At 55.3% G+C, this 55,513-nt stretch carries 59 protein-coding genes and 1 pseudogene (1 of these 60 cut by a window edge); 6 read left to right on the forward strand and 54 right to left on the reverse strand.

Annotated features, from left to right (window positions below; genetic code table 11):
- Positions 1–1,461: DNA integrity scanning protein DisA nucleotide-binding domain protein (locus KYK14_RS02825; protein WP_219156756.1), on the forward strand; the 1,461-nt coding region annotated here is incomplete at its 5' end.
- Between the two features lie 187 nt (positions 1,462–1,648).
- On the opposite strand, the gene KYK14_RS02830 is transcribed toward KYK14_RS02825, so the two are convergent.
- From KYK14_RS02830 to KYK14_RS02880, 11 genes are all read right to left on the reverse strand, one after another.
- Positions 1,649–2,743, reverse strand: coding sequence for a glycoside hydrolase family 43 protein (locus KYK14_RS02830; RefSeq protein ID WP_219156758.1), 1,095 nt, complete (start codon positions 2,741–2,743; stop codon positions 1,649–1,651).
- Between the two features lie 126 nt (positions 2,744–2,869).
- Entirely contained in the window at positions 2,870–3,382 is a 513-nt protein-coding gene (locus KYK14_RS02835) for a DUF4442 domain-containing protein (RefSeq protein ID WP_219156760.1), read from the reverse strand.
- Positions 3,383–3,408: 26 nt separating this feature from the next.
- Positions 3,409–3,855 carry a PPC domain-containing DNA-binding protein gene (locus KYK14_RS02840; RefSeq protein ID WP_185281310.1) on the reverse strand — a complete coding sequence of 149 codons (447 nt, stop codon included), beginning with the start codon at positions 3,853–3,855 and terminating at the stop codon, positions 3,409–3,411.
- A 163-nt stretch (positions 3,856–4,018) separates the two neighbouring features.
- Positions 4,019–6,007, reverse strand: coding sequence for a DUF3857 domain-containing protein (locus KYK14_RS02845; protein WP_219156762.1), 1,989 nt, complete (start codon positions 6,005–6,007; stop codon positions 4,019–4,021).
- A 67-nt stretch (positions 6,008–6,074) separates the two neighbouring features.
- Positions 6,075–8,030: a DUF3857 domain-containing protein gene (locus tag KYK14_RS02850; protein ID WP_219156764.1), complete on the reverse strand. Its 1,956-nt coding sequence runs from the start codon at positions 8,028–8,030 to the stop codon at positions 6,075–6,077.
- The gene (locus tag KYK14_RS02855; protein ID WP_219156766.1) at positions 8,017–11,334 is read right to left on the reverse strand and encodes a toxin-antitoxin system YwqK family antitoxin; all 3,318 of its coding nucleotides are present in this window, start codon (positions 11,332–11,334) and stop codon (positions 8,017–8,019) included. Before KYK14_RS02855 ends, KYK14_RS02850 begins: the two co-directional genes overlap by 14 nt.
- Before the next feature lie 259 nt (positions 11,335–11,593).
- Positions 11,594–12,775, reverse strand: a complete 1,182-nt coding sequence (locus KYK14_RS02860) for a hypothetical protein (RefSeq protein WP_219156768.1) — start codon at positions 12,773–12,775, stop codon at positions 11,594–11,596.
- A gap of 68 nt (positions 12,776–12,843) precedes the next feature.
- Entirely contained in the window at positions 12,844–13,596 is a 753-nt protein-coding gene (locus tag KYK14_RS02865; RefSeq protein ID WP_219156770.1) for a hypothetical protein, read from the reverse strand.
- A gap of 95 nt (positions 13,597–13,691) precedes the next feature.
- Positions 13,692–14,261, reverse strand: coding sequence for an RNA polymerase sigma factor (locus tag KYK14_RS02870; RefSeq protein WP_185281317.1), 570 nt, complete (start codon positions 14,259–14,261; stop codon positions 13,692–13,694).
- A 300-nt stretch (positions 14,262–14,561) separates the two neighbouring features.
- Positions 14,562–16,160, reverse strand: a complete 1,599-nt coding sequence (gene amaB, locus KYK14_RS02875; protein ID WP_219156772.1) for an L-piperidine-6-carboxylate dehydrogenase — start codon at positions 16,158–16,160, stop codon at positions 14,562–14,564.
- A gap of 302 nt (positions 16,161–16,462) precedes the next feature.
- Positions 16,463–17,758, reverse strand: a complete 1,296-nt coding sequence (locus tag KYK14_RS02880) for a zinc dependent phospholipase C family protein (RefSeq protein WP_219156774.1) — start codon at positions 17,756–17,758, stop codon at positions 16,463–16,465.
- 192 nt (positions 17,759–17,950) lie between these two features.
- On the opposite strand from KYK14_RS02880, the gene KYK14_RS02885 reads away from it, so the two are divergent.
- Complete coding sequence (locus KYK14_RS02885; RefSeq protein WP_185281320.1) at positions 17,951–18,355, forward strand: hypothetical protein; 405 nt, start codon at positions 17,951–17,953, stop codon at positions 18,353–18,355.
- 245 nt (positions 18,356–18,600) lie between these two features.
- On the opposite strand, the gene KYK14_RS02890 is transcribed toward KYK14_RS02885, so the two are convergent.
- The 11 genes from KYK14_RS02890 to dapF form a co-directional block, all read right to left on the reverse strand.
- Positions 18,601–20,106: a Do family serine endopeptidase gene (locus KYK14_RS02890; RefSeq protein ID WP_185281321.1), complete on the reverse strand. Its 1,506-nt coding sequence runs from the start codon at positions 20,104–20,106 to the stop codon at positions 18,601–18,603.
- Positions 20,107–20,292: 186 nt separating this feature from the next.
- Positions 20,293–20,745 (reverse strand): Hsp20/alpha crystallin family protein, encoded by a 453-nt coding sequence (locus KYK14_RS02895; RefSeq protein ID WP_208309100.1) that lies wholly within the window; start codon positions 20,743–20,745, stop codon positions 20,293–20,295.
- 228 nt (positions 20,746–20,973) lie between these two features.
- Complete coding sequence (locus KYK14_RS02900) at positions 20,974–21,795, reverse strand: hypothetical protein (protein WP_219156776.1); 822 nt, start codon at positions 21,793–21,795, stop codon at positions 20,974–20,976.
- Between the two features lie 28 nt (positions 21,796–21,823).
- Positions 21,824–23,023 carry a M20 metallopeptidase family protein gene (locus KYK14_RS02905; RefSeq protein WP_219156778.1) on the reverse strand — a complete coding sequence of 400 codons (1,200 nt, stop codon included), beginning with the start codon at positions 23,021–23,023 and terminating at the stop codon, positions 21,824–21,826.
- Between the two features lie 42 nt (positions 23,024–23,065).
- Positions 23,066–23,605, reverse strand: a complete 540-nt coding sequence (locus KYK14_RS02910) for an SPOR domain-containing protein (RefSeq protein WP_219156780.1) — start codon at positions 23,603–23,605, stop codon at positions 23,066–23,068.
- Complete coding sequence (deoC, locus tag KYK14_RS02915) at positions 23,583–24,263, reverse strand: deoxyribose-phosphate aldolase (RefSeq protein ID WP_185281326.1); 681 nt, start codon at positions 24,261–24,263, stop codon at positions 23,583–23,585. The genes KYK14_RS02910 and deoC overlap by 23 nt, the downstream gene beginning before the upstream one ends.
- Positions 24,264–24,411: 148 nt before the next feature.
- On the reverse strand, positions 24,412–27,816 hold the full coding sequence (gene secA, locus KYK14_RS02920; RefSeq protein ID WP_219156782.1) for a preprotein translocase subunit SecA: 3,405 nt from the start codon (positions 27,814–27,816) through the stop codon (positions 24,412–24,414).
- A 304-nt stretch (positions 27,817–28,120) separates the two neighbouring features.
- Positions 28,121–29,302, reverse strand: coding sequence for a UDP-galactopyranose mutase (glf, locus tag KYK14_RS02925; protein ID WP_185281328.1), 1,182 nt, complete (start codon positions 29,300–29,302; stop codon positions 28,121–28,123).
- Positions 29,303–29,356: 54 nt separating this feature from the next.
- Positions 29,357–30,616, reverse strand: a complete 1,260-nt coding sequence (locus KYK14_RS02930) for a glycosyltransferase family 1 protein (protein WP_219156784.1) — start codon at positions 30,614–30,616, stop codon at positions 29,357–29,359.
- A 138-nt stretch (positions 30,617–30,754) separates the two neighbouring features.
- The gene (locus tag KYK14_RS02935) at positions 30,755–31,318 is read right to left on the reverse strand and encodes a GNAT family N-acetyltransferase (RefSeq protein ID WP_185281330.1); all 564 of its coding nucleotides are present in this window, start codon (positions 31,316–31,318) and stop codon (positions 30,755–30,757) included.
- A 128-nt stretch (positions 31,319–31,446) separates the two neighbouring features.
- Complete coding sequence (gene dapF, locus KYK14_RS02940; RefSeq protein ID WP_219156786.1) at positions 31,447–32,256, reverse strand: diaminopimelate epimerase; 810 nt, start codon at positions 32,254–32,256, stop codon at positions 31,447–31,449.
- 50 nt (positions 32,257–32,306) lie between these two features.
- Between dapF and KYK14_RS02945 the strand changes: the two genes are divergently transcribed.
- The 3 genes from KYK14_RS02945 to KYK14_RS02955 all read left to right on the forward strand — a co-directional run bounded on the left by KYK14_RS02945 (position 32,307) and on the right by KYK14_RS02955 (position 35,370).
- On the forward strand, positions 32,307–33,188 hold the full coding sequence (locus KYK14_RS02945) for a class I SAM-dependent methyltransferase (protein WP_219156790.1): 882 nt from the start codon (positions 32,307–32,309) through the stop codon (positions 33,186–33,188).
- A 97-nt stretch (positions 33,189–33,285) separates the two neighbouring features.
- The gene (locus KYK14_RS02950) at positions 33,286–34,233 is read left to right on the forward strand and encodes a Ppx/GppA phosphatase family protein (RefSeq protein ID WP_219156792.1); all 948 of its coding nucleotides are present in this window, start codon (positions 33,286–33,288) and stop codon (positions 34,231–34,233) included.
- A gap of 75 nt (positions 34,234–34,308) precedes the next feature.
- Entirely contained in the window at positions 34,309–35,370 is a 1,062-nt protein-coding gene (locus tag KYK14_RS02955; protein ID WP_185281334.1) for an Ldh family oxidoreductase, read from the forward strand.
- A 78-nt stretch (positions 35,371–35,448) separates the two neighbouring features.
- On the opposite strand, the gene KYK14_RS02960 is transcribed toward KYK14_RS02955, so the two are convergent.
- The gene (locus KYK14_RS02960; RefSeq protein WP_208309111.1) at positions 35,449–36,288 is read right to left on the reverse strand and encodes a murein L,D-transpeptidase catalytic domain family protein; all 840 of its coding nucleotides are present in this window, start codon (positions 36,286–36,288) and stop codon (positions 35,449–35,451) included.
- Positions 36,289–36,899: 611 nt separating this feature from the next.
- On the opposite strand from KYK14_RS02960, the gene hscA reads away from it, so the two are divergent.
- Positions 36,900–38,759 carry a Fe-S protein assembly chaperone HscA gene (gene hscA, locus KYK14_RS02965; protein ID WP_219156794.1) on the forward strand — a complete coding sequence of 620 codons (1,860 nt, stop codon included), beginning with the start codon at positions 36,900–36,902 and terminating at the stop codon, positions 38,757–38,759.
- 141 nt (positions 38,760–38,900) lie between these two features.
- On the opposite strand, the gene KYK14_RS02970 is transcribed toward hscA, so the two are convergent.
- From KYK14_RS02970 to rplD, 31 genes and pseudogenes are all read right to left on the reverse strand, one after another.
- Positions 38,901–39,362, reverse strand: coding sequence for a hypothetical protein (locus KYK14_RS02970; RefSeq protein WP_219156796.1), 462 nt, complete (start codon positions 39,360–39,362; stop codon positions 38,901–38,903).
- 54 nt (positions 39,363–39,416) lie between these two features.
- Positions 39,417–39,731 carry an FtsB family cell division protein gene (locus tag KYK14_RS02975; protein WP_185281338.1) on the reverse strand — a complete coding sequence of 105 codons (315 nt, stop codon included), beginning with the start codon at positions 39,729–39,731 and terminating at the stop codon, positions 39,417–39,419.
- A gap of 162 nt (positions 39,732–39,893) precedes the next feature.
- On the reverse strand, positions 39,894–41,165 hold the full coding sequence (gene eno, locus KYK14_RS02980; RefSeq protein ID WP_185284346.1) for a phosphopyruvate hydratase: 1,272 nt from the start codon (positions 41,163–41,165) through the stop codon (positions 39,894–39,896).
- A gap of 195 nt (positions 41,166–41,360) precedes the next feature.
- Positions 41,361–41,960, reverse strand: a complete 600-nt coding sequence (gene rplQ, locus KYK14_RS02985) for a 50S ribosomal protein L17 (RefSeq protein ID WP_185281339.1) — start codon at positions 41,958–41,960, stop codon at positions 41,361–41,363.
- Between the two features lie 204 nt (positions 41,961–42,164).
- Positions 42,165–43,154, reverse strand: a complete 990-nt coding sequence (locus KYK14_RS02990; protein WP_185281340.1) for a DNA-directed RNA polymerase subunit alpha — start codon at positions 43,152–43,154, stop codon at positions 42,165–42,167.
- A gap of 151 nt (positions 43,155–43,305) precedes the next feature.
- Positions 43,306–43,911: a 30S ribosomal protein S4 gene (gene rpsD / locus KYK14_RS02995; protein WP_185281341.1), complete on the reverse strand. Its 606-nt coding sequence runs from the start codon at positions 43,909–43,911 to the stop codon at positions 43,306–43,308.
- A 140-nt stretch (positions 43,912–44,051) separates the two neighbouring features.
- Positions 44,052–44,444 (reverse strand): 30S ribosomal protein S11, encoded by a 393-nt coding sequence (rpsK, locus tag KYK14_RS03000; protein ID WP_185281342.1) that lies wholly within the window; start codon positions 44,442–44,444, stop codon positions 44,052–44,054.
- Between the two features lie 70 nt (positions 44,445–44,514).
- A complete protein-coding gene (rpsM, locus tag KYK14_RS03005; protein WP_185281343.1) occupies positions 44,515–44,892 on the reverse strand; it encodes a 30S ribosomal protein S13 in 378 nt (125 codons plus the stop codon).
- Between the two features lie 18 nt (positions 44,893–44,910).
- On the reverse strand, positions 44,911–45,027 hold the full coding sequence (gene ykgO / locus KYK14_RS03010; protein WP_034256541.1) for a type B 50S ribosomal protein L36: 117 nt from the start codon (positions 45,025–45,027) through the stop codon (positions 44,911–44,913).
- Between the two features lie 110 nt (positions 45,028–45,137).
- Positions 45,138–45,356, reverse strand: a complete 219-nt coding sequence (infA, locus tag KYK14_RS03015; RefSeq protein ID WP_185281344.1) for a translation initiation factor IF-1 — start codon at positions 45,354–45,356, stop codon at positions 45,138–45,140.
- Between the two features lie 4 nt (positions 45,357–45,360).
- Positions 45,361–46,131, reverse strand: a complete 771-nt coding sequence (gene map, locus KYK14_RS03020) for a type I methionyl aminopeptidase (RefSeq protein ID WP_219156798.1) — start codon at positions 46,129–46,131, stop codon at positions 45,361–45,363.
- Positions 46,132–46,136: 5 nt separating this feature from the next.
- Positions 46,137–47,453, reverse strand: coding sequence for a preprotein translocase subunit SecY (secY, locus tag KYK14_RS03025; RefSeq protein WP_219156799.1), 1,317 nt, complete (start codon positions 47,451–47,453; stop codon positions 46,137–46,139).
- 13 nt (positions 47,454–47,466) lie between these two features.
- A complete protein-coding gene (rplO, locus tag KYK14_RS03030) occupies positions 47,467–47,916 on the reverse strand; it encodes a 50S ribosomal protein L15 (protein WP_219156801.1) in 450 nt (149 codons plus the stop codon).
- Between the two features lie 14 nt (positions 47,917–47,930).
- Positions 47,931–48,110, reverse strand: coding sequence for a 50S ribosomal protein L30 (gene rpmD / locus KYK14_RS03035; RefSeq protein WP_185281348.1), 180 nt, complete (start codon positions 48,108–48,110; stop codon positions 47,931–47,933).
- A gap of 6 nt (positions 48,111–48,116) precedes the next feature.
- The gene (rpsE, locus tag KYK14_RS03040) at positions 48,117–48,644 is read right to left on the reverse strand and encodes a 30S ribosomal protein S5 (protein WP_185281349.1); all 528 of its coding nucleotides are present in this window, start codon (positions 48,642–48,644) and stop codon (positions 48,117–48,119) included.
- Positions 48,645–48,648: 4 nt separating this feature from the next.
- Positions 48,649–48,999, reverse strand: a complete 351-nt coding sequence (rplR, locus tag KYK14_RS03045) for a 50S ribosomal protein L18 (RefSeq protein ID WP_185281350.1) — start codon at positions 48,997–48,999, stop codon at positions 48,649–48,651.
- A gap of 9 nt (positions 49,000–49,008) precedes the next feature.
- Complete coding sequence (gene rplF / locus KYK14_RS03050) at positions 49,009–49,563, reverse strand: 50S ribosomal protein L6 (protein ID WP_185281351.1); 555 nt, start codon at positions 49,561–49,563, stop codon at positions 49,009–49,011.
- Between the two features lie 18 nt (positions 49,564–49,581).
- Positions 49,582–49,980 (reverse strand): 30S ribosomal protein S8, encoded by a 399-nt coding sequence (rpsH, locus tag KYK14_RS03055; RefSeq protein ID WP_185281352.1) that lies wholly within the window; start codon positions 49,978–49,980, stop codon positions 49,582–49,584.
- Between the two features lie 180 nt (positions 49,981–50,160).
- The gene (rpsN, locus tag KYK14_RS03060) at positions 50,161–50,430 is read right to left on the reverse strand and encodes a 30S ribosomal protein S14 (protein ID WP_187320299.1); all 270 of its coding nucleotides are present in this window, start codon (positions 50,428–50,430) and stop codon (positions 50,161–50,163) included.
- Positions 50,430–50,984, reverse strand: a complete 555-nt coding sequence (rplE, locus tag KYK14_RS03065; RefSeq protein ID WP_208309544.1) for a 50S ribosomal protein L5 — start codon at positions 50,982–50,984, stop codon at positions 50,430–50,432. The genes rpsN and rplE overlap by 1 nt, the downstream gene beginning before the upstream one ends.
- Before the next feature lie 39 nt (positions 50,985–51,023).
- Positions 51,024–51,263: pseudogene (rplX, locus tag KYK14_RS03070) on the reverse strand (50S ribosomal protein L24); the annotation flags it as partial.
- A 3-nt stretch (positions 51,264–51,266) separates the two neighbouring features.
- On the reverse strand, positions 51,267–51,635 hold the full coding sequence (gene rplN, locus KYK14_RS03075; RefSeq protein WP_185281355.1) for a 50S ribosomal protein L14: 369 nt from the start codon (positions 51,633–51,635) through the stop codon (positions 51,267–51,269).
- A 1-nt stretch (position 51,636) separates the two neighbouring features.
- The gene (rpsQ, locus tag KYK14_RS03080; protein WP_219156805.1) at positions 51,637–51,930 is read right to left on the reverse strand and encodes a 30S ribosomal protein S17; all 294 of its coding nucleotides are present in this window, start codon (positions 51,928–51,930) and stop codon (positions 51,637–51,639) included.
- Positions 51,931–51,933: 3 nt separating this feature from the next.
- Entirely contained in the window at positions 51,934–52,146 is a 213-nt protein-coding gene (gene rpmC, locus KYK14_RS03085) for a 50S ribosomal protein L29 (protein WP_185281357.1), read from the reverse strand.
- Between the two features lie 6 nt (positions 52,147–52,152).
- Positions 52,153–52,575, reverse strand: coding sequence for a 50S ribosomal protein L16 (gene rplP, locus KYK14_RS03090; protein WP_185281358.1), 423 nt, complete (start codon positions 52,573–52,575; stop codon positions 52,153–52,155).
- 39 nt (positions 52,576–52,614) lie between these two features.
- Entirely contained in the window at positions 52,615–53,460 is an 846-nt protein-coding gene (rpsC, locus tag KYK14_RS03095) for a 30S ribosomal protein S3 (protein ID WP_185281359.1), read from the reverse strand.
- Between the two features lie 5 nt (positions 53,461–53,465).
- A complete protein-coding gene (gene rplV / locus KYK14_RS03100) occupies positions 53,466–53,933 on the reverse strand; it encodes a 50S ribosomal protein L22 (RefSeq protein WP_185281360.1) in 468 nt (155 codons plus the stop codon).
- A gap of 1 nt (position 53,934) precedes the next feature.
- Entirely contained in the window at positions 53,935–54,213 is a 279-nt protein-coding gene (rpsS, locus tag KYK14_RS03105) for a 30S ribosomal protein S19 (RefSeq protein WP_185281361.1), read from the reverse strand.
- Between the two features lie 3 nt (positions 54,214–54,216).
- Entirely contained in the window at positions 54,217–55,044 is an 828-nt protein-coding gene (rplB, locus tag KYK14_RS03110; protein WP_185281362.1) for a 50S ribosomal protein L2, read from the reverse strand.
- A 30-nt stretch (positions 55,045–55,074) separates the two neighbouring features.
- On the reverse strand, positions 55,075–55,362 hold the full coding sequence (gene rplW / locus KYK14_RS03115) for a 50S ribosomal protein L23 (RefSeq protein WP_185281363.1): 288 nt from the start codon (positions 55,360–55,362) through the stop codon (positions 55,075–55,077).
- Positions 55,362–55,513, reverse strand: partial view of a 50S ribosomal protein L4 gene (gene rplD / locus KYK14_RS03120; RefSeq protein WP_219156806.1) — the final stretch only. It continues 487 nt past the right edge of the window; only the last 152 of its 639 coding nucleotides appear in the window; its start codon lies off the right edge, out of view; it ends in the stop codon at positions 55,362–55,364. Before rplD ends, rplW begins: the two co-directional genes overlap by 1 nt.

Raw genomic sequence — 55,513 nt, forward strand, 5'->3', positions numbered from 1 at the left:
CGCCAGGCTGCTCAGACAATGGCCGATGGCGTATTTGATGCTCTAGACGAAGACTTGCAGCCGCGCGTGCAACTGCTGGCCGTACCAGCCATCGACAACGCTACCGGACTGGCCTCACTATTGGGCTCCGATACCTCAGAGTACGACCCGTCTACTTTTTCCGATGTGCACACGCGCTGCCAGCACCTGCACGACCGCGGCAGCTGGATTCTGACCGAGCGTACCGAGCAAACGCCTGAGGAGCCCGTTCGGCGGCGCTACGAAGGGTATGTGCTGCGCCTCGCCGTTCAGGAAATTCTGGACGAGCATGATAAAGTCCACCTCACCCGCGCATCTTTTGCCGGATGGCCGGTACTTATCAACGACTACCATGTGGTGCCTGTGCTCCAGCTCAACCGCAAAACGGTGCGCCGCCACCCTACCCTCCGCCCCGACCGTTTCTATACCAATGGCCGGCCCGTGATACCGTCGCTGATTCAGGCGGCTATTATTCGTTTTCATGAGGAATGCGCTAAGTCGCTGAGTGAACCGGAGCCCGGCGCGGGCTTGCTGGTCCGTCCCCGCGAAACCGACGAGCTGGTGCGTGCCGCCGGTACGCTGTTTATGCAGACGCCTGCGCAGGACCTGGGCATCAGCAAGGCCGAAGCCAAGCTGTACGCCACGCTCAACACTATTTCCTCGCTCCGCTACGAGGGCATGGAAGGGGTAGGCAAAATGATGCTGGCCGCCCGGCACCACCCCAACCTGGAAGAGGTGTTTGCCCTCACCTGCCCTACCCCGCTCAGCGACTACCGGGCCGTGCGCAAGCTCCTGGAAATGACCACGCCCGACGTGAGCCTACTCGCCGACGGCGAAAACGTGTACGCCCTGGGTCGGCAAATCGGCCACTACGACGCCAGCCGCGAAGATTTGTTCGTTATCAGCTTCGTGACGCACTATGCCTGGGAGTTTCAGCACGCGGGTAAGGTGCTGATGCGCACGCACTACGGGCAGCCCAGCCTGGCGCGGGCACGCCTCAACCGCAGCAGCTTCCGCAAGGAGCTGCGCCGCACTTTCGACCTTACCAACCCCGAGAAGGTAGAGCGCCTGTGGGAGGTGGCCGCCGAAGCCAGCCGCCAGAAGCACGGCACACTGCTCGTCATCACCACCGAAGCCCTAGCCGAAGCCGACCGCCTGAAGCTGCAATGCACGCTCATCGAGCCAGTGCCGCTCACGCCCCTCATCACCCGCCTCGTCACAGCCATCGACGGCGCCGTACTCCTCGACCCCGAGTCATACTGTTATTCCATCGGTGTGATTCTGGATGGCACGGCCACCGGGCGCGGCAACAGCACCCGCGGCGCCCGCTACAATTCCGCCATCCGCTACGTGCAAAGCTCCCCCTACCCTTGCATGGCTATTGTGGTCAGTGAGGATGGCTTAGTGGATGTATTAACCAAGGAGAGCTTGGAGGAGGAGTAGTGAAATGGTGAGTTTGTGAATGTGAGGTAAAAAGAGCGTCTGTCATCCTGAGCGGAGCGAAGGACCTTATCACGTCAGAACGAGTCGTTGCTACGATGGTCGTTCAACTGGCATAAGGTCCTTCGCTCCGCTCAGGATGACAGACGCTTTTTTACTTCACAACTTCACGAACTCACAACTTTACTATCTACTTCATCGGTTTGATAGTCTGGATGCTGCCATCGGGGTTGCGCTGTAGCTCGGTCACTTTCACGTTGCGCAGCCAGGTTTTATCAGAGAGTTGGGTGTCGTGGTAGAAGATATACCACTTGCCGTCTTTTTCGATGATGGAGTGGTGAGTGGTCCAGCCTTGCACGGGCTCCATGATAACGCCCTGGTAGGTGAAGGGGCCGGTAGGCGAGTCGCTGGTGGCATACACCAACAAGTGCGTGTCACCGGTGGAGTACGACAGGTAGTACTTGCCGTTGTACTTGTGCATCCAGATGCCCTCAAAGAAGCGTTTTTCGGTGTCGCCGGCTAGCAGCGGCTTGCCGTCTTTGCCCAGAATCTGCAATTCCTTCACCGGGCCGGCAAACTCCTTCATATCGGCACTCATCGTAGCCACGCGGGGGCCAATGGCCACCTCTTGCGCTGGCTGGCTGGGCGCTATCGTCGAGTCGTACTGCGCCGTGCGCCAGCGCTGGAGCTGCCCGCCCCAAATACCACCGAAGTACATGTAGGTCTTGCCGTCGGTGTCCGTAAATACGGCCGGGTCGATGCTGTAGCTGCCTTTGATGGGCTGCGGCTCGGCCTTGAACGGGCCGGTGGGCGAAGTGCTGGTAGCTACCCCAATACGGAAAATATCCTGCTTGTCCTTCACCGGGAAGTACAGGTAGTAGGTGCCGTTTTTGAACGCCGCATCGGGCGCCCACATCTGGCGTTTTGCCCAGGGAACATCCTTGACATCGAGGGCCACGCCGTGGTCAGTTACCTTCCCACCCACGCTGTCCATCGACAGAATGTGGTAGTCGCGCATGGCAAAATGGTCGCCGTTGTCGTTTTCCGGCATGCCCGTCTCGATATCGTGCGAGGGATACACGTAGATTTTGCCGTTGAACACATGCGCCGACGGGTCGGCCGTATAAATGTCGCGCACCAGCGGCTGCGACAGGTACTTGGTCGAATCGGCAGAGGTAGTCGTGGTGGTAGAAGCGGCGGTTTCGGGCTGCTTGGTCGTGTTGGATTCGCAGGCGGCCAAGCCCAGCACGGCGCCGAGTAGCAAGTAGGAATGAGAGAAACGCATAGAGAGCAATAGAGGTGGAAAGCAGCAAATACGCAGAAACCGCGCAGCTTTACTACCCTTCCCTACCCTTGCGGGGCATCATAACCTATCGGTATCGTTTGCCTCCCCACATTTTCTTACAAAGGACTACTTCGCCCGGAACGACCACCGTACCCGGAACACGGCTACCACGTCGCCGGCCGCATCGTGGCCGGTGCTGGTGCACACCACCGTACGGCCTTCGCCGGTAGCGCGGCTGTCGGCAATGGCCTGGGCAATGGCCGCGCCATCGGGGCAAGTGAAGGTAACGAGGCCAGTGGCTTTCTTAGTGAATTCCGCTTCCAGCCCTACCACCAGCATCGACACCCTACCTGCACCTTGTGTGCGCAGCATGGCCTGTACCCCGCTAGCCAGCTCGGCGGCCATGCTCAAGCAAGCAAAGTAGATGCTCCGAAACGGATTCTGCGTGAGATACTTGAAGGGCACCGTGACGGTGGCCTGCTCCGCCGTGAGGCTCCGCACCCGCAGCCCGGCCAGGTAGGCCATGGGCAGGCTGCGTAACAGAAACAACCGCAGCTTCCACGGATTCAGAATGTTGCGCTTGAAAGCTTGCTGGGCCGCCGAGAGCACCAGGGCCGAACTATGCGAGGAATCAGCCATGAGCAAAGTGAGAGAAAGCCGGGAAGTTACGGCTTTTCGGGAGCCGCTCCGGCTGGGTAAATCGCCAGTTCGTGATAGGAGGAAATCACGTCTGGCTCCCGCCGAAAGACCAGCGCCGGCAGCACGCCTAGCACCAGCTCGGCGGTGGTGTATATGATGTTGCCATCCAGCAAATGTCCACCTATCATGCGGCCCGTACTATCGGCCACAGCCAGGTGCAAGTGGCTGCCGCTCTCGGCCAGCGTACCCACCAGCGATACTATCTCGAAGTGGCCGTGGTAGGTGGTAGCTACGTCCTGATTGGCTAGGCGCAGCACCACCGTGGTGAGACTGCCCACACAGGTAAGCACAGCCCCGGCCTGCATACCCAGCGCCCGCACGGTGGTGGTTAGTTGCTGACGCAGGTCGTCGCCGGGGCGCAGACGCAGGGCATAAGCGGTGAGCAGGGAAGGTGACAACAATGATATGGGCATTGGTTTAACTTTGGCATGACGAAAAACAGAAAGCCAGCGAGTGCGCCGGCTTTCCAATATACTGCACGGACCAGAACACCCACTACGTCGGTTTCGGGGCGTGAGCCCGCAAGCAAAAAGCTCACTCTGCACAGCCGAGCGAGTTTGTAATGAGCCGTGAGAATCAGCCTTTCTTTTCCAGCACCAACACCACCTTATTGAAATTAGCGGCTGCGTTTAACACGTCTCGGAACGCTTCAAAGTCTTTCTTTGGCCACCGGATTTCGCGGTAATACTCCGTGATGTTGATGGTGACTGTCTGGCCTTTCTGCTCGTACTGCGAGCGGAACAGGTAAGATGGCGCGGCCGTGGGGCCGGTTTTCACGTCTACGTTCAGGTCTTGCAGGTTGCGCACGGCATAGCCGGCCGGCAGCTCCACGGTAATTACGCGGTTGTAGCGGCGGTTGAAATCATTTTCTACGTCGTACTGCCGGGCTTCGGCCTGGTACAGCTCCGACTGCGGCCCCAGCAGCGTCCCAATTTTGAACAGGTACTTCGGTCCGGCCCGGTCCAGCAAATCCGCCGATTCCACCTGCGCGTCTACCACGAAAGGCTTCGTCAGGGCGCTCAGGCCGGCTTCGCCGTTGGTTACTTTCACCGAGGTGAAGCTGGCGTTGGGCACGTTGCTTTTCACCAGTTCCTGCAATACTTCCGTCCGTTTATCCTCCGGAATGAAGCTGTAGAACGGCTGGATGGGCTGCGCCTGGTAGCCGCCCAGCGTTTCGTGAAAGTCGATAAGCGTCTTGTCCAGCGCCGGCGAAAAACGCACGGTCATGGCCAGGTCGTTGGGACTCTCGTCGGCGGTGAGGGTAGGGATGTCGCGCACCATACCCACGGCCGACTCGGTAGTGCCCAGCTTCACGGTCTTCACAAACAAGCCCTTATTGGCCGTCCACTCAGCCGGAATCATGCCGTAGCGGTAGTCGGGGCGGGCCGGGGCCAGGTACTGCTTGGTGGCAGGGAAATAGAAGGCGTAGTTGCTGAGGTAGTTCCAGCTGTCGAAGCCTTCGTCGAAGGGCGCGTCGCTGCGGTCCGAAGTCAGCACCAGCTCATGCTCCACGTACAAGCGGCGCAGCACGGCCGCAAACAACCGCGTGAAGCCTACCTCCGAGGCGTTGCGCGTGGTGATAATGCGCGTCAGCGAAGGCTCGGCGGCCGGATCGAGGTTGAAATTACTTTTCAGGTACTGCTCGGCGGCCGTGATTTTTGCGGCTACGTCGGCGCCAGCCGGCACAGGCAACTGCTTCATCAGCTTGTCCAGAGCCTTATTCTCGTCCTTGCTCAGGGTGTAGGTCGTGCCGTGGATGTACTGGCTGGCATCGGCCCAGGTGAACAGGCGGGCACTGCCGCGGGCAGCGTTGTAGGCTAGCTTATATTCGGCGCGCATCAGCTCGGCTTTGGGCGCGGCAAAGGTTTCGTCGTGGCTGGCTACCACGGCGGGTAGGTGTACGTGCGTGATGCGCTTTTCCTGGCGCACGGTATCGTGCTGGGCACCGGCCGGGGCGTGGTAGAGCCGGGTTTCGAAGGTGAGCGTGGCGGGCGAAATCAGTTCAAACGTGACGTCGCGGGCCGGAATACCCGATTGCAGGTATTCGCGCCCGAAGAACGTGCCGGGCCGCTCCCGCATAAAGATGTACTCGATTTCGCTGCCCTTCTCCACGCCATCCAGCGCGAAGATTTTGTAGTTGCGGGTACCATCGTCGTCCTTCAGCTCTTTCATGTTGCCCTCACTCACTTCCACCACCTCGCCGCGGGGACTGATGGTGCGGGCCTTCAAGGTCACGATGCGTGCACCGTCCTGCACCGGCACGTAGATTTTGTTGAATTGCTCAATCCCCTCCGACGTGTTCACCCGGATAATCCGGTGGTCGATAGAAAACAGCCGCAGGTTTTTGCGCTGCGCATCAGTATAGGCAAACTCGTTGGCGCTGAACTCCCGCAACACAAGGGCGGGCAGCTGGGCATCGTCGCCGCTCACGGGTAGGCGCTTGCGCTGCGTCTCCCAGTTATAGGTGGCATACGTGAGCGAAGCCGGCAGGCTTTGCGCCTGCGCCGCAGCCGGTAACAATACGGTTAGAAAAAGTACGAAAGAGCGAATCGGACGAGAATACATAGCGTTGCGAATTGTACGTTACGAGTTGCCAGTTATGAGTTGCGAGTGTACTGGCAACTCGTAACGCTTAGGCTTTTTTCTTCTTAAGAATCAGGGCGTCGCGGTAGGCGGCGTTGAGTTTATCGATGACGGCGTTCCACTGCGCAAACTGGCTGGGCTGGAGCATGAGGTAGTCCACGTACACGTCCTTTTCCTGCACAATTTTGTTGCCCTGGCGCTCATAGCGAATCTTGAAGCCCAGCACCGGGTCGGTGGCTTCGGCGTTAGTGGGCAGGTATTCCACCTCGTAGCCGGCCGGAATTTCAAACTCGGTGCGGGTGTGGTTGGTGTGCGCGTACTCGTTCACGCGAGGCAAGCGGCGCGTGGCCGGGTCGATGCGGTCGGCGGCGTAGGGCTGCTCCAGGTTCAGGTTCACGTAGATTTCGTCGTCGAGCTGCTGCACGTAGTCCTGCAAGCGGTACTCGTAGTCGATAGTGAGCGGCTGCTCGCGGGTATCGAGGTTGCCGACGGCGTATTTATCCACGAAAAACTTGTTGTTGCCGCGCTCCAGCAGGGCCTTCACGTACTTGGCCTCGTCGGTTTTGTTGGTGCCGTCGAGGGCGTAGGAACGCTCTACCTTGGGGTAGCCATCCAGCGCCAGCTTGCCTTTACCGCGCAGCCCGTTGCCCTCCAGCACCACCTGCGACACGTCGCTGACGAGGTTGCGCTCCTTGGGCATCACAGGCACGGTGGCTACTTTACACTGCTTGGCATCCACGGCCAGCAGAGCTTCCTTGCCCTGAATAAAGGCCGAAGGCATCCCGAAGGGCGTGTATTTGCTGGTGGCATCCAGAAATACGTACTGCCCCGGCTTCGGCTCGTAGGCCGCAATCATATGGTTATCCACGCCGGGCGTGGCCAACTCGGAGTAGCGGTAGGGTAGGTCGCGGGTGCCAATCCAGGTGAGGTAGGACTTCACGCCGGCCATACGCAGCATCTCGTGCGTGAGGTTGGCCATGTCCTTGCAGTCGCCGTAGCGCTTGCCGCACACCAGCCCGGCGTCGCGCGGAATAAAGCCGCTCATGCCGTTCTCGAAGGCCACGTAGCGCACGTTGTCCTGCACCCAGTAGTACACTCGGCGCACGCGCTCCTGCTCGGTCTTGGCTCCTACCACCAGCGAGTCGACAATGTGGCGCAGGGCAGGGCTTTCCTGCTTGTCCACGTTGGCCGTGAAGCCGGAGTACATGGCGTACAGGTCCTCTACCCCACCCAGCACTTTGCGCGGCTGACCGGCAGCCGGCGCTTCTTCTACATAGTACACAATGTGCGGCAGGTAGTAGGCCGCCGCCGGGCCATCCTCGTCGCGGGGTGGGCTGGGTAGGTTATCAGCCGTCCAGCGGTAGATAACGTTGCCGCCCTTCTCCTGCCGGGTGAACTGAATGGGCGTTTGCTCGGCGTGAAAAACCTTGTAGTTGATTTTCACCGCTTTGGGTGCCGTAATGGTCAGCTCGGCGTGGCGGGTAGGTACGTAGGAGCCCACGTAGAAGGGCATCATAAACCGGGCGTCGGGCTGGCGCACGGTGTAGTCGCTCACGGTGCGCACGCCGGGCGCCACGGCCGGAAAGCTGAAGGTAGTGGCCCGTGTATCGTCGAAGAAAATACCGGGCTGCATCTCAAACTTCTCCTTGAAGCTGGTCACCTTCATGGCCTTGTAGCCATTGCCGACGGGCACCATAGTTTGGGCTTCCAGCTTCTGCAACCGGCTGAAGTGCGAGCTGTATACCTTGTCGTTGGCGTACATGCTCGACTGCGCCCCCAGGTGCAGCATATCATAGTGGTGGCGCGTGAGCACCTGTACCGAGTCGCCCTTCAGCGTCACGTTCAGGTCCTGCCGATACTCCAGATACACCGCTTTTTCGGTGGGATACTGCTCCTTCATCTGGGTTAGCAGCTGCAAGGGCTGCTGGGCGCGGGCGCCAGTTACCAGGCCCAGCGCCAGCAGCGCCCACAGGCTGCCCCGACGGTAATAATCACTTGCTGCCATACACGTAAGTATCCCAGTAGACGTCCATTTTGGTGGGCTTTCCCTGAGTGTTATAGTAAATAGTTGGACCGCATTTTTCGCCGCAACGGTAGGTTTCTTCGCGCTCCGGCGTGCCGTCGGGGCGGTAGTAGCGGCTCCGGCCGTGCAGCTTATCGTGCTGATATTGCTCCTCTTCAAAAGGCTTGCCAGTGGGGTAGTACGTGGTGAGCAACCCGCTTAATACCCCATCTTTATGCTGAATTCGGCGGTACACCTGCCCGGTGCTGTAGTAGTAGGTGCGGGCGCCTTCCGTATCGCCCTGGCGGTAGGTTTCCTCGGCGGCCGTTTTGCCGTTGGCGAAGGTTGTTTTCAGGGAGCCGGTTACCGGCACGGGCTTGTACTCGCCGGTTGGGCGGCCGTCGGGGCCGGGGCCGCGGTAGCGCACGGGTAGGCCGTTCTCGTATACTTTCTCCAGCATCAGCTCGCCCAGGCGGTTGTAGCTGAGCGTGGGGCCGTGCCGCTCGCCCCCGGCGTAGGTGGTGCGGTACTCCACTTTGCCGTCTTCAAAATACGTAAGCCACTCCCCCACCAAGTCGCCATTGTCGTAGGTGCCGGTGCTAAGCAGGGCGCCGGAGGGGTAGTACATTTTCCACGGTCCTACCCGCACGCCGTGGTGGAACTGGCCCTCGGCGGCCAGCTTGCCGTTGGGGTGGTAGGCGCGGTGGGGGCCGGCATTCTGGTCTCGGTCGCGGGTGGTGGCGTACTGCACCTGGCCCGTGGGCGTGTACCACACGGCCTGGCCCGTCTCGGTAAAGCAGTTGATGTCGGTTTTGAACAAAGGCTTGCCACCGAGGTAGGCCAGCGTATAGCTCTTGGTTTTGGGCGTCAGCGCCACGTGGCTCAGCACTTGCCCGGTAGAGTCGTAGGCGGTTATCTGCACCAAGCGGTCTTGTTCATACTGCTTTTCTTTGGTGAGCTGCCCGGTAGGCGCGTAGCTCTGCGACAGGCCATTCAGGTCACCGTTGAGGAAGTTGTAGGTTTCGCTCAGGCGGCCATCGGCGTAGTAGTCGTGCCACGGCCCCTGCTGCTGCCCACGCTGGTAGAAGCCGTTGCGGCGGGGCTGACCGTCCATGTAAAACGTTTCGTAGTAGCCGTCGGCCTCGTCGTTGTGGTACTGCTGGCGGGCCTGCACCCGGCCATTCACGAAGTAGCTTTCCTCCAAACCCTCTTGCTTGCCCTGGGTGTAGTGGCGCACCTTGGAGGGGGTACCGCTGCGGTGCAGCCAGCGCCACTCGCCTTCCATCAGGCCATCGGTGTAGGTGCCAGTCAGGCTGGGCGTACCGTCGGGGCGGAAGCCCTGGATGGTGGTTTTGCCTTTTCGGGCCACGTCGGTCTGGTTGATGGTTTTGCCGGCTTTGTCGAGGTAGGCGGTGCGCGTTACGCGGCCGTGGTCGTAGGTGAACTCCGCGAACAGTTTGCCGTCCTCGTCGAAGTCGCGGTAGGGCCCGTGCAACTCGCCCGCGTTGTCGTAGCTGATTTCGGTGCTGGGCTTGCCATCGGCGTAGAACTCGCGCCATGTGCCCGTGCGCTTGCCCTGGGCGAATGTGCCGGCGTTGTGCACTTGCCCGTTGGGGTGGTAATCGGTGTAGGCGCCGTGCAACTCGCCCTTTTCGTAGGCGCCCTTCTTCTCCAGATTTTTTTGCGGACCAAACACTTCAAAAGGACCATTCAACTTACCGTCGAGGTAGGCGTAGCGGTACTCCACGGTGCCGTCGGGGTAGTAGGCGGTTTCGGGGCCGTCCTGCTTGTCGGCTTTGTACTGCTCGCGGCGTCTTACTTTACCATCGGCATAGTAGAAAACAGCTTCCCCGTTGATGGCGCCGTTGCGGTAGGGCCGCACCTCGCGCACAATGCCGCAGTAATAATACAGTTTGGCGTCGCCCTCGGGCTCTCCATTGCGGTAGGCTCCCTCAACTGATAGCTCGCCGTTGTCGAAATATTCTTTGTACGAGCCCTCCTGCTTGCCCGCCGCGTAGTCCAGTACCTTATGCAGCTGGCCGTTGTCGTAATACTCGTGCCACGTACCTGTGCGCTCCCCATTCGGCGAAAAAGCCCCTTCCGACACTACGTAACCGGGCGCCTGCACCATCGTCCAGTCGCCGCGCAGGTGCATTTTGCCGTCTTTGCCTACTTCGCCTTCCCCAAACCCATCGAGGCTGCCTTCACTGTCGTACCAGGCTTTCATCCGAACGGGCTTGCCCTGGCGCTGCACCACCTGGTAGGCCCGCAGCTCGTTGAGCGCGTCGGCGCTGGCGCTGCCCAGGGCTTCCACCTTTTTCTTGTTCGACTTTACCCACTGTGCCGGCTTCTTATCATCGGCTGACATAAGAATAAGGTAGGTGAAGGCCGTGAGGTTGTCGTTCTTGCGCAGGGTAGACACCAGCGGCCCATACGTGCGCAGCCAGAAATCCGACTCGGCCGCCGCGCCGGTAGCCGCCGGAAACTTCTCTACCAGCAGCTGCAACTGCTTCACCACGTTCGCATTAAATTTCACCTTAGAGGTGTAGTCGTTGCGTAGGGCTACTTTGGAGTTCAGCAGCAAATCCAGCTCCTGAAAGGCTTCGTTTGGCACAAAGGGCTTCACGCGTTCCTTTTCCTCCACTTCCAGCGTGCCCGTTGCCAGTTGCTCCAGCGACACCAGCACACCATTGCTCTGCTCTGTATCAGGCCGAATCGCCAGGTAAGTCATCAGGCTAAGCATAGCCCGCGCTGTCTGCCCTTGCTGTGCTGCCAAACCACCCAGTAGAAAGTGACTGTTGGCGTGGGTAGGGTTCAGCTCCAGGCTACGCTGCAAGCTGGCCAGCGCCTCGGCGTAGCGGCCCTTATTTTTCTGCGTGACGCCCTGATTATACCACAGCGTTTGGCTGTACGGAAACCGGCGCAGGCCCTCGGTGTAGGCCTGCAACGCTTCGGGTATATGGTCCTGCTGCTCTTCTGCTTCAGCCAGGATAACGTAGGGCTCCGCATCGTTGGTGTGCAGGGCAATAGCCCGGCGGCTGACATCGGCGGCCTCTTTATACTGCTTGTTGGAGAGGTACGACAGGCTCAACTCGCCTAGTACCCGCACATAGGCCGTGTCGCTTGATGGCACGGTGCGGTATTGGGCAATGGCGCCGGCATAGTCGCCCTTGTCGTGCAGGGCTACGGCGTCGCGGAGAATTTGTGTGGAGTTGGGGAGGGTAGGCAGCGTGGTTTGTTGTGCCTGGGCCGCACTACCGGCCGCTACCAATAGGGCCACCAGGGCCGGACGGGTAAACTTACGCATTCAACTAACTGAATAGAACTATAATTACTTGATAAAGCACCAGGATCAACCCGAAGGCTATTATCACTGCCACAATAATATCACTATTGTGGCATCTAACCTGAACCGTTCGTGCGTTTTAGATGAAATTTTGGGGTAGTGCATCTGCTCTGCGCATCATTAAAGCACAGCCGCATGTACTACCTTATAGGTCACACAAAAAAGGCCGACTTCACAGCCGGCCTTTCTCTTGTTCTTAGTATTGCTATTGCACACCGCCTTAGCGGTTGAAGCTGACGTTGCCGTAGCGCACTTTGATGTTTACGTTGCTGGCGTTGCGGGCCTGCACCGCCCCAAAGCTACCCTGCGTATCGCTGGAGGCCTCGTTGCTTTCTTCGGAGGCTACTTTCACCATCTCCTTGTCAACCAACAGCTTGCCGTGGTCGGTATTCACATCGAAGTTGAAGCCCGCATCGGCGGCAAAATTGAGTAGGAAGGTGCTATAGCCACCGTCGAGGTTGATCTGGCGGAAGTTCTTGCCCGTGTTACGCACCTCAAAAGCCGGGCAGTACTGCACTTTCATGTCCAGCTTGTTGTCGAGCTTGTCGATGCTGAACTTGGAGAAGCCCGACGAGCCGCTGAGGCTATGCACGGTACCCAGCACTACGTCGCCGTACTTACTGTGCACGGTCAGGTCCTGCACCGTACCCATGTCGATATCCGAATAGTTGTTGCGCAGTTCAATGGTCTTGCCCGCGTTCAGGCGCAGACGGGAGTAGCAGGCGTCGATGGTAGCGGCGCGGGCGTAGGCTACAGTGGCCTGGCCGTTGCTTACGCGCACGGCATTTTGCGCGCCGTCCAAACGGCCAGCGCGCAGTTGCCCGTAGTGCACGGCCAAGTCGGTGCTACCGGTCAGGTCACCGTTGATGCTGATTTCGCCGAAGGTGTTCTGGAGCTTCAGCGGCGTGTTTTTGGGTAGCCAGATAGTGTAGTTCACCTCGTAGATGCGGCGCTTGCTCCAGCATTCCTTAGGCATCAGTCCAAAGCGCGAGCGGGCCGACACGCCGCCCGTGGCCGGGTCGTTGGCCAACAGCTGCACCTGAATCATGTCCTGGAGCTGCTGGGCTTTCTCATCCGTCGAAGCACGCGTAATCACTTCCACATCCGTCCGGATTTCCTTGCGGCTCCATGTATTGATCTGCACGCGGCCGTAGCGAGTTTCCAGGGCGTAGGTTTTGCCCGGCACAGCAGCAAACGTGCGGCTCAGCTTGCGAGACTTTTCTACGGCAATAGCACCGGGGTCTTGTGCAGGCGTTTCACCTTGTGCCGGGGCTTCGCCTTGCACGGCAGTAGTGGTGCCTTGGGCAGGAACCGTTTGCTGGGGCGCGGCCGTAGCTGCTTCGGCCGCAGCCGGCTGCCGGTAGAACTCCCCGGTCGTTTCCGCAGTTTGGGCGTAGCTCAAAGAGGCGCCTGCGCACAAAAACGCTGTCCACAGGGTTCTACCCCAGCCTGCACGTGTAAACCAGTGGCTCATTTGCGACGATGATTATCGGCTAGCGCAAAGGGTTCCTCGTACGCTTGTACCTGCTCGTGTGTACGCAATTGTTGGTTCAGAATATCCAGCCGGATTTGCAGGTTGCGGTTCATGGCGTCCAGCACCACATCGGGCTCGGGGTTGCGGTACAGCTCCACGCGTAGCTGCCGGTAGGTAGAGTCCAGCGAGGTCAGTTCCTGGCGCCAGTCGGCGTCGGGAGTGGCAATGGTGGCTGTTTCCAGTTCGTGCAAATCAGCCTGACGCTCCTGAATCTGAGTGGCGTAGTAGGCTTCCATGCGCTGCACGGCCGTGGCTAGGCGCTGGGCCGGCGCATTAGAAGCTTCTACCGCCATCGGCTCACCGCCCAGGTAAAGCGGCAAATCAGAGGTAGCAGCTGTTGCCGAAGAGGCACTGGCAGTTGTTGACTGGGTGGCCCAGTCGGAGCTGCTTCGGGTGGTAGTCTGCCAAAAATAGCCACTGCCGGCTAGCAGCAAAGCGGCGCAGGCAGCAGCCCAGGCATAGCGACGACGCATGGGCTGTGTTTCGGCTACAGGAATATGGGTAGAGGTAGCAACTGGTTGCGTCGGGGCATCATCTGCCACAATGCGCAAGGGAGCAGGCGCTGGAGTTGCCGGAGCATCCAGGGCTTGGTCTAAGTCGTCCCATAAGTCGGGGCGGGGCTCAAACGCGTCGAAGTCGGCGCGATGCCGCTCCACGAAAGCCTCTAATCCGTTGGGGTTCTTGTTCATACTCAATAGAGCTACACAGCCACATCTGGCCACGGTCAACTGTCCGCTGTGTATACGATGGGTGGTGGAATAACGCGTCTGGGGCCGCGGGGGTTTTACAATCCGTGTTGCCGGGCAAGTTCTAACAGCTTCTTACGCGCCCGGCTATACTGTGATTTGGAAGTTGATTCGGTGATGTCGAGAATACCGGCTATTTCGGCATGGTCGTAGCCTTCGAGCAGGTACAGCGAGAGTACAACCCGATACCCGTCGGGAAGTTCCTGCACGCAGCGGCGCACCACGTCGGCACGCCAGTGCAACTCCTGCGCATCGGCCTCCGAGAAGTGGCTGTCGGCGTCGCTGCCGGCCGCGTCGTGCTGCTCTCCTAAAGGCACCACTTGCAGCCGACGGTTGCGTAGGCAGTTGATACTTTTGTTGATCACGATGCGCTTCAGCCAGGAGCCAAACGACGAATCGCCCTTGTAGCTGTGCAGCTCCCGGAACGCACTCAGAAACGCCTCCTGCAACACGTCCTCGGCCTCGGCAAAGTCGCCGGTGATGCGCAAAGAAGCGTTGAACATGGCTTTCGAGTAGCGTTTATAAATCTCCGCCTGCGCACGCCGGTCGCCGAGGCGGCAGCGTTCTACAAGCGGGGCATTGATGTCGGTATACGCGAAAGCTTCCATGCAAAAGACGTTCAGGGTTTCGGAATCAGGTTAGCTGTCCAATATCCGAAATTCTGGGCTAAGCTGCTAGTTTCAGCGGGTAAGCAGGAGAAAGACAAGTGATTGAGGAGGAAGGTTGCAAGGGCCGACACTTTCCTTCTAACAGGCAAAATCCCCGCCGAATACACGACGGGGAGTAATGTTGTTTCCTATTCAGTATAAAATAGAGTGCGAGGGTAGGAATACTTCTCTACCACCACTTTTCAGCTGGCTTACAAGCTATTGCACCCAACCACGGGCAGCTACAAGCCGCCCCTACCCTTATACATCAAATCGTATGCCCTGCGCCAGGGGCAGCTCGCGGGAGTAGTTAATGGTGTTGGTCTGGCGGCGCATATACACTTTCCAGGCGTCGGAGCCGGACTCGCGGCCGCCGCCGGTGTCTTTTTCGCCGCCAAAGGCCCCCCCAATTTCAGCACCCGAGGTGCCAATGTTCACGTTGGCAATGCCGCAGTCGGAGCCGGTGGCGGCCAGGTAGGCTTCAGCTTCGCGTAGGTTGAGGGTGAAAATGCTGGACGACAGACCTTGACGCACGCCATTTTGCAGGGCAATGGCCTCCTGCACGTCGCCGCTGTACCGGATCAGGTAGAGAATCGGGGCAAAGGTTTCTTCCTGCACCGTGTGGTAGTGGTTTTCGGCCAATACCACCGCGGGGCGCACATAGGTACCGGTTTCGTAGCCGGGGCCGCTTAGCACGTCGCCGCCGGCCAGCACCGTGCCGCCTTCCTGTTGCACGCTGGCCAGAGCCTTGGTAAAGGCCTCCACGGCTGGCTTGTCGATGAGCGGACCTACCAACGTGCCATCGGCCAGGGGATGACCAATGGGTAGGTTGGGGTAGATGTTGAGCAGGCGCGCCTGCACTTCCTCAAAAATAGAGTCGTGGATGATGAGCCGGCGCGTGGTGGTGCAGCGCTGCCCAGCCGTACCTACCGCCCCAAACACCACGGCGCGCATGGCAATATCCAGATCAGCGTGCTCAGTGAGGATAATGGCGTTGTTGCCGCCCAGCTCCAGCAGCGACTTGCCCAAGCGGGCGCCCACTGCCGCGCCTACCTGCTTGCCCATGCGGGTGCTGCCCGTCGCCGACACCAGCGGAATCCGTTCGTCGGCGGCCATAGCTGCCCCTACCCCCGCATCGCCGATAATCAGGTTGAAGATGCCCTCGGGCAGGTCGTTTTCCTTGAGCACCTGTGCTACTAGACGCTGCACGGCTACCGCCACCAGAGGCGTCTTTTCGGAGGGTTTCCAGATGCACACGTCGCCGCACACAGCGGCCAGCATGGCGTTCCAACTCCACACGGCCACCGGAAAGTTGAAGGCAGAGATGATGCCTACCACGCCCAGCGGGTGGTACTGGTCATACATGCGGTGGGCGGGGCGCTCGGAGTGCATCGTGAAGCCGTGCAACTGCCGCGAAAGACCCACAGCAAAGTCGCAGATATCAATCATTTCCTGCACTTCGCCCAAGCCTTCTTGCTCAATCTTACCCATCTCGTAGCTCACCAGCTTCCCCAGCGGCGCTTTGTACTCGCGTAGCTTGTTGCCGATTTGTCGCACCACGTCGCCGCGCTTGGGCGCAGGCACCAGGCGCCAAGCCGTGAAGGCTTCCTGAGCGGCTTTCACTACCTGCTCGTAGTCCTCGGGGGTAGCCAGCTGCACCTGCGCAATCAGTTGCCCATCGGCGGGCGAGTGGATGGCCCGCTGTGGCCCGTTGCCTACCTTGCTCCAGTAGCGGCCAGTAGAATAGGCAGCGTTTTCGGGCTGCACGCCCAGTTCCTGCAATACCGTTTGGATGCCATGCGGATCTTCGGGTGCGGGGGCCGCGCCGGTGGCGGCAGCTTCTTCGAGGGCTTGTTTCATGTCAGAAAGGGTAGAGGTGTTGGGGTGGGAGAACAAACGCCGTTGCTTGCGCTGGACGTCTTACGTAGGATAACAAAGCTAACAAACATCGGCGCGACGTAAGGCTATCTGTTAGCTTTCCTACCTGAATAGGCGATAACAAAAGCAGGTAACACTACTTGACAATTACCTGTCATTCTGCGCTTGCGAAAGCCTCTCTCACGCAAGAATAATGCTCGTAACAACGACTCGTTCTGCTGTGAGAAGGTCCTTCAAGCGCAGGATGACAGCCGACTTTTGCATCGTATCGCCCTACCCTACCCCTACGGCGCCAGTGCCCGTAGCGCTGCTAGCGCTTCTTCGGTTTCTTTACGCTCTTTCTGGTACTCGCGCTGGTCTTCGTCGGCGTCGTGGCCGCCGAGCTGGTCGGTTTGTTGGGCCAGGGTGGGCACGCCCTGGACGAAGTAGGTGAGCAACTCGGAGCGCAGACTAGGTGAAAGGTGCTCGAAATGATGCTTATGTAGCTCGCGCAGCAGCTCGCCATACGTGGCGTCGGCCAGATGGTAGATGGTAGGGCGTATGGGCTGGCCGGTGTCGAGGTTGGTATTGAGCAGGTGCGGGTCGAGGGCGGCCGTGTCGCGGGGCAGCTCGGCGGTGAGGATGCTGTACGCCCGCAATACCGCGCGGTAGCTCTGCCGAAACTTCTGCTCGCCGGCCGGGCTGGGCAGCTCAAAGGCGTACGTTTGCAACGGACCTATTTTGGGAAGCAGGTTAATCAGCTTGGCCACTACCCGCGCCCCGAAACCGGGCTTCTTGTACTTGGTACCAAACTCGCGCTCAAACTTGCGGCGGTTGGTCTTGTAGAGGTACTCGCGACGGCGCGCCCGCGGGCTCACCCGCCGGATTTCCTTGCGCTGACTATGCCAGGCCGCCCGCGCCGCAGCCGGTAACAGTTGGTTCACAGCAAACCGAAACGACGCCACGCTCACATCCAAGTTTGGAAACACCTGCCCCAATTCCAGCCCATACGTCTGCTGAAAGGCCCGTTCCAGCACGTCTTTGCTCACCCGAAACCCGATGGCCTTGTGGTAGTCCTGGGTGCGGTAGCGGCCGGCAGCCACTTGTACTACATCAAACGAAAACTCCAACTCGGTGTGGCGGATAGGTGCGTTTTCGTAAGTCACTACGGGGCCGTACCTGGTGCGCAGGTCCTCATACACGGTGGGCATAATCTGGTTGGTGCCCTCGGGGTGGCCCACGTTGTCGGCGGCGTAGTGCGAGAGGGCGCCTAGGGCAAAGGCATACTCGTTGCGGGTGCGAGCCTGCCGCAAGAGGTTGCGCACAAAGTCGCCGCTGCGTGCGTAGTGCGTGAGGTCGGTGAAAAACTCCACGCCCAGCGGGTAGTACCCCATGTCCTGAATGATGGCGCCGCCATAGGCGTAGCTTTTGGCTTCGGCGAGCTGTACGGAGTCAGCACCGGGGTAGCGCTGACGCAGCAGCGGCACCAGGCGCTGGTCCCAGGTGGAATCGATAACGGCCTGGTGAGTAAGTACCGAGTAGGCAGCGGCCGGCGCGGCCGGCAAGGTCAGCAACAAGAGCAACAAGAGGCGGGAAAACATGTGGGAAGGTAGGCAGCTGAACTTGAACTGTGCTTAACCAATAAAGCCACGCAACGGTTGTGTTTTGCGCTTCTGCTCAATGGTCGAAGCGCTAATTTGTCTGCCAAGAAGTCCATCAGAGCAATAGAATAGGGGAAATAATATATTCAACAAAATGCGTAGATTACCTAACCCACCTCTTTTTTACCCCCTATGCACGCCCCCACCTGCTCCCTCGCCTACCGCCCCGACTTGGGGTCCCTCATCGTGCGCTGGCCCGACGATGCGCCCTTCCCTACCCTGCAAGCCGACTTTGAGGCCATTCTGGCCGTAGCCGAGCAGAACGGTACGGCTCGCTGGCTGCTCGACGTGCGCCGTCGCGCCCACCTCGACCCACAGCTCGGCGACTGGACCACCCGTATCTTCTTCCCGCACGCGGCCGCCCGGCTGGCTCCGCAGGCGCTACGCCTGTCGGTGCTGTGCTCTCCGGCACGCATGGCGGTGTATGCGGCCAGCGCGGAGCAGCAGAGCTACCTGGCCCACGGCATTGCCCACCAGGCGTATCAGATGCACCTAGTGTGCGACGAAGGCAAGGCCATGGAATGGCTACTGGAATAGGCAGCACCTGATTGAAGAATATCCCGCTACTATCAAGCCTCTCCTACTATCTATTTCTTCCGAGACTTCCGCACGAGTCGTTTGCCGGTCCAACGCCAGAAGCGTCTAACTGGTTGCCGTCTGCTGACGTTGCACGAATGATCTGCGAACGTGGCAAACGACTCGTGCGGAAGTCCTGCCGTCACAAAAAAAGCTCCCAACCATGCGGTTGGGAGCTTTCTGTTTTGTTACAAGCAAGACATTGTTTAGCCGGCCTGCCCAATGGGGTAGTAGGCTTCGCGGCCGTCGGGGTACACGCCTTTCAGGAGTACGCCTTCGCTGTCTTTGGCCGCTTCGAGGTAGCGTTGCACATCTTGCGGTTTGGATACTTTGTGCTTGTCAATCTCCGTGATGATGAAACCATCGGCGATGCCCGTGCGGCGGAAGTTGCTGCTCCGAATGCCGGTGATTTTCACACCACCTTGCAGGTCCAGCTTGCTGGCCTCCTGGCGCGATACGGCACTGAGGGTAGCACCTTCATACTTCACACTGGCAGCGGCCACTTCCTCGCGCACGATATCGGTGGTGCCGGTGGCGTTATGTAGGGTAGCGGTAGCAGTGCGGGTGTCGGAGCCGCGCAGGTAGCTTACCTTTATCTTGTCGCCGGGGCGGAAGCGGGCCACCTGCTCTTGCAGTTGCGAGGAGGTATTCACGCTTACTCCGTTGATAGAGGTGATGATGTCGCCCTCTTGCAAGCCCGCGGCGGCGGCGGCGCTTCCTTTGTTGGCACCGGCTACATATACCCCGTTGAGGCTGCTCAACTTCTTCTCGGCGGCCAGTTGGGCATTCACCTCCTGGATATTTACACCCAACAGGGCGCGTTGCACCACTTTGTACTTCAGCAAGTCGTCTACCACCTTGCTCACAATAGAACTAGGCACGGCAAATGAATAGCCTTCAAACGCACCCGAGTGCGAGGCAATGGCCGAGTTAATGCCAACCAAGTCGCCTTTCAGATTCACAAGCGCACCGCCTGAGTTACCGGGATTCACCACGGCGTCGGTCTGCAAAAACGACTCGATGCCCATGTTGTCCTCGCGGCGCAGGATGTTGATGTTGCGGCCTTTGGCGGAGATAATACCGGCTGTGACGGTGGAATTCAGGTTGAAGGGGTTGCCCACGGCCAATACCCACTCGCCAATCTTCACGTCGTCGGAGTTGCCGTAGCGCACGAAGGGTAGGTTGTCGGCTTCCACCTTCAGCACGGCAATGTCCGTAGTAGGGTCGGCGCCTACCAGCTTAGCTTTGAACTTGCGCTTATCATCCATCACCACCTCAATCTTATCGGCCTTCTCAATCACGTGGTTGTTCGTGACGATGTAGCCGTTGGCGGCAATGATAACTCCGGAGCCCGAGCCCATCTGCGGGCCGCGCTGCTGGTGGTAGCCCCGCATATCTTCACCAAAGAACTGACGCAGGAACGGGTCCATACCCGACTCGCCTTGTTCCTGGCTTATTTTCGGAGCGTATTCTGTCATCACGTGCACCACAGCGGGCGTCACGGAAGCGGCAGCAGCCACGAAGTTCAGGCCTTCGGGCACGGCATAGTTAGAAGAGCGCAGTGCGCTGGTATAACGAACATTGGGGTCGGCGGCTACCACTTGCTGCGGGGTGTCCACGGTGGGTTCCAGCAGTTTGTAACCACCCACGGCCACGCCCCCGCCCAGGATAGCGGAGCCTACGAGGCCGAGCATCATTTGTCTTGCTTGCATGGGATAGAAAGAGGGTTGGAAATTGAAAACAGTCTTAAAGTAGAAATTCTAAATGACAAAACCATGAACGACCAGCCGTTTTGGTTGGCTAACGGAGGAGCCCAGCCGCTTGGTATAGGTTGCATTAAAACAACGCTATATCAAAGAAAAAAGCTCCGTGCGGAGCCTTTTTCTTGAGTCAAATAACTAGCGTACTTCGATGTGGTGCTTGGTCACTTTGTCGGTGTCGAAGGGCAGTTGCACGTGCAACAAGCCGTCGGTCAAATCAGCCACAATGGCCTTGGTATTCACCGTGTCGGGTAGGCGGAAGCTGCGAGTGAATGTGCCGTAGCTGGTTTCTACCCGACGGAAGCGTGGGGCGTTGTCCTCGCCCTCGGCGGCCACCGGGGCCTTGCGCTCTCCTTTGATGGTGAGCTTGCCTTCCTCCACATCGAGGCTCAGGCTGTCTTTGGCCACGCCGGGCACTGCCAGCACCAGTTCATAACCATCTTTCGACTCCAGCACATCAGTGCTCGGTACAAACGAAGTGGCGGGCTCAGTAGCAGCCGGCAGCGTTTCGCGCAGCAGCTCGTTGAAGACCGTATTGAAGGGGCGCGCCGGACGGCGGGCGGGCAGGTTGTTATAAAGCAGAGTTGCCATATTGGTACTGTAGAAGTTAAGGTTTAAGGAGGAACTACATCGTGTTCCTACCCCTATTCTATAAATTCTATACCAATAGCTATCTGCGCTATATTTTAATGACTTTTTGTCTCATTATAAATAATATAGCAGTCATAGGCATGAAATGTTTTCAGTATATAATAGCCATACTACTCATATAAGCACTTTCATCAAAATCTAGCGTACGCCATAATGTCACTATTCTGTCTAGTGTTGGGTAGGTAACTGGCGCCGCTCAAACATGCTACCACCCCGGAATAGTGTGAAGCGCGCATCCAGCCCTAGCACGGGCGTCATAAGGTTACTAGCTCCAGCCGCTCGGGTAATGTTCCCATCCTTATCTAAACGTGCTAACGCGAAAATATAGGTGGTTTGATATCCAAACCATGGGGTAAAGTCGAAGCGGTTGGAGAGGCGTATCCCTACCTCCGCACGGGCATAACCGAAGTCAATAAACCGCTCTTTCAGTTGAGTAGCTTCGTCACGCTGGAAACGTAGGTAAGCAGTAGCCTGATATGCAAGACGTGGCCGCAGCACTATCTGTTCTCCTACCGGCACCAGTCGATCCAAGTCGAGGCGCAGGCTCGTCTGAGCGCGGCTCTCGCTGCCCGGTGTACCAAGTACTTCGTACGTCACGCCTAGACGCTGCCGGAAATTAAACCCGCCGAACGTATTCCAGTGCCGCACAAATAGCTCCGGCGTAAGGTCAGCATAGACTCTGCTTACATCACTGCCGTTACGATAAACAGAATACGCATCCACGCCCAATGTAGCGCCGCCACTCCATTGCGCATTCCAGAATTTCTCATACCCCAATAAAACACCCAACCGCTCCAATCCATCACCATCGCTAGTGGGATTGATAGAATTACGCAGACTCACTAGCAGGTAATCGTCACCATGCAGTGCATACTCGGCTTGTAGCTGTGGCAATAAGCGTATATCGTTCACAGTACGGTACTGGGCAACGGCGCTAGTAGCCAGTAGAAATAGCCCGGCCAGCAGGGCAAAGGGGATAGCGAATTTCATAAAACACGGTGGATATAACAGCAGCGACTTATTTGGCTGGCAGCGCGGCCAACTCGTGCAGCGCCAGCCACGCCATCAGGCCAGGCCCTACCTCTAAAGCCTGCTTGTCGATGTCGAAGGTTGGCGTGTGTACGGAGGCCGCGTAGCGCCCGTCGGCAGCGCGGGTGCCCAGGCGGTAGAAGCAGGCATCGGATACCTGTGAGTAGTAAGCAAAGTCTTCGGCGGCCATCCACTGGTCTAGTTCCACCACGTTGTCGGCGCCGAGGTAGGCTTCGGCGGCTTGGCGGGTGCGGGCCGTGAGTCGGGGTTCGTTTTCGAGGTAGGGGTAACCGCGGCGGATTTCCAACTCGCAGGTGGCACCCATGCTGGCAGCCAAGCCTTCGCAAAGCATACGCAGGTGCTGGTGCGCCTCGTTGCGCCACTCTTCGTTCAGGGTCCGGAACGTTCCCTCGATATACACCTCATTGGGAATGACGTTGGTAGCGCCGTTGGCAATCACCTTCCCAAACGACAGCACCGAGGGCAGCTTAGGACTGGCCCGCCGACTCACAATCTGCTGGGCCGCCACAATAATGTGGGCCGCTACCACCACCGGGTCGATGTTTTGCTCGGGCATGGCGCCGTGGCCGCCCTTGCCACGCACAGTGAGGTACAGTTCGTCGGTACTGGCCATGTAGCGCCCAGCCCGCAGCCCAATTTTGCCAGCTGGCAAATGCGGAAACACGTGCTGGCCCAGCACACTCTGCGGCCGCGGGTTTTCCAACACGCCATCCTTGATCATCAGCGAAGCGCCACCGGGTAGTAATTCCTCGCCGGGTTGAAATAGTAGCTTGATAGTACCCTCAAACTCGTCGCGCACTTGCGTGAGAATGCGGGCCGCGCCCAGCAAAGAGGCTGTGTGTACGTCGTGCCCGCAAGCGTGCATCACGCCGGGGTTGGTCGATTTGTAGGGCACCTCGTTCTGCTCCTGGATGGGTAGGGCGTCCATATCGGCCCGTAGGGCTACCACCCGGCTTTCGGGGTTGCGGCCTTCGATGAGAGCTACCAAACCCGTACCGGCTACCGGCTGCGGGTCTAACCCCAACTGGCGCAGCTGCTCCGCCACGTAGGCTACCGTATTGGTTTCCTGGAAAGAAAGCTCGGGGTGAGCGTGCAGGTGCTCCCGCACGGCTACGACGTCGGCAGCGTACGCGGCGGCCAGTTGCTGAATTTTCTCGGGCTGAATCATGTGCACAAAAGTAGGGCGAAGTTTGGCTTTACCCTACCTCGCCTATTGCCCCCCTTTACTCAACAGCACCTGCGCCGCCTGCAACTCTGCTTTGGGAGCCAATGGTTTGAGGCGCAACAACGCCTGCTCGGCTTCCAGGCGGGTAAGGTAGTCGCCAATATACAGCCGGTACACCGGCTGTTTGAAGGTCAAGTAATCTGTTTCCTCAGGATAGCGGCTGATAACGGACCGCCGCACGGCCATAGCTTGGTCACGCTCTAGGCCTGCGTAGGCCAAAATGCGGTAACCTTGCGCATACTTCACGTTCAGGTTGGCAACAGCTTGGTCGCGCAAGCGCTGCTCAATCTGTGCATTCACCTGGTTGGTAGGCACTACCGGCTTTTTGGGTGCCGAGGCTGGGGTAGCAGCTGTGGTAGCAGGCGCTTCAAATACGGGGCGGTACTTGCTTAGGTCCTCGGCCGGCGTGCGCCGGGTGGTATCGGAACGAGAGGCAGTGGGTGCCGAGGGAGAATTGGTGGCACAAGCTGCCACCACGAACAAAGTCGGCAGCAGGAGCACGTTACGGAATAGGCGTTTCATCATGCAGGTCCAGCAGGGCAATGCTGTTAGAGGAGCCAATACGGTCGGCACCGGCCGCAACCAAGGCCAGCGCCGCCGCGCGGGTACGAATGCCCCCGGAGGCTTTAATACGGATAGAGCCCGGCAAATGACGACGCATCAATCGGATATCTGCTACCGTAGCCCCTCGGTTGGCATAGCCAGTGGAAGTCTTCACGAAATCTACCTCTGCCTCGGCGCAGAGCTGGCAAGCCAGCACTATTTCCTCGTCGGAGAGTAGAGCGGTTTCGATAATGACTTTCAGCTTGGCACCGCGCAGGTGGCAAAGTTCTGCTATTTCCCCGATTTCCTCCTCTACCTCCGTGTACTGCCCCGAATGGAAAGCCGCCAGGTTCATCACCATGTCAATTTCCTTGGCGCCATCGTTCAGGGCCTGATGCGTTTCGAAGAATTTCACCTTCGCCAACTGATACCCCAGCGGAAAACCTACCACTGTGCACACGGCCACCCCAGAGCCGGCCAGTTTGCCGGTAGCCCGGCGCACAAAGCACGGTGGCACGCAAACCGAGGCGAACCCATAATGGGCAGCTTCAGTGCAAAGCTTATCGATATCAGCCTGCGTGGCGTCGGGCCGGAGGAGCGTATGGTCGATACGGTGCGCAAGCGTGGTAGTCACTTCCATGAGGGCGAACAGGTTAGCATTCGGTTAACAGGGGGCTATACTCAATAACTGTGCAAAGAATACGCAGGGCGTTGGTCGTTCCGAAAACAAACAGTGGCAGAAGGAATAAATCCAACTGCCACTGAGTAATTTATGCAGGTAGAATCGCTTACGCTTCCTCTACTAATACGCACCGACCGCTCGCCAGATCGTCCTCTACAGTCTTATATTTCACGTCGCTTACAATGCGGCCGTCCATGTACTGCACGCTCACCTTCTCGTTGCGATTCGCGATTTTCTGCACCCGCACGGGTTGCTGTTTTTCCAGTACTACCGGCTCGTCGGGACCCATGTCTTCCGGACCAGCGCCCAGCGAGATAGACGACACTTCTTTCTGCGCTTTCAGCTTGGGCGCGGGCGCAGGTGCTGGCAACTCGTCTTCCACGTAGAACTCGGGCTCCTCAGCCTGGCCGTTCTGCTGGTTGGGCACGTCGGCGTGGAACAGGAACGTGACGGTTTCTTCGTTCACCTTGCCAATCATCTGCTTAAACAGCTCGAACGACTCAAACTTATATACCAAGAGTGGGTCTTTCTGCTCGTACACGGCGTTCTGCACCACCTGCTTCAGGTCGTCCATGGCGCGTAGGTGCTTGGTCCAGGCGTCGTCAATCACGGCCAGCACCACTACCTTCTCCATACCCCGAATGATTTCGTGGCCCTGAGTGGCCTGGCTACGGCGTAGGTTAGCCACAGCGTTTACCTGCTTGCGGCCGTCGGTGAAGGGAATGGCGATGTTTTCAAACGGCGCATTCTGGTTGATCAGGTCGTTGATCAGGGGCAGGTTGTGCGACGCGATGAAATCGTTCTTGCTCTGATAGTAGCCCAGGGCTTCGTCGTAGAGGGCCTGCGCGAGCTGGTTCGCCTGCATGCCGCTGAGTTGCTGGGCCGTCAGGTGCGTGTCGTAGCCGAACACGCGGATGATGGCCAGCTTGAAGTCCTCGAAGTCGTTGGTGACTTTGTGGCTGGTTACTACGTCGTCGCAAACGTCGTAAATCATGTTCCAAATGTCCAGCTCCAGACGTTCGCCAAATAGGGCGTTGCGGCGGCGCTTGTACACCACTTCACGCTGGGCATTCATCACGTCGTCGTACTCCAGCAAGCGCTTGCGGGTGCCGAAGTTGTTTTCTTCTACCTTCTTCTGCGCGCGCTCAATAGAAGAGGTAATCATGGAGTGCTGAATCACTTCACCTTCCTCCAGACCCATGCGGTCCATGAGCTTGGCGATGCGGTCGGAGCCGAACAGGCGCATCAGATTGTCTTCCAGCGACACGAAGAATTGCGAAGAACCTGGGTCGCCCTGACGACCAGCACGACCGCGCAGCTGGCGGTCTACCCGCCGCGACTCGTGCCGCTCGGTGCCGATGATGGCCAGGCCACCCGACTCCTTGGCGGTGCCGCGCAGCTTGATGTCGGTACCGCGGCCGGCCATGTTGGTAGCGATGGTCACGGTGCCGGGGTTGCCGGCGGCGGCCACAATCTCGGCCTCGCGCTGGTTTTGCTTGGCGTTCAGTACCTGGTGCGGAATACCGCGCAGCTTCAGCATGCGGCTCACCAACTCCGAAATTTCAACGGAAGTGGTACCCACCAGCACCGGTCGGCCAGCCTGCACCAGCGTCTGAATTTCCTCGGCTACGGCGTTATACTTCTCGCGTACGGTCTTGTATACCTTGTCGTGCTCATCGTGGCGGGCGATGCCGCGGTTGGTCGGAATCACCACCACATCGAGCTTGTATATTTCCCAGAACTCGCCGGCTTCGGTTTCGGCCGTACCCGTCATGCCGCCCAGCTTGTGGTACATGCGGAAGTAGTTCTGGAGCGTAACAGTGGCGTAGGTTTGGGTGGCGTCTTCCACGCGCACGTTTTCCTTGGCCTCAATGGCCTGGTGCAAACCGTCGGAGTAGCGGCGACCTTCCATAACACGGCCAGTCTGCTCGTCTACGATTTTCACCTTGCCGTCGTCGGTCAGGATGTACTGGTCGTCGCGCTCAAACAGGGTGTAGGCTTTCAGCAGCTGGTTCACGGTGTGCACCCGCTCCGATTTGTCCTGGTAGTCCTGCATCAGTTGGTCTTTCTGGTGCAGCTTATCCTCGTCGCCGAGGGTTTTGTTTTGCTCGATGGCGGCAATTTCGGAGCCGATATCGGGCATGATGAACAAGTGCGGATCTTCGCCCTGGGCCGTAATCAGGTCAATGCCTTTTTCGGTTAGCTCAATCTGGTTGTTTTTCTCGTCGATGGTGAAGTACAGCGGCTCGTCGGCCTTGGGCATCTGGCGGGCGTTGTCTTGCAGGTAGAAGTTCTCTGTCTTCTGCATCACAGCACGCATGCCGGTTTCCGACAAGAACTTAATCAGCGGCTTGCTCTTGGGTAGGCCGCGGTGGGCGCGGAACAGCATCAAGCCGCCCTGCTCCTCTTCGGGACCCGTATTGCCTTCCTTGATGAGCTTGCGGGCCTGCACCAGGTAGTTCTGCACCAGCTTGCGCTGGGCATCCACCAGCATCTGAATACGAGGCTTCAACTGGTAAAACTCGTGCACGTCGCCGCGCGGCACGGGGCCGGAGATGATGAGCGGCGTCCGGGCATCATCAATCAGTACGGAGTCCACTTCGTCCACAATCGCAAAGTGGTGCTTGCGCTGCACCAGTTCCTGCGGGTCGCGGGCCATGTTGTCGCGTAGGTAATCGAAGCCGAACTCGTTGTTAGTGCCGTAGGTGATGTCGGCCAGGTAGGCCTGCCGGCGGGCATCGGTGTTGGGCTGGTGCTTATCGATGCAATCCACGGTGATGCCGTGGAATTCAAATAGCGGCGCGTTCCATTCCGAGTCACGCTTGGCTAGGTAGTCGTTCACCGTTACCAAGTGCACACCACGGCGGGCCAGCGCGTTCAGGAAAGAAGGTAGGGTCGATACCAGCGTTTTGCCTTCACCCGTTGCCATTTCGGCAATTTTGCCCTGGTGCAGCACCACGCCGCCAATCAGCTGCACATCGTAGTGCACCATGTCCCAGGTGATTTCGGCGCCAGCCGCCATCCACTTGTTCGACCAGGTAGCTTTGTCACCCGAAATCGTGACGTTCTTCTTGCGCTGGGAGATTTCGCGGTCAAAATCGGTAGCGATTACTACCAGCTGACCGTTTTCCTTGTAGCGCCGGGCGGTTTCCTTCACAATGGCAAACGCCTCGGGTAGGACTTCCAGCAGCACCACTTCCAGATCTTTGTTGCGCTGCTTTTCCAGATCATCAATCTGGTCGAAGATGACTTCCTTCTGGGCAGCGTCTAGGTTAGGCTCGTCGGTAATGCGCTGGTGCAGGGTGCCCAGTTGGCCATCAATGGCGCTCAGGCGCTCATCAATTTTGGCGCGTACCTCGTTGGTGCGCTGGCGCAGCTGGTCGTCGGAGAGCGGTGCCAGTTTGGCATACTCGTCGTTCACGAGTGCCACGTATGGGATAATCTCCTTCAAGTCCCGGTCCGATTTGGTTCCGAAAAGCTTGGCGACGGTCTTCCCTAGAAAGTCAAACATGCTGGTAGTATAGAAAATGAAACGCCGGGGCGCACCTCAAATTTACAGATTTTCGAGTAAAACCCGACCAAGCGCGGCCCTGTTCCTCAAAACACTAAAACCCCGACACTTCAAAGAGTGTGCGGGGTTTTCGTTTGCTGAAAAGGTGTCAGGTGGAGGGACGATGGCGAAGTTGTAAAAGATCTGTCATCCTGAGCGGAGCGAAGGACCTTCTCACGCCAGAACGAGTCATTGTTATGATAATCGTTCAAACGTGAGAAGGTCCTTCGCTCTGCTCAGGATGACAACCAACTCTTAACGCAACTTACGCTTTCGGCTTGGCTGGATCGCGGGATACCAACTTTTCAACCAGCGAGGTCGAGCCCGAAATAGCAGGCTTCTTAATTGCCTCGTCTGATTTTTCCGTCAGCTTCTTATATAGCGTGAGAGCCTGGGCCACTACCTGGTCCATGTTATAGTACTTGTAGGTAGCCAAGCGACCTACGAAGTGTACGTTGGGGGTTTCCTCGGCCAGCTTCTTGTACTTGTTGTACAGCTCCGCGTTTTCAGCCATCGGGATGGGGTAGTATGGGTCGCCCTCGGCTTGTGGGTATTCGTACACCAGCGCCGTCTTGGGGTGCTCTTGGCCGGTAAGGGCCTTGAACTCGGTGATGCGCGTGTAGAGGTTATCGTTGGGATAGTTCACTACGGGCGCGGCCAGGTGCTTTTCTTTGCTCAGCGTTTCGTGCTTGAACTCCAGTGAGCGGTAGGGCAGCTTGCCAAACTTGTGGTCGAAATACTCGTCTACCGGACCCGTGAAAATCATTTCCTTGAACGGGATGAAGTCGATGACCTCGTGGTAATCCGTGTTCAGCATGATCTTGATGTTGGGGTGGTCCAGCATCTTCTCAAACATGCGTGTGTAGCCGTGCAGGGGCATGGCCTGGTAGGTATCGGTAAAATACCGGTCGTCGCGGTTGGTGCGGGTAGGCACACGGCTCGTCACCGACTTATCCAGTTGCGAGGGGTCGAGGCCCCACTGCTTGTTGGTGTAGTTCTTGAAAAACTTGTTGTACAGCTCGCGCCCTACCTTGCTCACCACCACATCTTCGGAGGTCTTAATGTTGGCTACCGGCTCGGCCACCGAGGCAAAAAACTCCTCTACCTGGAAGCTGGTTAGGTTCAGACCATACAGCTTGTTGATAGTATCCAAGTTAATCGGCATCGGCACAAACTGCCCATCTACTGACGCCAGCACGCGGTGCTCGTAGGGACGCCACTCCGTAAAGTTGCCCAGGTAGTCGAATACGTCCTTGGAATTGGTGTGGAAGATGTGCGGACCGTATTTGTGGATCAGGATACCTTCTTCGTTGTAATGATCATAGGCGTTGCCGGCAATATGACTACGCTTATCAATGATGAGTACTTTCTTGTTGGAACGAGTGGCTAGCCGCTCGGCCAGCACGCTGCCGGCAAACCCGGCCCCGACGATGAGATAATCAAACATAATAGAGGGGTGTTTTGGGTTGTATGGTAGAAAGTTTAGTGTAAAAGCAAGTGCTTATATACGTTCGTCGGGGGTAGTGGTGGCAGCCGAGTCTTCCGAGGTCGGATTCGTTTTACGCTCTATGCGGTCCTGCATGAGCTTTACCATTTGCTGCCAAGTCAAATCCCAGGAAATGGTACCGAGGTACTCGTCGGTGCGCTGGCGCCAGTCGGCATCCTGGTGTTGCTGCAAGGCCTTTTCAATACCTTGGGCAAACTCATCGGCAGTGGACGCAATATGCACTAGGTTCAGGTCGCCGTAGGGCCGTACCACGTCGCGGATGGGTGTGCTCACCACTGGGCGGCCAGCAGCCAAGTATTCGGGCGTTTTGGTAGGCGAAATAAACTTGGTGCTTTCGTTGTCAGCAAACAGAAGCGTTGCTACATCCCAACCCCGTAGGTAGGCGGGTAGTTCCTGATAATCCTTGCCGCCGAGATAATGAATATTGGCGGTGCGCGGCAGGCTAGCCGGGTCGATTTTCACTACCGGCCCGATAATGACAAATTGCCACTCAGGATGGGCTTCAGCCAAGGCACCCAGCAACTCAATATCAAGGCGCTCATCTACTACCCCAAAGAAGCCAACGCGCGGGTGCGCAATGCCGGCCTGGTCAGCTGGCTCGAGCATCTCCTGGCGGGCTTGGCCGAAGTGGTCTTTATCGATGCTACTTGGGAAAGGGTGCGCGTCGCGGTGCTGCTGGCTTTTGGCTTCGTAGAGCGTATGCCCACCGGTGAACACCAAATCGGCTTTGCCGAACAGCTCTTGCTCTCGCTCGCGCAAGGTAGGCGGCGCGAACTTAAACGCGGCCAACTCGTCCATGCAGTCATACACGGTCAGCAAGGGCTTAAATTGGCGCGACTTGTCCAGCGCCATGGGCGTGTAGTACCAAAAAATATAATTTTCGATGCTGTTTTCGCCAAAAAAGCGGGCCAATAGCTCGTATTGTACTTGGTTGCTGTGCGCCTCATCGAGGCCGTGGGGTAGGTGCGCTACTACTACCTTCAGCCCATTCTGCCGGTCCTTGATTTCGAGGTGCGGCTCCACCTGATCGGGGTGAACAAAGGCATCTTCGACGTAGAACACGCGGCCTTGCTGCGCGAACCGCGACAACAAGTGCTGGGGACGCTGCCATACAAAATCCCAGTGCAGGTGCGCAAAACACACCAAATCAGGCACGGTGGTATCGTTGGTAGCGGGAAGAGGATGTAAAACAGGAACGGAAGCGGCAGCTACAGTATCGCGCGCAGGTTCTTTGGCCGAAGGCGGAGACGGCATGTACAAAAGCAGTAAAAAAGTAGAGGATGGCCCACGTACAGCAGATCTCACACTTACCTGTAGCGTAGTATTTCTGACATACGGAGTTGCCAACAAAAAGATATTGTTGAGCTAGGGCAATTCCGTGGGCTTTTTCCGCTACTGTTTAGCTTTTTCCTCAAATGCTGCTTCGGGGGATGCGGGTGCCGTGAGCACCCGCTGAAATTCTACGGCATCGTCCCAGCTAGTGGGCGTGCGCAGCCAGTCGCGCCGGACGCCCACGCGCCGGAAACCCGCCGCCCGAAACAGGCGCAAACTGGCCGTGTTGCGCGCCGATACGGTGCAGTACAACTGGTGCAGGCGCAAGGTATGGTAGGCGTAGTCGAGCACTAGCTCCAGGGCCGCCAGCGCAAAGCCCTGCCGCCGCTCGGTAGCCAGTATGGTGATGCCTACCCCCGCGCGTTGGTGCAAGGGGTCGTAGTTGAAAAAATCAAGCGTGCCAATGGGCCGCTCATCTTCGGTGGCACAAATCACCAGGCGTAGCTGGCGCACCTCGTGCCAATCGGCGGCGGCGTGGTCGAGGTAGCGGCGCAGCATGTAGCGCGACACGGGCGCCAGCGTGTCAGATACACCCCAAATCACGGGGTCGTTCTCGAGTTGATACAGAAAGTCTAAATCGGATTTTTCCAGCGCCCGCAAGCTCACTAATGGACAACGCAGCATCAACTCAAGATAGAAATTCGCGAATAGAGACTAAACTATGGTAATAAAACGAGCCAAAAGAACGTCATTTCTTCTCTTTGCTTAATGCGCAACATGGTCGAAAGGACGTTCTATTCAAACAAGCCGAGCTACGCTATTTCGATGGTTCCATCGAACACGCGGGTAGCAGGACCACTGAGGTAGATATCGGTAAACGAGCCATCGGGGTGCGACTGGAAGCCCACGCGCAGGTCGCCGCCAGGCGTGCGCAGGTGCACGGGGCTGCTGGCACCGCGCCGCGAGGCGGCTAACGCTACGGCCGTTACGCCGGTGCCGCAGCTTTGGGTTTCGTCTTCTACCCCCCGCTCGTAGGTGCGTACCTGCCAGGGCGCATCAGGCGCGCTAGGTTCTTCCACGAAGTTGACGTTGGTGCCTTTATCGGCGTAGAGCGCGCCATAGCGCACGGCCCTACCCTCAGCAAACACATTGAAGGCAGCCAAGGACTCAGCGGGTAAGAACCGTACGAGATGGGGCGAGCCGGTATTCAGAAATACACCGTCGTGAGCTGCTACTTCTTCTTGCCCGGCTACGTCCTGCATGCGCAGGTGCACGGTGCCGTCGGCGTCGATACTGGCCTCGTGGGGTCCGTCGGCGGCCAGGAAACGGGCGGTGGCATCAATTACGCCTACCTGGCGGGCAAAGGCTACGGTGCAGCGTCCGCCGTTGCCGCACATAGAGCCCAGGTGCCCGTCGGCATTGAAGTACACCATCTCGAAATCGTACTCGGGATGCAGACGCAGCAAAATCAAGCCATCCGCCCCAATGCCGCGGCGCCGGTCGCAGAGGCGGTGCACGAGTTGGTGGTTGGCGGCGTCGAACTGATTGGCCCGGTCATCTACCATCACGAAGTCGTTGCCGGTGCCTTGGTACTTGAAGAAGGAAAGCTGCGTGGTCGTCATGTTGCAAAGATACGGCGCGGCGTTCTACCCTACTCCCTACCTTTGTGGCTATGTACTCTTTCCTTACCACCGGCACCTGGCCTGACTACGAACTGCTGGACGCAGGCAACTTCGAGAAACTGGAGCGCTTCGGCCAATACATTCTGGCCCGACCCGAGCCGCAGGCTATCTGGGATCCGCACCTGCCGGCCTCGGAGTGGCAGCGTGCCCATGCTGCTTTCACCCGCGAGAAAGGCAGCCAGGAGCGCGGCCAGTGGAAGCTGAAACCCAGCATGCCCGAGCAGTGGATCATCAATTACGACCAGGGCGACCTGCACCTGAAATTTCGGTTGGGTTTGTCGTCGTTCAAGCACGTGGGGCTGTTTCCGGAGCAGGACCCCAACTGGCGTTTTATATTCGAGCAAACCAAAAAGCGCCGTGCCCCTACCCCGCGGGTGCTGAACCTGTTTGCCTACACGGGTGCCGCTACCCTGGCCGCCCGCGCCGCCGGTGCCGACGTGACGCACCTGGACTCGGTGAAGCAAGTAAATTTCTGGGCCCGCGACAACATGGAAGCATCGGGCATTGACGGTGTGCGCTGGCTGGTGGAAGATGCCATGAAGTACGTGCGCCGCGAGGTGAAGCGGGGCAACAAATACCAGGGCCTGATCTTGGACCCGCCCGCCTACGGCCGCGGCCCCAACGGCGAAAAATGGCAGCTGGAAGACGAACTGAACGAGATGCTCAAGCTCTGCCGCGAGTTGCTAGACCCACAAGATCATTTCTTTCTGATCAACCTGTATTCGCTGGGCTTTTCGGCGTTGATTCTGGACAATCTGACCACCGCCATCTTCGGCGTGTCGGCTGGGCAGCGCGAAATCGGGGAAATATACCTGCACGACCAAGGCCAGCGCAAGCTGCCGCTGGGCACCTTCTGCCGATTTGCTACGTAGGGGCGCGTTGCGCGCCCCTCGTTGAACAACTGTTACTTTGTCCTGTCCCTAGCCAAAACGCACCCAAAAACAATGGGTGCGTAACGTGCCCCTACCTATGCACCCAACCCGCCACCGTCGCCTTGCCCTGATTGATATGGGCACTAATACCTTTCACCTGCTGATTGTGGAGCTGCCCGAGGCTGCGCATGTAGCGCCCAAAACGTTGCTGAGCACCAAAGCCGGCGTGAAGCTGGGCGAGGGCGGGGTGAGCAAGGGCGAGTTGCAGCCCGCCGCCATGGACCGTGCCCTGCATACGCTACAAGGCTTCAAAGAGGAAATAGAACTGCACCAAGTAACCGAAGTGCGCGCCACTGCCACCAGCGCCGTGCGCGTGGCCCGCAACGGCCGCGAGTTTGTGCAGCGTGTGTTCGAGGAAACGGGCATTCAGGTAGACGTTATCGACGGCGCCCGCGAGGCCGAGCTGATTGCCTACGGCATCCGGCAGGCCGTGCCACTGGGTAGTACTCGCCATTTGCTGATGGACATTGGCGGCGGCTCGGTGGAGTTTATCATTGCCGATGCCGATACCATTTTCTGGAAGCAGAGCTTCGAGATTGGCGGGCAACGGCTGCTGGACCAGTTTTTCCGCCACGACCCCCTCCTACCCTCTGATATTGCCGACGAGCAGGCCTACTTGGCTACCGCGCTGGCGCCCCTCACGGCGGCCGTGCAGCAGCACCAGCCCACGGTGCTGGTGGGTTCCTCGGGCACCTTCGATACGCTGGCCGACATGCACGCCGCCCGTGTGGGCGAGCCGCGCCCTACCCCACCGCCGGCTACTACCCTCTCCACAGAGAGCTTCTACGAAAGCTACCGCCTATTCCGCACCCTGGACAATGCCGGCCGTCGTGCCCTACCTGGTATGCTGCCTATGCGTGCCGATATGATTGTGGTGGCCAGCGTCCTCATCGACTACGTGCTGCAAACCTATAGTCTCACGCAGATTATTGCCTCGGCTTACGCTTTGAAAGAAGGCATGCTGGCGGAGATGTTGGCGTCATAGCAACCTTGTCATGCTTCGACTCCGCTACGCTGCGCTTAGCATGACGTTCTTTCACAGAAATAGCTTCACAACCACATGACCTTCTCCTACAACCATCTTTTCACCTTCACCGAAAACGTGTTCCGCAGCATGGGCTGCCCGGAGGCCGATGCGACCCTAGCCACCGAAAGCCTGCTGGCGGCCGACTTGCGCGGAGTAGACTCGCATGGTGTGGCGCGGCTGATTGGCTATGTGCGACTTTGGGAAGCCGGCCGCATCAACCCTACCCCCCGCGTGGGCGTCACCTACGAAACGCCCAGTACGGCCGTGGTGGATGGCGACGGAGGCCTGGGCCTGGTGGTAGCGCCCAAGGCCATGGAGGTGGCTATTGAGAAAGCACGCGTGGCGGGCACGGGCTGGGTATCGGTGCGCAACTCCAACCACTTCGGTATTGCGGGCTACCATGCCATGAAGGCGCTGGCGCACGATATGATTGGGCTGGCCATGACCAACGCCTCGCCCCTGGTGGCTCCTACCCACTCCCTCGACCGACTGCTGGGCACTAACCCCATTGCCGTAGCCATTCCGGCCGCCGAGCAGCCCGACTTTGTGGCGGACTTTGCTACCACTACTGCTGCCAACGGCAAGCTAGAAATTCTGCAACGCAAGAACCAACCCGCCCCTACCGGCTGGATTCAGGACAAGGACGGCAACGTATCAACCAACCCGAATGAGCTAAAGGATGGTGGCGCCCTGCAACCGCTGGGCGGCGAAACCGGCTCGCACAAGGGCTACTGCCTGGGTAGCGTGGTCGATATTTTTTCGGCAGTGCTCAGCGGAGCCAATTACGGGCCGTGGGTGCCGCCCTTCGTGGCGTTTCTGCAACCGCCTGCCGATCCGGTGGGCCAGGGCATTGGGCACTTTTTCGGGGCGATGCGCGTAGACGCCTTCCGCCCCGCCGACGAGTTCAAAGCACACATGGACAATTGGATTTCCACCTTCCGCAACGCCCGCGCCGTGCCTGGCCAGCAAGTGCTTATTCCTGGCGACCCAGAGCGCGAATCGTCGACCAAGCGGCTGCTGGAAGGCATTCCGCTTCTCGACCCCGTGGTGAAAGACTTGGAAACTGTAGGGCAGAAGTTTGGGATTACTTTGTAAAAACAACCTGTGCTACCAACGCAAACAGCCGCCGCGAATTTTTCGCAGCGGCTGTTTACGATTAGGGGTAGTCCGAAATTAAATCAGTTGTCCTGTATTAGAATTTGCAGCGGCCAAGGCCTGTGCGGCTACGTTTTGATCAAGGTAGTGTGAACTGTAAGAAGCATCATTGCCGTTCAAAAACAAGCACGTATGCCCGCCTACTGCATCAATAATCTGTGCGTATTGGTCCATGGGTAGGGCCGGGCAACCCAGGCTGCGACCCAAACGGCCATACTGCCGGATAAAGTCTTCGCTCACATAATCAGCGCCGTGCATCACAACGGAGCGCTTCAGCGCATTGTCGTTGTAGCCTTCATCGAGGCCTACCAGCTTCAGAGAGCGGCCATGTTTACCCACGTACTCAGCCTGCGTCACATAGAAACCCAAGCTGCTCATGTTCGACTCGTTTTCGTTGGAAAAGTTGGTCGCCATGTTTTCGCCAGAGTTGTGGCCGTGCGCTACCAGCGTGTGGAAAAGTACTTGCTTGCTGTCCAGGTCCAGCACCCACAGGCGCTTTTCGGTGGAGGGTAGGCTGAAATCGATAACCGTCAGGCGGTCTTTCTCACCCAGCTTATCGGCTTTTTTTAGGTTGAGGTAGCCGGTCATAGCTTTCTCAAACACACCGAATTGCATACCCTGCGCTTCCAAGTTCATATCCTGATACAGCTTGTCGAACCGCTGATTCAGGAAAGTGGCGCGCATCTCCTCGGCCGTGGGTAGGGTTTGGTGCGTACGAGCGCGCGCCAGCGTTTTGCTGACGGGTGCCGCTACCGGCGTGGCCAGAAACAAGGCGGCCACAAAAGGCATAATTCGACGCGTGAGCCGCTTGGCCCGGCGCTTCAGTCGCTGACGATGTACTACACTCGGCTTTTCCATTGGGAGTAAGGTTCTTACTGGAAGAAAAAAGCACCAACACATTTGCCTGGTGCTTATCTGCTCCTATACGAACAATGTTAATGGATGATTCAGTTTCCGCCTACTTCATTTTATTAGGACGACACTATATTGTCATGGCATCTTCCAGAGGCCTTTTCGACTAGCTTCGCCACCAAAAAATTTAGAAAGACGCGCCTGTATTCAGCTTCATGTAAAACGGCCACCCACCATACGATGCAGCTCCCACACAGGGGCAATTTTGCCGCATAGCTGGCCTTTAGTCTCGAACCATGCCTGGTTCCACTTGCTATTGAACAAGTTCGCGACCCAGGCCCCTACTTGGAAGCGGCGCAGTATAGCTCAGCACTACTTCTGAAATTCTAATCATTAAGTAATCTGGCACCTTCTGTTTCATGGTAGGGTAAGCACAAGGAAAATGCTTCCCTTTGGGAATATCACCCCGAGATTGACCAACTGCCCAACTACCCCGGCGTTGTTTCTTCGTTACTTTTGCGCGCCCGCACCGGTTCTTTTATTCGTATAGGTAATCAAACACCTATACTCCTACCGTTCGCCTCATCGCGCGCTTGGCGCGCTGCTTTTCGCATCTTATGGCTAAAGTCGCAATCAACCTCTCCACCGGGAGCCTGCAACAGGAAGAAATTATTGTTGGAATTGATCTGGGTACTACCAATTCGCTGGTGGCCTACATCCACCCGGAAACCCGCCAGCCCGTGGCCATCAACGACCAGGGCCGAGGCACTATTGTGCCGTCGGTGGTGCACTTCCCGACCGATGGTACCGCGCCTATTGTGGGTACCGAGGCCAAGCAATATTTGCTTACCGACCCGCAGAACACGATTTACTCGGTAAAGCGCCTGCTAGGAAAAGCCTATCAAGACCTAGGCAACCACGCCGACCAGCTGGGCTACAAGATTATCGATGATAATTCGGAAGGCTTAGTACAGGTACGGGTAGGTGAACAGTTCTACTCGCCCATCGAGTTATCGGCGGAGATTCTGAAGGAGTTGCGCCAGCGCGCCGAGCACGCTCTGAAAACGCCCGTTAACCGCGCTGTTATCACCGTGCCGGCTTATTTCAACGACTCGCAGCGCCAAGCTACCCGCGACGCGGGCCGTTTGGCAGGCTTGGAGGTGCTACGTATCGTAAACGAGCCTACCGCCGCCGCACTGGCTTACGGCATCGGTCTCTCGCCCGACGAGGAAAAAACTGTGGCCGTTTATGATCTGGGAGGTGGCACGTTTGATATCTCAATTCTGCGCATTCAGCAAGGCATTTTCGAAGTGCTAAGCACCAACGGCGACACCTACCTCGGTGGCGACGACCTCGATCAGGCCATCTACCACTACTGGGCTACCGAGTACCAGCTCTCTCCCCTGTTGTTCCAAAACGTAACGGCTCAGCAGCAACTTCGCCTGTTGGCCGAGCAGGCCAAACGCCACCTCAGTCAAAACGACGAGTTTGAGGTGATATTTGATGAGGTGCGCCTACCCTTAAGCAAGGCGAAGTTCAATGAGCTAATCACACCTCTGGTGCGCCGAACAATGGATGCTTGTCAGCAGGCCTTATCCGACGCGAAACTCACCCCCAAAGACCTGGATGCGGTGTTGCTGGTAGGCGGCTCTACCCGTGTGCCCTTGGTATACGATTCTGTATCGGCCTTTTTCCAACAGCCCGCCAATAATTCGCTGCACCCCGATGAAGTGGTAGCCTTAGGGGCCGCCATTCAAGCCGACATCTTGGCCGGCAACCGCCGCGACGTGCTGCTACTCGACGTAACGCCCCTCACGCTGGGCATCGAAACCATGGGCGGTTTGATGGACTCCATCATCCCGCGCAACTCCAAGATTCCGACCAAGGCTGGCCGCCAGTATACCACTTCTGTGGATGGGCAAGTCAACCTCAAGGTATCTGTGTACCAGGGCGAGCGAGATTTGGTGAAGGAAAACCGCAAGCTGGGAGAGTTCGTGCTGAGCGGCATCCCGGCTATGCCCGCCGGCCTACCCAAGGTAGATGTCAACTTCATCTTGAACGCCGACGGTATTCTGAAGGTAGAAGCTATTGAACTACGCTCAGGCGTCAGCCAACAAGTCGAAATCAAGCCCCAGTACGGCCTCACCGACGAGCAGGTAGAGAAAATGCTTATAGACTCGCTCACCTATGCCCGCGACGATGTATCGGCCCGCATGGTGATTGAGGCCCGCACCGCCGCCGACCAGCTGCTGTATCAGGTAGAGCGGTTTGTCAACAAGAATTTGCAATACCTCGAGGAAACGGAAATCACCCAAACGGCGGCCCTCACCGAAGTCCTGCGCGAAAGCCTCGCCACCAACGACAAGGATACCATCCTGAAGGCCATGGACACGCTGGAAGAATACACCCGCCCCTTCGCCGAGCGCGTGATGAACATTTCTATCAAACAAGCTATGTCGGGCAAGAAAATAGAGTAGGGAACACTGTCATCCTGAACGTAGCGGAGCGTAGTGAAGGACCTTATCACGTCAGGACGAGTCGTTAGCACGTCAGTCGTTCTAGCGTGATAGGGTCTTTCACTGCGCTCCGCTACGTTCAGGATGACAGTGTTTCCTACTCTATTTTCTTTTCTGTTTCTGCGGCGCCGGCACCATCCCAAACGTCAGCACCTGAGTAGCGGTCGAATCTCGGAAGCTAACGTCTAACAGCACCTGCGGCTTTGGCCGAAGCGTGTCGCTGGCAAAGTGGAATTGGTAGAACGGATGCGCCTTCTGATCGTCGCCAATGCGAAACCCTAGCTTGTAGAGCGTGATGCGCGGCCCAAACCGCTTTCCTTGCTCATACAGTACGCGGCTATCCGTACGGAACTGAGCGGTAGTCAAGCGTTGGCGGGTTTCGGGCGTCAGGAGGGGGTAGGCGTCGCGGTATTTGCCTTGCAACACCGTCAGCAAGAACTTCCGCGTCAACTGCACTTGCGACGCTTTTTTAGGAGGTAGCTCCGCTGCCAGCAGCAAGCTGCCACAAACGAATAATAGACAGGTAAAAAGAGCTGTTCGCAACAACTGGGTAAAATAGACCATGTCCCTGTTACTGCAAAAGCCGGTGCTGCGTTGGCTGGCACCGGCTTTTGCGGCTTATTCTTCCTCCTGCGGCACTAGAATGAACACGTCTTCTCCCGGCCGTTTCATGATGTACTTTTCGCGGGCAAATTTTTCTAGCAGTTCAGGGCTACTCAATAGTTCGGCGCGGTCCTGCTTTACCTGCTCAATATTTTTAAGGTAGTAATCACGCTCGGTTTGCAAATCGCGCCATTTGGCGTACATATCGTATTGCTTCACCAGGTCATTGGCATCGAAGACGAACATCCACACCAAAAAGCCCATTCCCGCCAAGAAGTAGAAACTGCGCAAAAAGCGGGGCACACGGTGAAATACGTCGAGCAGGCTCATAGCAAGTAGAACAAGGTAGGAAACGCACCAAAGCAGGCGCCTACCACAAATATCAAGATTTCAGTTGATACCGCTCACAACAAAAACGGCACCGCCGCTCGAAAGCAACGGTGCCGTTTTCATGGAATCAGTGAAATTCTGCCAAGCAGCAGAACCCGTGATTTACATTTTTTTGCCGGGGAAGTAAGCAGTTTCGCCTAGTTCTTCCTCAATACGGAGCAACTGGTTGTACTTAGCCATACGGTCGGAGCGCGAAGCGGAGCCCGTCTTAATCTGACCTGTGTTCAGCGCTACAGCCAGGTCAGCAATAGTGCTGTCCTCCGTCTCACCCGAGCGGTGCGACATGATGCTCTTGTAGCCATTGCGACGGCCCAGGTTCACGGCATCAATCGTCTCGGTCAGGGTACCAATCTGGTTTACCTTGATGAGGATAGAGTTGGCAATCTTCTCGTCGATACCACGCTGCAAGCGCTCTACGTTGGTCACAAACAAGTCGTCGCCTACCAACTGGGTAGTCGAGCCGATGCTGTCGGTCAGGCTCTTCCAGCCGCTCCAATCGTCCTCGTCCATACCATCCTCAATGCTGATGATGGGGTACTTCTTGGTCCAGTCGGTCCAGTAAGCTACCATCTCCGAAGAAGTCAGCTTATCGCCGGTGCTCTTCTTGAAGTGGTAGTGACCATCAGAGTAGAACTCTGATGCCGCGGCGTCCATGGCAATCATTACGTCGTCGCCAGGCTTGTAGCCAGCTGCCTCAATAGCCTGCAACACTACTTTAATAGCGTCTTCGTTGGATTTGATGTTCGGTGCGAAACCACCTTCGTCACCCACGTTCGTGCTCAGTCCCTGCTTTTTCAGCACGTTTTTGAGGTTGTGGAAGATTTCAGTGCCCCAGCGCAGCGCTTCCGAGAACGAAGGCGCACCGACTGGCATGATCATGAACTCCTGAAAGTCGATGGAGTTATCGGCGTGCGAGCCGCCGTTCAGAATGTTCATCATGGGCACGGGCAGCGTATTAGCCCCTACCCCACCTACATAGCGGTAGAGTGGCATACCGGCATCCTGCGCCGCCGCACGAGCAGCAGCCAGCGATACGCCCAAAATGGCGTTGGCACCCAGGTTTGCCTTATTCGGTGTGCCATCCAGCTCGCGCATGATTTTGTCGAGCAGCGCCTGTTCATACACCGAGAAACCAATCAGTTCTTCTGCAATCTTGGTATTCACGTTGTCCACAGCCTTCAGCACGCCTTTGCCCATGTACTTCGACTTATCGTCGTCGCGCAGTTCTACGGCTTCGTGCTTACCCGTGCTGGCACCCGAAGGCACAGCAGCCCGACCAGTAGCGCCAGAATCTGTCGTCACGTCTACTTCCACGGTAGGATTGCCGCGAGAGTCAAAAATCTGCCGAGCGTGAATGGAGGTGATAATGCTCATGTTGAAAAGTATGAGAGGTTGAAAAGTGGTAGGGTAGCCGCCAGCTGTTGAGCGAAACAGCAGCAAACGGGGTGTTTCGGTGGGCCAAGGTAAGAAATTCGACAGGGAAGCTGTACTCTTCTTATCCATGCCGTGTAGGCAAACAACAAAAAAGGACTGGCTTGCGGCCAGTCCTTTTCGTTTCAGAGCAGTTGCTTACGAAGCAGCTTCTTCGTCACGCTCCTGTGCTTCTTCGCGGCTTTCACCTTCTTGCACAGTGGTGGTAGGGGTATCTTCGGGAGCCGAAACTTCCACAGTAGCATTCGGAGCAATAGCTTCACCGCTTACTTCAGTGGCGCTGGTAGTGGTATCGTCGGTAGCTTTCTTACCACCACGACGCGAACGGCGGGTAGTTGTCTTAGCTTCACCGGCGTTCTTCGCCTCTAGTAGCGTTTCATTGTAGTCTACAAGCTCAATGATGCACACTTCAGCGTTGTCGCCCAGACGGTTCTGGCTCAATTTGATGATGCGGGTGTAACCACCCGGACGGCCAGCAATTTTAGCCGCTACGTCGCCAAACAGTTCTTTGATGGCTTCTTTGCTTTGCAAGGTAGCAAATACGGTACGACGCGAGTGCGTAGTATCATTCTTCGCCTTGGTCAGCAGTGGCTCTACAAACTGGCGCAGGGCTTTAGCCTTCGCTACCGTCGTGGTCAGACGCTTGTACTGAATCAGCGAAATTGCCATGTTCGACAGCATCGCATTGCGGTGGGACGTAGTACGACCCAAGTGGTTGATAGATTTACCGTGACGCATAAAAAAGAGAAAATGTAAGCTTGCGGATGCCGGCCACGGCGGGTAAGCAGCTTCGCTGCCTCCACATTAGTACCGACGCCCCTCAGGGCTTACTGGTTGAAAAAAGTGAGTGTTTTGTAACAAGTAAATAGCCGAATGGCCGAACCGCTGGCGGTATACTCATCGAGCAACCTCTTAACAGTCCAGCCATTCGGCTATTCAATACTAGTCTTCGTCGAGGCGATATTTGCCCAGATCCATCCCGAAAGTCAGACCTTTCTCCTCAACGAGGTTTTCCAGTTCCGTCAACGACTTCTTACCGAAGTTGCGGAACTTCATCATGTCGCTCATGTCTAGCTGCACCAAATCGCCCAGCGTTTTGATGTCGGCAGCCTTGAGGCAATTGTAAGCGCGTACGCTCAAGTCCATATCTGCCAATGGCGTCTTCAGAACCTTGCGCATGTGCAGCGTCTCTTCATCCACAGTTTCCTCTTCCTCGGGCTTAGCCGATTCGAAAGTCATTGTGTTATCAGAGAACAACATGAAATGCTGAATTAGAATGTTGGCGGCACCTTTCAGTGCTTCCTCCGGATGGATTGAGCCGTCGGTTTGAATCTCAACCAACAAACGCTCATAATCCGTCTTCTGCTCTACGCGGGTATTTTCAATGCTGTATTTCACGTTTTTGATAGGCGTGAAAATCGCATCAATAGCAATCTGGCCGAAAACCTGATCAGTCGGCTTGTTCTCTTCAGCTGGCACGTAACCACGGCCTTTCTGAATTGTGAACTCGAACTCGAGTTCCGTACCTGGGTCAACGTGACAAATCACCAGATCCGGATTCAATACCTGAAAACCGCTGGTGAAGTTGTTAATATCGCCCGCCGAGAAAGTTTCCTGACCTTTGATGCGCACCGTGATTTTATCCTCAATGGCGTCGCTCACCTTCTTGAAGCGAACCTGCTTCAGGTTCAGAATGATTTCGGACATGTCCTCAATCACACCTTCAATAGTCATAAACTCGTGCAGAACGCTACTGGTGCGTACCGACGTGATGGCGTAGCCCTCCAGCGACGACAGCAGGATGCGGCGCAGAGCGTTGCCGATCGTGACGCCGTAGCCTTTCTCCAGCGGTTTGAATTCAAACGTTCCGTAAAAGTCGTCTGATTTCTCCATCACGACCTTTTCCGGCATTTGAAAAGCTAAGATTGACATAAGTGGGGCTTTATATGTAGTGTGTATGAGTAGTAGGTAGCAAGACCACAAACAAGTTGTTTACGTCCTACTACCTACTACTCAGTACTCAAATCCATTAAATACAACGAAGAAAATCGAATGAACGCCCCAGCCATAGCCAGGGCAGTTACTACTTCGAGTACAGCTCGACAATGAGCTGTTCAGTGATTTTCTCCGGAATCAGTTCGCGGGAGGGAGCATTTAGGAATTTGCCTACCATCTCTTTGCCATCCCACTCCAGCCACGAGAACTGACGCGAGTTGCGCACGCTCAAGCTATCGGTGATGGTTTCCAACGACTTCGATTTTTCACGAACACCCACTACGTCACCAGCGCGCAGCTTGTAAGAAGCGATATTCACGATTTCACCGTTTACCGTAATGTGCTTGTGCAATACCAATTGACGAGCAGCACGACGGGTAGGTGCAATGCCGAAGCGATACACTGTATTATCAAGACGCGATTCCAGCAGGGCCAACAGGTTATCACCTGTAATGCCGGGGAGAGTAGCAGCCTTGTGAAATAGGTTTTCGAATTGCTTCTCCAACACGCCATAGAGGTATTTCACCTTTTGCTTCTCCATCAACTGGATAGCATATTCCGATTGCTTCTTACGGCGGCCACGACCATGCTGGCCGGGGGGATAGTTCTTTTTGTTGAGTGCCTTGCTCGGGCCGAAAATCGGCTCATTGAAGCGACGGGCAACTTTGGTTTTAGGACCGGTATAACGTGCCATTTCGGGGTTATTGAGTTTTACTGGGGGTTGAACCGCGTGTGTCGGGCCTCTCGAATGTGCCTTGCAGGGGTGAAAAGCTGCATTAGAAACCCGACACGGAGGGCAAGCCAACGCCAAGCGTCAGCTGCCAGTTCATTATATCAGACGCGACGACGTTTAGGAGGACGGCAGCCGTTATGGGGCAGCGGCGTCACGTCGCGGATGGTCGTCACCTCAATACCCACGTTCTGGATAGTACGAATAGCCGACTCCCGGCCCGAACCCGGACCTTTTACGAATACTTCGGCTTTGCGCATACCTAAGTCATGCGCTACTTTGCCGCAATCCGTAGCTGCCATTTGAGCAGCGTAGGGAGTGTTCTTCTTCGAACCACGGAATCCCATCTTACCAGCCGATGCCCAAGAGATTACCTGGCCATTGTTGTTGGTGATGGAGATGATGATGTTATTGAACGAAGCCTTTATATGTACTTGGCCGGTCTGTTCAACCTGGACAACGCGCTTCTTGGCTTTGTCTTTTCTCTTTTGTGCCATTTGGTTATCGCAAAATATGCGGAAGTTGTTGAAGCTATATATTACTGCTAGCTCCGATTTCCGCTACTGGTTATTTAGTAGCCTTTTTCTTGTTGGCAACCGTCTTACGCTTACCCTTACGGGTGCGCGAGTTGTTCTTGGTACGCTGACCACGAACCGGCAAGCCTTTACGGTGACGCAGACCACGGTAGCAACCAATATCCATCAAACGTTTGATGTTTAGCTGCACTTCCGAACGCAGTACACCTTCCGTTTTGTGTTCGGAAGCAATAATGCTACGGATTTCACCAGCTTCATCTTCAGTCCAATCTTTCACCTTCTTATCCAGCGAAATGCCAGCTTTGGTAAGGATCTTCTGTGCAGAAGAACGGCCGATGCCGAAAATATACGTCAGGGCGATTTCGCCCCGCTTGTTGTCCGGGATATCTACCCCTGCAATACGAGCCATGTTGTAGTATCTGAGTGCTTAACCTTGCCGCTGCTTATAACGCGGGTTTTTCTTGTTGATGACGTAAAGCTTGCCTTTGCGGCGAATCACTTTACAGTCAGCGCTACGCTTCTTTACGGACGCTTTGACTTTCATGAGTGTGGAAACTTAGGGTCTATGAGACATGAGGCCTTAGAAAGACCCCGAATTCTAGAAAAGTGGTGCAAAAGTACACAACTTCCTGAAATTCTGAGTCTCTAAGACCCTTATTTATAACGGTAAACGATTCTACCTTTCGACAGGTCGTAAGGAGACATTTCCAACTTCACCTTATCCCCTGGCAGAATCTTAATGTAGTGCATCCGCATCTTACCCGAGATATGGGCAATTAGCTGGTGACCGTTTTCCAATTCCACGCGGAACATGGCGTTGGACAGTGCTTCCAGAATGACTCCGTCCTGCTCAATGGAGGATTGTTTTGCCATGTGGCTATTGTAAAGCTTTTTCTATGTACTCAAAGGAGGTCAATACCTCTGCTTTGTCTTTTCTAACAACAACTGTGTGCTCAAAGTGCGCTGAAGGCATTTTATCCTTCGTACGGATAGTCCAGCCATCCCTTTCTTGCACAATTTGCTTGGTACCTAAATTGACCATTGGTTCAATGGCAATAACTAAACCTGTCTGTAACTTAAGGCCAGAACCACGCTTACCATAATTAGGGACCTCAGGACGTTCGTGTAACTTTTTACCCACACCATGCCCCACAAGTTCTCTAACTACGCCATAGCCCTGTTTCTCAACATGCTGCTGTACAGCGTAGCTTATGTCACCCATGCGGTTACCAGCTACTGCTTGTTCGATACCAAGATAAAGTGATTCCTTGGTTCGCTGCAACAACGCCAATATCTCAGGAGTAACATTGCCTACAGGGTAGGTGTAAGCGCTATCGGAATGGTAACCGTTAAGAAAAACGCCGCCGTCTACAGAGATTATATCTCCGTCCTTTAGCGTATAGTCACTAGGGAAGCCGTGTACTACGACTGAGTTGGGTGATATACAGAGACTGAAAGGGAAATCGTTATAGCCCTTAAAGGAAGGTATTCCACCATTATCACGGATGAACTCCTCGGCACGCTGGTCCAGTTGCCGTGTAGTTACTCCTTCTCTGATAATCTTAGCTACCTCTCCATGAGCTTGAGCCAGTACTTTCGCACTGGCTCTCATTAACTCTATCTCTTCTTCTGTTTTGTAAATTATCATTAGAACTATGAAGCCAGAGCGATATTCTGCGAACGGCCTCTTACTTTACCACTTTTCATCATGCCATCATATCGTTGCATGAGTAAGTAGCTTTCTATTTGATTCAATGTATCCAATACTACCCCTACCATGATAATGAGGGAAGTACCACCATAGAAAGCTGAAAAGGGCCTTGTTACGCCGAGTAATAAAGCGAAAGCAGGGAAAATGGCAATCAATGCAAGAGCTACTGCACCAGGCAATGTAATCCGCGTTAGTACCTCATCAATATACTCCGAAGTATCTCGTCCAGGCTTCACACCAGGTACAAAGCCTCCACTACGCTTCAGATCGTCCGCAATTTGATTAGGATTAACGCTGATAGCAGTGTAGAAGTATGTGAAAACGATGATGAGGGTAGCGAAGACTAGATTATACTGCCAAGAAGTGTAATCTGAAAACTTTAGCCCAATATAACTTGCAGTATCACTCTCATTTTGCCAGACTGATGCCACAATAGCAGGAACAAACATTAGTGATTGCGCAAAAATGATAGGCATTACGCCAGCTGCATTCACCTTCATTGGGATGAACTGACGTTGTGCATTTAACTGCGATGTACCACCAATTTGTTTAGCGTATTGAACTGGAATACGACGAACAGCCTGAGTCAATACAATGACAGCCATTACCACCAGGAACAAAACAACTAACTCAATCAAGAAAATAAGAGAACCTTGCATACGCTTGGCTGCTGCTTCTCCAATTAAAGCACCTGGTAGACGCGATACAATCCCGATCATAATAATCATGGAAATACCGTTGCCGATACCTTTATCGGTAATCTTTTCACCCAGCCACATGCAAAACAAAGTGCCAGCTGTGATTACTACCATTGTAGTAATAGTGAATAGTAACCCAGGATTAGTTATCGCTTCTGCGTTGATAGTTGCAATGAACCCGACTGATTGGGCCATTACAATTGGTATTGTTAGAAAACGCGTATACTGGTTTATCTTCTTCCGTCCAGACTCTCCTTCTTTCTGTAGCTTCTGGAAATAAGGGACAGCAATAGTCAGAAGTTGCAGTACGATAGATGCCGAGATATACGGCATAATACCTAATGCAAAGATGGAAGCATGACTAAATGCTCCTCCTAACAAGGTGTCCAAAATGCCAAAAAGGCCTTGAGCACCTTGTTTCAATTGGGTTGGGTCTACCCCTGGCAAAACTACATAAGAGCCAAGCCGGTAGATAGCAATGAAAAAAACAGTATTGAGGATCCGAGTTCTCAGATCCTCAATTTTGAAAATATTCTTTATCGTCTCGATAAACTTTTTCATTGCTTAGTATGCTTTACAGCGTCACAGCTTTGCCCCCAGCCTTTTCAATAGCTTCAACAGCCGATTTTGAGAAAGCATGAGCATGAACTTCTATGGCTTTGGTGATTTCACCACGACCTAGAATTTTTACTTTGGCGTTTTTAGATACCAAACCAGCATTCACGAAATAAGCAGCATCTAAAGTAGAGGCAGTGCTATCTTTCTCAGTGAGTGAAGCCAGAACATCAAGGTTGATGCTCTTGTATTCCACACGGTTGATATTCTTAAAACCAAACTTAGGTACCCGGCGCTGAAGGGGCATTTGACCACCTTCAAAACCCGACTTTTTGGAATAACCCGAACGGGACTTGGCACCTTTATGACCACGCGTCGACGTGCCGCCGCGGCCGGAACCCGTACCACGACCTACACGCTTTTCATTGCGGGTAGCACCAACGGCGGGTTTTAGATTGCTGAGATTCATATCCGACTTATTGCCTAAAGTTCTGTTACTTCTACAAGGTGCTGCACTGCAGCTACCATACCAGCAATTTGAGGAGTATTTTCAACTTCCTTTGTACTGCCAATTTTGCCCAGACCAAGAGCCTGAACAGTGCGCTTCTGACGCTCAGGGCGGTCAATAACGCTTTTCACCAAGGTGATTTTAATCTGTGCCATCTCTGCTTAGCCGTTAAATACTTGCTGAAGGCTGATTCCACGCTGTTGTGCAATCTGCAACGGGTCCCGCATTTTAGCCAATGCATCGAAGGTAGCCTTCACTACGTTATGCGGATTTGAAGAGCCTTTTGACTTTGCTAGCACGTCTTTGATGCCAGCGCTTTCAAATACAGCACGCATAGCACCACCAGCAATTACGCCAGTACCTGCAGCAGCAGGCTGTACTAACACGAAACCACCCGAATACTTACCTTCCATTACGTGCGGTACAGTATGCTTATACAGCGGCACCTTTACAAGATTTTTCTTAGCGTCGTCGATGCCTTTGGCAATAGCGTCAGTTACCTCATTGGCTTTGCCAAGACCGTAACCTACTACTCCGTTGCCATCGCCTACTACTACAATAGCTGAAAAGCTGAAGCGGCGACCACCTTTTACTACTTTGGCGACGCGGTTGATTGCAACCACTTTCTCCTTAAGGTCGGTTTCGTTAGCACGAACAACCTTGTTGTTATCTCTATTCTCTTTGGACATTGTCTTAGAAATTCAGCCCGCCTTCACGCGCGCCATCTGCCAGTGATTTTACGCGGCCGTGGTAGAGATAACCGGAACGGTCGAATACCACTTTCGTAATGCCTTTACCTTGAGCACGGGAGGCAAGCTCTTTGCCTACTGCGGCAGCAAGGGCGACTCCGTTGCCCCCTTCTACCGAAACGTGCTTCGAGGAAGCAGACGCCAACGTGTGACCAGTAGTATCGTCAATAATCTGGGCATATATGCCTGTATTGCTACGAAACACTGATAAACGTGGGCGCTCGGACGTGCCAGCAACCTTTGTGCGGATGATGCGCTGGATCCGTTTTCTTCTAGATGCTTTATCGAAAGCCATGATGTGAAATTATTTCGAAGCCGTTTTACCAGCCTTACGACGAATTTGCTCGCCCACGAAGCGCACACCTTTGCCTTTGTAGGGCTCAACTTTGCGCAGCGAACGTATTTTAGCAGCTACCTGACCAAGCAATTGCTTATCAATGCTGTTTAGTGTAACGATTGGGTTCTTACCTTTTTCCGTAACAGCAGTGGCAGTTACTTCTTTCGGCAAAGCCAAGAAAATATTGTGCGAATATCCCAAGGCAAGTTCTAGCGTATTACCAGCAACAGTGGCTTTGTAACCAACACCTACCAGTTCTAGCTTCTCCTCAAACCCGTTACTAACACCTTGGATAGCGTTGTTAATGAGTGAGCGATACAAACCGTGCAACGCTTTGTGACGCTTTTGCTCAGTGGGACGCTCTACGACCAATTGGCCATCAACAGTAGAAACCGTAATATCTTGATCAACCGGTGTTACCAGTGTGCCTTTCGGGCCTTTCACGGTTACCTGGTTTTCGTTGTTTACATCAACCTGAACACCAGTGGGCAGGCTAATAGGCAGTTTACCAATACGTGACATAGTCTCGGCTCCTTTCGGTTAGTAAACGTAGCACAGCACCTCGCCGCCCACATTCTCGTTCTTAGCTTCTTTTTCTGTCATTACACCTTTCGAGGTTGACAGAATAGCAATACCCAAACCGCTCAACACACGAGGCAAATTCTCTACGTGTGCATAAGTCCGTAGACCTGGCGTGCTTACGCGCTGCAACTTAGTAATTGCAGGTTGCTTGGTAGTTGGGTTATATTTCAGAGCGATTTTAATCGTACCCTGCACCGACGAATCATCAAAACGGTAGCTCTGAATATACCCTTTATGGTAGAGTACCTTCGTAATCTCCTTTTTAATGTTGCTGGCCGGAATCTCTACTACCCGGTGGTTTGCCTTAATGGCATTGCGCAACCGGGTCAGGTAGTCGGCAATTGGATCTGTATTCATTTGACTATTAGAGCGAGTCCCTGTTTTTTAGAGAGCCGCAAAGATAAGAAAATTTCACCATTGCTCAAGGCAACTTTGAAATTTTCAAGTTAAGACTGCTTGGCTCGGCTGTCTGGGCTCGGCCAAAGGTTTCTTAGGCAAAGAAGGCTGGATAGCTATAAAACTACCCAGCCTTTCTATTTACCAGCTCGATTTGGTTACGCCGGGAATTTTACCAGCGAGAGCCATTTCACGGAAGCGAACACGACTGATGCCAAATTTCCGCATGTAGCCACGCGGACGGCCGTCAATCATATCGCGGTTATGTAAACGAACAGGAGAAGCATCGCGAGGAAGCTTATCTAACCCTTCGTAATCGCCAGCGGCTTTGAGAGCAGCACGTTTCTCAGCGTAGCGAGCAACAGTGGCGATGCGCTTACGCGCTCTTGCTTTTGCGGATTCTTTAGCCATTAGCTTTGTTTCTTGGCGTTTGTAAACGGCATACCGAAAGCTTTGAGCAGTTCATAGCTTTGCTCATCATTTTCAGCTGTCGTTACGAAGGTGATATCCATACCTGAAATCGATTTAATCTTATCAATAGAGATTTCAGGAAAAATGATTTGCTCCTTTATGCCCAAGGTATAATTACCGCGGCCATCGAAGCCTTTGTCATTAATACCTTTGAAGTCACGTACGCGGGGTAGTGCAACAGTCAATAGACGGTCCAAGAACTCATACATCCGCTCACCACGCAGGGTTACGCGAGCACCAATAGGCATTCCCTCGCGGAGTTTGAAGTTAGAAACTGAACGCTTTGCGATAGTAGGTACTGCTTTCTGACCAGCAATGGTCGTCAGCTCTTCCACACCGTTATCTACAAGCTTCTTGTCAGCAACTGCTGCGCCAATACCGCGGTTAATGCAGATTTTAGTGATACGTGGCACCTGCATAATGCTCTTGAATTGGAATTTCTCCTGGAGCGCGGGTACTACTTCTGCTTGATATTTTTCTTTGAGTCGAGCCATTGTCGTAAAGCCAAATTAGGCGTTTGTCGTTGCAATTGGCTGCACGTTGCTCACGTGAATCGGTGCCTCAATTTTGGTAATACCCCCTTGAGGGTTTTTTGCACTAGGCTTATTATGCTTAGTTACCAAATTTAGGCCTTCAACGATTACACGTTGCGTAGAACGGTTCACCGATTTAATCACACCGGTTTTGCCGCGCTCATCACCAGCAATCACCTTCACAGTATCGCCAGTTTTAACGTGCAGTTTAACAGGCTTTGCTTTCGTTTTCGTTGCCATTGCTTAGAGAACTTCAGGAGCCAGTGAAACAATCTTCATAAACTGCTTCTCACGCAGTTCGCGGGCCACGGGGCCGAAGATGCGGGTGCCACGAGGCTCATTATTATTATTGAGCAATACAGCAGCATTGTCATCAAAGCGAATATACGAACCGTCCTTGCGACGTATCTCTTTCTTTGTGCGTACCACTACTGCCTTGGATACAGTGCCTTTTTTTGCGTTGCCAGAAGGAATAGCTGACTTAATAGCTACTACAATCTTATCACCAACGCTAGCATATTTCTTACCCGTACCACCTAAGACACGGATGCAGAGCACTTCTTTAGCGCCGCTATTATCGGCGACGGTCAGACGGGATTCTTGCTGGATCATCTTACTTAGCGCGCTCTAGAATTTCTACCAATCTCCAACGCTTGTTCTTGCTCAGTGGACGGGTCGACATAATGCGAACCGTGTCCCCTTCACCACATTCGTTGTTTTCGTCGTGTGCCATGAACTTAGTGGTCTTGGACACAAACTTACCATAGATCGGGTGCTTCTGTTTAATTTCCACAACTACCGTGATGGACTTATCCATCTTGGAGCTGGAAACGCGCCCGATGATTTCCTTGCGCATGTTGCGCTCAGGTGCGCCGGCTACCGGCTGCTGTGCTGCGTTGCTTTCCATCGTTTATTTAGCAGTTTGGTTGGCCTGCTCGTTCTCGCGACGGGTCAGCTCCGTCAGCAGACGGGCTACGTTTTTGCGGCTGTGCTTCAGGCGAACCGGGTTTTCCAAAGGAGATATAGCATGCGCAAAGCGCAATGACTGCCCGTTGGTCTGTTCGGTTTTGATTTGCTCTTTCAGCTCTTCCAGCGAAAGGGCGCGGATATCTGCGTTCTTCATCTTGTCTTAGCTTTCTACGTAGTCGCGACGAACAACAAACTTGGTCTTAACCGGCAGCTTCTGCGCGGCCAGACGCAGCGACTCCTGCGCTACTTCTAGTGACACCCCGTCCGATTCGAACATGATGGTGCCGGGTTTAACTACAGCTACCCAATATTCAGGTGAGCCCTTACCCTTACCCATACGTACCTCAGCAGGCTTCTTCGTAATAGGCTTATCAGGGAAAATACGGATCCAAACCTGACCTTCACGCTTCATTGCGCGGGTCATAGCAATACGAGCAGCCTCAATCTGGCGTGCCGTAATCCAAGCCTGCTCTAAAGACTTGATAGCGAATGAACCGAAATCGATAGTGCTGCCGCGATGGGCGAGGCCGTGGATGCGACCCTTCTGCATCTTCCGATACTTAGTTCTTTTCGGCTGTAACATGAGTTATACGAAAAAAAGATTCGAGATGAGAAAAAGGGCCTAGCGACGAGGGCCGCCACCCTGACCACCACGGTTTCCACCAGCTTGGCCTCCACGACGGTTACCGCCTTGGCCACCACGGTTTTCACCACCACGGTCATTACGGTCGCCACGCTCACGACGAGGGCCACGGTCACCACGGTCACCACGTGGGCCACGGTCGTTGCGGCTTTCACCATTACCAGGGTTAGTTGGCTGTTGGTTAGGCGACAAATCAGGCTTGCCGAAAACTTCGCCACGCATGATCCACACTTTGATACCGATCTTGCCGTAAACCGTTTGAGCTTCTGACAAAGCGTAATCGATATCCGCACGCAAAGTGTGCAGAGGCGTGCGACCTTCTTTGTACTGCTCAGAGCGAGCAATTTCAGCGCCACCTAAACGACCGCCACATTGAATTTTGATGCCTTCAGCACCAACCCGCATAGCAGCTTGGATAGACATCTTCATGGCGCGACGGAAAGAGATACGAGCCTGCAATTGCTGTGCAATGCTTTCTCCTACCAGTTTCGCATCAAGTTCAGGACGCTTAATTTCGAAGATGTTGATTTGAACGTCTTTGCTAGTAATTTGCTTCAGCTCGTCCTTAATCTTATCAACCTCCTGACCCCCTTTACCAATTACAACACCTGGACGAGCCGTATTAATTGTAATGGTAATACGCTTCAGCGTACGCTCGATTACGATACGGGAAATGCCGCCTTTCGGAATACGAGCAAGAATATATTTACGGATTTTTTCGTCCTCAACCAGCTTATCGGCAAAATCTTTACCGCCGTACCAGTTAGAGTCCCATCCTTTGATGACTCCCAGACGGAAGCCGGTTGGATTTACTTTCTGTCCCATAGTGCTTATGCGGTAACCTCAGCTTGATTTGCGGTCGATTTCTTAGACGAACGACGGGTAGCTTTTGCGTCACCCGCGTTACCAGTTGTTTCAGCAGCCTGCTTAGCGGCAGCTTTGCTGCCTAAAGGCTCAACTTTCGTATCAATAATCAACGTTACGTGGTTGCTACGCTTACGAATACGGTGACCGCGACCTTGAGGGGCAGGACGTAGACGCTTCAACTGGCGACCTTCGTCAACAAAGATTGTCTTGATATAAAGATTAGCATCTTCGATACGCTCGTCTTCGTTCTTTTGCTGCCAGTTAGCTAGAGCTGACAGGAGCAATTTTTCGATTTTTGCGGCGCCCGAATTAGCTTCAAACTTCAGCAGGCCTAAGGCACGAGTCACTTTCTGACCACGAACCATGTCGGCTACCAAGCGCATTTTACGCGGCGAGGTAGGAACATTACGGAGTTTAGCTACTGCTTCCATCTTAGCGCTTGCCTTTATCTTTCTTGGCTACGTGGCCACGGAAGTTACGCGTAGGCGCAAACTCACCGAGCTTATGACCGACCATGTTTTCGGTCACGTATACCGGAATAAATTTATTGCCGTTGTGTACGGCGAATGTGTGGCCAACGAAATCCGGAGAAATCATAGAGCGGCGCGACCAAGTCTTCACCACTGATTTCTTACCGGCTTCATCCATTGCCGTTACTTTCTTCTCGAGCCGAAAGTCAATGTACGGCCCTTTTTTTAGCGAACGTGCCATTGGTTATTTCTTGCCTTTACGGTTAACGATGAGCTGCTCGGAGTACTTGTTCTTATTACGGGTCTTCTGTCCTTTTGAGAAGATACCGTTACGGCTGCGCGGGTGACCACCTGACGACTTGCCTTCACCACCACCCATTGGGTGATCGACAGGGTTCATAGCTACACCACGAACGCGGGGACGACGGCCTAACCAACGGTTACGACCAGCCTTGCCTAGACGCACATTCATGTGGTCACCATTCGAAACAGTGCCTACTGTAGCCATGCAGGTAACCAGTACCATGCGCATTTCACCAGAGGGCAATTTCAAAGTAGCATACTTGTCTTCGCGAGCTACAAGCTGCGCGTAAGTACCTGCTGAACGGGCCATAGCAGCGCCGTTACCAGGCATCAGTTCAATATTGTGTACAATTGTACCGAGTGGCATTTCACGCAGAGGGAGCGTGTTGCCTACTTCAGGTGCTACACCAGGGCCCGAAACAATCGTAGCACCTACTGTCAAGCCGGCGGGCGCGATAATATAGCGCTTTTCACCGTCAGCGTAGTTTACGAGTGCGATACGGGCAGTGCGGTTTGGATCGTACTCAATCGTCTTCACCGTGGCTGGAACACCAGCTTTGTCACGTTTGAAGTCGATAACACGATACTTCGCTTTGTGTCCACCGCCAATATAGCGGTTCGACATCTTACCCGAATTGTTACGGCCACCAGAGTTTTTGAGGGGTGCCAACAGCGACTTCTCCGGCGTCGACGTCGTAATCTCGTCGAATGCCGGGGCGATGCGGAAGCGCTGACCCGGTGATGTTGGTCTTAGTTTTTTGAGTGCCATTACTATAGCTGGTTTGCTCGATCAGAAGGCTTAGATACCGCTGTAGAAGTCGATTACGTCGCCTTCTTTCACCGTTACAATAGCCTTTTTGCCATGAGGACGACGGCCGCTTACGGCACCGCCTTTCGTGAACTTCGATTTTACTTTACCATTCGTGCGGATGGTGCTAATGCCCGTAACCGTCACGCCGTAAAATTGCTCGATGTCCTTCTTGATTTGAACCTTGTTAGCCGTACGGGTCACTTCAAACACGTACTGGCCTTTTTCGTTCAGGCTAGTAGCCTTTTCGGTTACAACCGGTTTTTTCAGCGTGCTCATTATTCAGCAGAGGTGTAAAGTTGTTCTAAAGACTTCAGACCATCTTCTGACAACAGCAGGGTGTCAGTATTCAGTAAGTCGTGCGTATTTAAAGCTACTGGAGCAGCCACGCTTACTTTCTGAAGATTGCGAGCCGACAGAACAACGTTCT

The organism is Hymenobacter profundi (assembly GCF_019334315.1).
Taxonomy (GTDB): Bacteria; Bacteroidota; Bacteroidia; order Cytophagales; family Hymenobacteraceae; genus Hymenobacter; species Hymenobacter profundi.

What these genes read in the sequence shown, in the direction of transcription:
- rplW (WP_185281363.1), bottom strand. Translation starts at nt 55,362, where the DNA reads ATGAGCACGCTGAAAAAACCGGTTGTAACCGAAAAGGCTACTAGCCTG.
- KYK14_RS02990 (WP_185281340.1), bottom strand. Translation starts at nt 43,154, where the DNA reads ATGTCAATCTTAGCTTTTCAAATGCCGGAAAAGGTCGTGATGGAGAAA.
- amaB (WP_219156772.1), bottom strand. Translation starts at nt 16,160, where the DNA reads ATGAAACAAGCCCTCGAAGAAGCTGCCGCCACCGGCGCGGCCCCCGCA.
- eno (WP_185284346.1), bottom strand. Translation starts at nt 41,165, where the DNA reads ATGAGCATTATCACCTCCATTCACGCTCGGCAGATTTTTGACTCTCGC.
- deoC (WP_185281326.1), bottom strand. Translation starts at nt 24,263, where the DNA reads ATGGAAGTGACTACCACGCTTGCGCACCGTATCGACCATACGCTCCTC.
- rpmC (WP_185281357.1), bottom strand. Translation starts at nt 52,146, where the DNA reads ATGAAGAACGCAGATATCCGCGCCCTTTCGCTGGAAGAGCTGAAAGAG.
- map (WP_219156798.1), bottom strand. Translation starts at nt 46,131, where the DNA reads ATGATAATTTACAAAACAGAAGAAGAGATAGAGTTAATGAGAGCCAGT.
- KYK14_RS02890 (WP_185281321.1), bottom strand. Translation starts at nt 20,106, where the DNA reads ATGCAAGCAAGACAAATGATGCTCGGCCTCGTAGGCTCCGCTATCCTG.
- rplO (WP_219156801.1), bottom strand. Translation starts at nt 47,916, where the DNA reads ATGAATCTCAGCAATCTAAAACCCGCCGTTGGTGCTACCCGCAATGAA.
- KYK14_RS02880 (WP_219156774.1), bottom strand. Translation starts at nt 17,758, where the DNA reads ATGTTTTCCCGCCTCTTGTTGCTCTTGTTGCTGACCTTGCCGGCCGCG.
- KYK14_RS02900 (WP_219156776.1), bottom strand. Translation starts at nt 21,795, where the DNA reads ATGAAATTCGCTATCCCCTTTGCCCTGCTGGCCGGGCTATTTCTACTG.
- KYK14_RS02850 (WP_219156764.1), bottom strand. Translation starts at nt 8,030, where the DNA reads ATGGCAGCAAGTGATTATTACCGTCGGGGCAGCCTGTGGGCGCTGCTG.
- rplR (WP_185281350.1), bottom strand. Translation starts at nt 48,999, where the DNA reads ATGGCTTTCGATAAAGCATCTAGAAGAAAACGGATCCAGCGCATCATC.
- KYK14_RS02855 (WP_219156766.1), bottom strand. Translation starts at nt 11,334, where the DNA reads ATGCGTAAGTTTACCCGTCCGGCCCTGGTGGCCCTATTGGTAGCGGCC.
- ykgO (WP_034256541.1), bottom strand. Translation starts at nt 45,027, where the DNA reads ATGAAAGTCAAAGCGTCCGTAAAGAAGCGTAGCGCTGACTGTAAAGTG.
- dapF (WP_219156786.1), bottom strand. Translation starts at nt 32,256, where the DNA reads ATGACGACCACGCAGCTTTCCTTCTTCAAGTACCAAGGCACCGGCAAC.
- rpsS (WP_185281361.1), bottom strand. Translation starts at nt 54,213, where the DNA reads ATGGCACGTTCGCTAAAAAAAGGGCCGTACATTGACTTTCGGCTCGAG.
- KYK14_RS02840 (WP_185281310.1), bottom strand. Translation starts at nt 3,855, where the DNA reads ATGCCCATATCATTGTTGTCACCTTCCCTGCTCACCGCTTATGCCCTG.
- KYK14_RS02975 (WP_185281338.1), bottom strand. Translation starts at nt 39,731, where the DNA reads ATGAGCCTGCTCGACGTATTTCACCGTGTGCCCCGCTTTTTGCGCAGT.
- KYK14_RS02910 (WP_219156780.1), bottom strand. Translation starts at nt 23,605, where the DNA reads ATGATGAAACGCCTATTCCGTAACGTGCTCCTGCTGCCGACTTTGTTC.
- secA (WP_219156782.1), bottom strand. Translation starts at nt 27,816, where the DNA reads ATGTTTGACTTTCTAGGGAAGACCGTCGCCAAGCTTTTCGGAACCAAA.
- rpsM (WP_185281343.1), bottom strand. Translation starts at nt 44,892, where the DNA reads ATGGCTCGTATTGCAGGGGTAGATATCCCGGACAACAAGCGGGGCGAA.
- secY (WP_219156799.1), bottom strand. Translation starts at nt 47,453, where the DNA reads ATGAAAAAGTTTATCGAGACGATAAAGAATATTTTCAAAATTGAGGAT.
- KYK14_RS02845 (WP_219156762.1), bottom strand. Translation starts at nt 6,007, where the DNA reads ATGTATTCTCGTCCGATTCGCTCTTTCGTACTTTTTCTAACCGTATTG.
- KYK14_RS02960 (WP_208309111.1), bottom strand. Translation starts at nt 36,288, where the DNA reads ATGGAAAAGCCGAGTGTAGTACATCGTCAGCGACTGAAGCGCCGGGCC.
- KYK14_RS02870 (WP_185281317.1), bottom strand. Translation starts at nt 14,261, where the DNA reads ATGGAAGCTTTCGCGTATACCGACATCAATGCCCCGCTTGTAGAACGC.
- rpsK (WP_185281342.1), bottom strand. Translation starts at nt 44,444, where the DNA reads ATGGCACAAAAGAGAAAAGACAAAGCCAAGAAGCGCGTTGTCCAGGTT.
- rpsQ (WP_219156805.1), bottom strand. Translation starts at nt 51,930, where the DNA reads ATGGAAAGCAACGCAGCACAGCAGCCGGTAGCCGGCGCACCTGAGCGC.
- rplE (WP_208309544.1), bottom strand. Translation starts at nt 50,984, where the DNA reads ATGGCTCGACTCAAAGAAAAATATCAAGCAGAAGTAGTACCCGCGCTC.
- rplB (WP_185281362.1), bottom strand. Translation starts at nt 55,044, where the DNA reads ATGGCACTCAAAAAACTAAGACCAACATCACCGGGTCAGCGCTTCCGC.
- KYK14_RS02830 (WP_219156758.1), bottom strand. Translation starts at nt 2,743, where the DNA reads ATGCGTTTCTCTCATTCCTACTTGCTACTCGGCGCCGTGCTGGGCTTG.
- rpsC (WP_185281359.1), bottom strand. Translation starts at nt 53,460, where the DNA reads ATGGGACAGAAAGTAAATCCAACCGGCTTCCGTCTGGGAGTCATCAAA.
- rplQ (WP_185281339.1), bottom strand. Translation starts at nt 41,960, where the DNA reads ATGCGTCACGGTAAATCTATCAACCACTTGGGTCGTACTACGTCCCAC.
- KYK14_RS02865 (WP_219156770.1), bottom strand. Translation starts at nt 13,596, where the DNA reads ATGAACAAGAACCCCAACGGATTAGAGGCTTTCGTGGAGCGGCATCGC.
- KYK14_RS02895 (WP_208309100.1), bottom strand. Translation starts at nt 20,745, where the DNA reads ATGGCAACTCTGCTTTATAACAACCTGCCCGCCCGCCGTCCGGCGCGC.
- rpsD (WP_185281341.1), bottom strand. Translation starts at nt 43,911, where the DNA reads ATGGCACGTTATACCGGTCCTAAAACCAAAGTTGCCCGTCGCTTCAAT.
- KYK14_RS02885 (WP_185281320.1), top strand. Translation starts at nt 17,951, where the DNA reads ATGCACGCCCCCACCTGCTCCCTCGCCTACCGCCCCGACTTGGGGTCC.
- KYK14_RS02970 (WP_219156796.1), bottom strand. Translation starts at nt 39,362, where the DNA reads ATGGTCTATTTTACCCAGTTGTTGCGAACAGCTCTTTTTACCTGTCTA.
- KYK14_RS02950 (WP_219156792.1), top strand. Translation starts at nt 33,286, where the DNA reads ATGCACCCAACCCGCCACCGTCGCCTTGCCCTGATTGATATGGGCACT.
- rplN (WP_185281355.1), bottom strand. Translation starts at nt 51,635, where the DNA reads ATGATCCAGCAAGAATCCCGTCTGACCGTCGCCGATAATAGCGGCGCT.
- KYK14_RS02930 (WP_219156784.1), bottom strand. Translation starts at nt 30,616, where the DNA reads ATGCCGTCTCCGCCTTCGGCCAAAGAACCTGCGCGCGATACTGTAGCT.
- glf (WP_185281328.1), bottom strand. Translation starts at nt 29,302, where the DNA reads ATGTTTGATTATCTCATCGTCGGGGCCGGGTTTGCCGGCAGCGTGCTG.
- KYK14_RS02955 (WP_185281334.1), top strand. Translation starts at nt 34,309, where the DNA reads ATGACCTTCTCCTACAACCATCTTTTCACCTTCACCGAAAACGTGTTC.
- rplP (WP_185281358.1), bottom strand. Translation starts at nt 52,575, where the DNA reads ATGTTACAGCCGAAAAGAACTAAGTATCGGAAGATGCAGAAGGGTCGC.
- rpsN (WP_187320299.1), bottom strand. Translation starts at nt 50,430, where the DNA reads ATGGCTAAAGAATCCGCAAAAGCAAGAGCGCGTAAGCGCATCGCCACT.
- rpsE (WP_185281349.1), bottom strand. Translation starts at nt 48,644, where the DNA reads ATGTCCAAAGAGAATAGAGATAACAACAAGGTTGTTCGTGCTAACGAA.
- rplF (WP_185281351.1), bottom strand. Translation starts at nt 49,563, where the DNA reads ATGTCACGTATTGGTAAACTGCCTATTAGCCTGCCCACTGGTGTTCAG.
- KYK14_RS02945 (WP_219156790.1), top strand. Translation starts at nt 32,307, where the DNA reads ATGTACTCTTTCCTTACCACCGGCACCTGGCCTGACTACGAACTGCTG.
- rplV (WP_185281360.1), bottom strand. Translation starts at nt 53,933, where the DNA reads ATGGAAGCAGTAGCTAAACTCCGTAATGTTCCTACCTCGCCGCGTAAA.
- KYK14_RS02835 (WP_219156760.1), bottom strand. Translation starts at nt 3,382, where the DNA reads ATGGCTGATTCCTCGCATAGTTCGGCCCTGGTGCTCTCGGCGGCCCAG.
- infA (WP_185281344.1), bottom strand. Translation starts at nt 45,356, where the DNA reads ATGGCAAAACAATCCTCCATTGAGCAGGACGGAGTCATTCTGGAAGCA.
- rpmD (WP_185281348.1), bottom strand. Translation starts at nt 48,110, where the DNA reads ATGGCACAGATTAAAATCACCTTGGTGAAAAGCGTTATTGACCGCCCT.
- hscA (WP_219156794.1), top strand. Translation starts at nt 36,900, where the DNA reads ATGGCTAAAGTCGCAATCAACCTCTCCACCGGGAGCCTGCAACAGGAA.
- KYK14_RS02935 (WP_185281330.1), bottom strand. Translation starts at nt 31,318, where the DNA reads ATGCTGCGTTGTCCATTAGTGAGCTTGCGGGCGCTGGAAAAATCCGAT.
- rpsH (WP_185281352.1), bottom strand. Translation starts at nt 49,980, where the DNA reads ATGAATACAGATCCAATTGCCGACTACCTGACCCGGTTGCGCAATGCC.
- KYK14_RS02905 (WP_219156778.1), bottom strand. Translation starts at nt 23,023, where the DNA reads ATGATTCAGCCCGAGAAAATTCAGCAACTGGCCGCCGCGTACGCTGCC.